Origin of the sequence: Amycolatopsis sp. NPDC051903, assembly GCF_044452505.1 — a bacterium.
In the GTDB taxonomy this organism is placed as follows: Bacteria; Actinomycetota; Actinomycetes; order Mycobacteriales; family Pseudonocardiaceae; genus Amycolatopsis.
The window spans coordinates 508,894-566,564 of sequence record NZ_JBITBT010000002.1 but is presented as its reverse complement, the minus strand read 5'-3'; the positions used below and the strand labels follow the sequence as shown (position 1 = coordinate 566,564).

Annotated in this window: 49 protein-coding genes and 1 pseudogene; 32 read left to right on the top strand and 18 right to left on the bottom strand. The window is 70.7% G+C overall.

Going from position 1 to position 57,671, the window contains the following annotated elements:
* Positions 1-81: 81 nt before the first annotated feature.
* From ACIA77_RS06830 to ACIA77_RS06805, 6 genes are read left to right on the top strand one after another with little or no spacing between them, the layout of a single operon-like run.
* Positions 82-1,281 carry an NAD(P)/FAD-dependent oxidoreductase gene (locus tag ACIA77_RS06830; RefSeq protein ID WP_395884820.1) on the top strand — a complete coding sequence of 400 codons (1,200 nt, stop codon included), beginning with the start codon at positions 82-84 and terminating at the stop codon, positions 1,279-1,281.
* A 15-nt stretch (positions 1,282-1,296) separates the two neighbouring features.
* Positions 1,297-1,956, top strand: coding sequence for a GDSL-type esterase/lipase family protein (locus tag ACIA77_RS06825; protein WP_395884819.1), 660 nt, complete (start codon positions 1,297-1,299; stop codon positions 1,954-1,956).
* A 30-nt stretch (positions 1,957-1,986) separates the two neighbouring features.
* Positions 1,987-8,511: a beta-ketoacyl synthase N-terminal-like domain-containing protein gene (locus ACIA77_RS06820; protein WP_395884818.1), complete on the top strand. Its 6,525-nt coding sequence runs from the start codon at positions 1,987-1,989 to the stop codon at positions 8,509-8,511.
* Between the two features lie 37 nt (positions 8,512-8,548).
* A complete protein-coding gene (locus tag ACIA77_RS06815) occupies positions 8,549-10,738 on the top strand; it encodes a beta-ketoacyl synthase (protein WP_395884817.1) in 2,190 nt (729 codons plus the stop codon).
* Positions 10,739-10,753: 15 nt separating this feature from the next.
* Positions 10,754-11,941 carry a cytochrome P450 gene (locus tag ACIA77_RS06810; RefSeq protein WP_395884816.1) on the top strand — a complete coding sequence of 396 codons (1,188 nt, stop codon included), beginning with the start codon at positions 10,754-10,756 and terminating at the stop codon, positions 11,939-11,941.
* A gap of 22 nt (positions 11,942-11,963) precedes the next feature.
* Positions 11,964-13,139, top strand: coding sequence for an MFS transporter (locus tag ACIA77_RS06805; protein WP_395884815.1), 1,176 nt, complete (start codon positions 11,964-11,966; stop codon positions 13,137-13,139).
* Between the two features lie 77 nt (positions 13,140-13,216).
* On the opposite strand, the gene ACIA77_RS06800 is transcribed toward ACIA77_RS06805, so the two are convergent.
* From ACIA77_RS06800 to ACIA77_RS06780, 5 genes are read right to left on the bottom strand one after another with little or no spacing between them, the layout of a single operon-like run.
* Entirely contained in the window at positions 13,217-14,059 is an 843-nt protein-coding gene (locus ACIA77_RS06800; RefSeq protein WP_395884814.1) for a carbohydrate ABC transporter permease, read from the bottom strand.
* 13 nt (positions 14,060-14,072) lie between these two features.
* Positions 14,073-15,011 (bottom strand): carbohydrate ABC transporter permease, encoded by a 939-nt coding sequence (locus ACIA77_RS06795; RefSeq protein WP_395884813.1) that lies wholly within the window; start codon positions 15,009-15,011, stop codon positions 14,073-14,075.
* 3 nt (positions 15,012-15,014) lie between these two features.
* Positions 15,015-15,869: a metallophosphoesterase gene (locus ACIA77_RS06790; protein WP_395884812.1), complete on the bottom strand. Its 855-nt coding sequence runs from the start codon at positions 15,867-15,869 to the stop codon at positions 15,015-15,017.
* A complete protein-coding gene (locus ACIA77_RS06785) occupies positions 15,866-17,248 on the bottom strand; it encodes an ABC transporter substrate-binding protein (RefSeq protein ID WP_395884811.1) in 1,383 nt (460 codons plus the stop codon). The genes ACIA77_RS06790 and ACIA77_RS06785 overlap by 4 nt, the downstream gene beginning before the upstream one ends.
* Positions 17,245-18,381, bottom strand: a complete 1,137-nt coding sequence (locus ACIA77_RS06780; RefSeq protein ID WP_395884810.1) for an ABC transporter ATP-binding protein — start codon at positions 18,379-18,381, stop codon at positions 17,245-17,247. The genes ACIA77_RS06785 and ACIA77_RS06780 overlap by 4 nt, the downstream gene beginning before the upstream one ends.
* Positions 18,382-18,528: 147 nt before the next feature.
* On the opposite strand from ACIA77_RS06780, the gene ACIA77_RS06775 reads away from it, so the two are divergent.
* The 3 genes from ACIA77_RS06775 to ACIA77_RS06765 all read left to right on the top strand — a co-directional run bounded on the left by ACIA77_RS06775 (position 18,529) and on the right by ACIA77_RS06765 (position 20,563).
* Positions 18,529-18,729, top strand: a complete 201-nt coding sequence (locus ACIA77_RS06775; protein WP_395884809.1) for a hypothetical protein — start codon at positions 18,529-18,531, stop codon at positions 18,727-18,729.
* The gene (locus tag ACIA77_RS06770; protein ID WP_395884808.1) at positions 18,711-19,616 is read left to right on the top strand and encodes a PDR/VanB family oxidoreductase; all 906 of its coding nucleotides are present in this window, start codon (positions 18,711-18,713) and stop codon (positions 19,614-19,616) included. Before ACIA77_RS06775 ends, ACIA77_RS06770 begins: the two co-directional genes overlap by 19 nt.
* 113 nt (positions 19,617-19,729) lie before the next feature.
* Positions 19,730-20,563: an MBL fold metallo-hydrolase gene (locus tag ACIA77_RS06765; protein WP_395884807.1), complete on the top strand. Its 834-nt coding sequence runs from the start codon at positions 19,730-19,732 to the stop codon at positions 20,561-20,563.
* Here ACIA77_RS06765 and ACIA77_RS06760 read toward each other — a convergent pair.
* Together ACIA77_RS06760 and ACIA77_RS06755 are read right to left on the bottom strand one after the other, a co-directional pair.
* Positions 20,539-20,880 (bottom strand): DUF190 domain-containing protein, encoded by a 342-nt coding sequence (locus ACIA77_RS06760; RefSeq protein ID WP_395884806.1) that lies wholly within the window; start codon positions 20,878-20,880, stop codon positions 20,539-20,541. The two genes, ACIA77_RS06765 and ACIA77_RS06760, sit on opposite strands and share 25 nt — an antisense overlap.
* Positions 20,881-20,919: 39 nt before the next feature.
* A complete protein-coding gene (locus ACIA77_RS06755) occupies positions 20,920-21,294 on the bottom strand; it encodes a DUF190 domain-containing protein (protein WP_395884805.1) in 375 nt (124 codons plus the stop codon).
* Between the two features lie 336 nt (positions 21,295-21,630).
* Between ACIA77_RS06755 and ACIA77_RS06750 the strand changes: the two genes are divergently transcribed.
* On the top strand, positions 21,631-22,050 hold the full coding sequence (locus ACIA77_RS06750) for an SMI1/KNR4 family protein (protein ID WP_395884804.1): 420 nt from the start codon (positions 21,631-21,633) through the stop codon (positions 22,048-22,050).
* 104 nt (positions 22,051-22,154) lie between these two features.
* On the opposite strand, the gene ACIA77_RS06745 is transcribed toward ACIA77_RS06750, so the two are convergent.
* Complete coding sequence (locus ACIA77_RS06745; RefSeq protein WP_395884803.1) at positions 22,155-27,095, bottom strand: AAA family ATPase; 4,941 nt, start codon at positions 27,093-27,095, stop codon at positions 22,155-22,157.
* A gap of 437 nt (positions 27,096-27,532) precedes the next feature.
* Between ACIA77_RS06745 and ACIA77_RS06740 the strand changes: the two genes are divergently transcribed.
* The 4 genes from ACIA77_RS06740 to cutA all read left to right on the top strand — a co-directional run bounded on the left by ACIA77_RS06740 (position 27,533) and on the right by cutA (position 29,535).
* Positions 27,533-27,883 carry a hypothetical protein gene (locus ACIA77_RS06740; RefSeq protein WP_395884802.1) on the top strand — a complete coding sequence of 117 codons (351 nt, stop codon included), beginning with the start codon at positions 27,533-27,535 and terminating at the stop codon, positions 27,881-27,883.
* Positions 27,880-28,095 carry a hypothetical protein gene (locus tag ACIA77_RS06735; RefSeq protein WP_395884801.1) on the top strand — a complete coding sequence of 72 codons (216 nt, stop codon included), beginning with the start codon at positions 27,880-27,882 and terminating at the stop codon, positions 28,093-28,095. Before ACIA77_RS06740 ends, ACIA77_RS06735 begins: the two co-directional genes overlap by 4 nt.
* A gap of 707 nt (positions 28,096-28,802) precedes the next feature.
* Entirely contained in the window at positions 28,803-29,108 is a 306-nt protein-coding gene (locus tag ACIA77_RS06730) for a hypothetical protein (RefSeq protein WP_395884800.1), read from the top strand.
* A gap of 106 nt (positions 29,109-29,214) precedes the next feature.
* Positions 29,215-29,535 (top strand): divalent-cation tolerance protein CutA, encoded by a 321-nt coding sequence (gene cutA, locus ACIA77_RS06725; RefSeq protein WP_395884799.1) that lies wholly within the window; start codon positions 29,215-29,217, stop codon positions 29,533-29,535.
* Here the strand turns inward: cutA and ACIA77_RS06720 are convergent.
* Together ACIA77_RS06720 and ACIA77_RS06715 are read right to left on the bottom strand one after the other, a co-directional pair.
* Positions 29,503-30,498 (bottom strand): hypothetical protein, encoded by a 996-nt coding sequence (locus ACIA77_RS06720; protein ID WP_395884798.1) that lies wholly within the window; start codon positions 30,496-30,498, stop codon positions 29,503-29,505. The two genes, cutA and ACIA77_RS06720, sit on opposite strands and share 33 nt — an antisense overlap.
* A 559-nt stretch (positions 30,499-31,057) precedes the next feature.
* A complete protein-coding gene (locus tag ACIA77_RS06715; protein ID WP_395884797.1) occupies positions 31,058-31,423 on the bottom strand; it encodes a GntR family transcriptional regulator in 366 nt (121 codons plus the stop codon).
* A 45-nt stretch (positions 31,424-31,468) separates the two neighbouring features.
* On the opposite strand from ACIA77_RS06715, the gene ACIA77_RS06710 reads away from it, so the two are divergent.
* The 12 genes from ACIA77_RS06710 to mobF all read left to right on the top strand — a co-directional run bounded on the left by ACIA77_RS06710 (position 31,469) and on the right by mobF (position 45,445).
* Positions 31,469-31,876, top strand: coding sequence for a helix-turn-helix domain-containing protein (locus ACIA77_RS06710; protein ID WP_395884796.1), 408 nt, complete (start codon positions 31,469-31,471; stop codon positions 31,874-31,876).
* Complete coding sequence (locus ACIA77_RS06705; RefSeq protein ID WP_395884795.1) at positions 31,876-33,939, top strand: type IV secretory system conjugative DNA transfer family protein; 2,064 nt, start codon at positions 31,876-31,878, stop codon at positions 33,937-33,939. Before ACIA77_RS06710 ends, ACIA77_RS06705 begins: the two co-directional genes overlap by 1 nt.
* On the top strand, positions 33,936-34,319 hold the full coding sequence (locus ACIA77_RS06700) for an SsgA family sporulation/cell division regulator (protein WP_395884794.1): 384 nt from the start codon (positions 33,936-33,938) through the stop codon (positions 34,317-34,319). The genes ACIA77_RS06705 and ACIA77_RS06700 overlap by 4 nt, the downstream gene beginning before the upstream one ends.
* Entirely contained in the window at positions 34,316-34,474 is a 159-nt protein-coding gene (locus tag ACIA77_RS06695) for a hypothetical protein (RefSeq protein ID WP_395884793.1), read from the top strand. Before ACIA77_RS06700 ends, ACIA77_RS06695 begins: the two co-directional genes overlap by 4 nt.
* Positions 34,471-34,881 (top strand): hypothetical protein, encoded by a 411-nt coding sequence (locus ACIA77_RS06690; RefSeq protein ID WP_395884792.1) that lies wholly within the window; start codon positions 34,471-34,473, stop codon positions 34,879-34,881. Before ACIA77_RS06695 ends, ACIA77_RS06690 begins: the two co-directional genes overlap by 4 nt.
* Positions 34,878-35,087 (top strand): hypothetical protein, encoded by a 210-nt coding sequence (locus ACIA77_RS06685; protein ID WP_395884791.1) that lies wholly within the window; start codon positions 34,878-34,880, stop codon positions 35,085-35,087. The genes ACIA77_RS06690 and ACIA77_RS06685 overlap by 4 nt, the downstream gene beginning before the upstream one ends.
* Positions 35,084-35,359, top strand: coding sequence for a hypothetical protein (locus ACIA77_RS06680; protein ID WP_395884790.1), 276 nt, complete (start codon positions 35,084-35,086; stop codon positions 35,357-35,359). Before ACIA77_RS06685 ends, ACIA77_RS06680 begins: the two co-directional genes overlap by 4 nt.
* A complete protein-coding gene (locus ACIA77_RS06675; RefSeq protein WP_395884789.1) occupies positions 35,356-36,084 on the top strand; it encodes a hypothetical protein in 729 nt (242 codons plus the stop codon). The genes ACIA77_RS06680 and ACIA77_RS06675 overlap by 4 nt, the downstream gene beginning before the upstream one ends.
* Positions 36,081-38,306 carry a hypothetical protein gene (locus ACIA77_RS06670; RefSeq protein ID WP_395884788.1) on the top strand — a complete coding sequence of 742 codons (2,226 nt, stop codon included), beginning with the start codon at positions 36,081-36,083 and terminating at the stop codon, positions 38,304-38,306. Before ACIA77_RS06675 ends, ACIA77_RS06670 begins: the two co-directional genes overlap by 4 nt.
* Positions 38,303-39,784, top strand: coding sequence for a hypothetical protein (locus ACIA77_RS06665; protein ID WP_395884787.1), 1,482 nt, complete (start codon positions 38,303-38,305; stop codon positions 39,782-39,784). The genes ACIA77_RS06670 and ACIA77_RS06665 overlap by 4 nt, the downstream gene beginning before the upstream one ends.
* Positions 39,781-40,752, top strand: a complete 972-nt coding sequence (locus ACIA77_RS06660; protein WP_395884786.1) for a hypothetical protein — start codon at positions 39,781-39,783, stop codon at positions 40,750-40,752. The genes ACIA77_RS06665 and ACIA77_RS06660 overlap by 4 nt, the downstream gene beginning before the upstream one ends.
* 220 nt (positions 40,753-40,972) lie before the next feature.
* Positions 40,973-45,445 (top strand): MobF family relaxase, encoded by a 4,473-nt coding sequence (gene mobF / locus ACIA77_RS06655; RefSeq protein WP_395884785.1) that lies wholly within the window; start codon positions 40,973-40,975, stop codon positions 45,443-45,445.
* A gap of 4 nt (positions 45,446-45,449) precedes the next feature.
* Here mobF and ACIA77_RS06650 read toward each other — a convergent pair whose 3' ends face one another.
* Positions 45,450-45,863 carry a hypothetical protein gene (locus tag ACIA77_RS06650; RefSeq protein ID WP_395884784.1) on the bottom strand — a complete coding sequence of 138 codons (414 nt, stop codon included), beginning with the start codon at positions 45,861-45,863 and terminating at the stop codon, positions 45,450-45,452.
* Between the two features lie 405 nt (positions 45,864-46,268).
* On the opposite strand from ACIA77_RS06650, the gene ACIA77_RS06645 reads away from it, so the two are divergent.
* From ACIA77_RS06645 to ACIA77_RS06630, 4 genes are all read left to right on the top strand, one after another.
* Complete coding sequence (locus tag ACIA77_RS06645; RefSeq protein WP_395884783.1) at positions 46,269-46,835, top strand: hypothetical protein; 567 nt, start codon at positions 46,269-46,271, stop codon at positions 46,833-46,835.
* A gap of 30 nt (positions 46,836-46,865) precedes the next feature.
* Complete coding sequence (locus tag ACIA77_RS06640; RefSeq protein WP_395884782.1) at positions 46,866-47,132, top strand: hypothetical protein; 267 nt, start codon at positions 46,866-46,868, stop codon at positions 47,130-47,132.
* A gap of 169 nt (positions 47,133-47,301) precedes the next feature.
* Positions 47,302-47,493 carry a hypothetical protein gene (locus ACIA77_RS06635; protein WP_395884781.1) on the top strand — a complete coding sequence of 64 codons (192 nt, stop codon included), beginning with the start codon at positions 47,302-47,304 and terminating at the stop codon, positions 47,491-47,493.
* A 694-nt stretch (positions 47,494-48,187) separates the two neighbouring features.
* Positions 48,188-49,366 carry an HNH endonuclease gene (locus tag ACIA77_RS06630; RefSeq protein WP_395884780.1) on the top strand — a complete coding sequence of 393 codons (1,179 nt, stop codon included), beginning with the start codon at positions 48,188-48,190 and terminating at the stop codon, positions 49,364-49,366.
* Between the two features lie 32 nt (positions 49,367-49,398).
* Here the strand turns inward: ACIA77_RS06630 and ACIA77_RS06625 are convergent, their stop codons facing one another.
* The 6 genes from ACIA77_RS06625 to ACIA77_RS06600 form a co-directional block, all read right to left on the bottom strand.
* The gene (locus ACIA77_RS06625; RefSeq protein WP_395884779.1) at positions 49,399-50,850 is read right to left on the bottom strand and encodes an EAL domain-containing protein; all 1,452 of its coding nucleotides are present in this window, start codon (positions 50,848-50,850) and stop codon (positions 49,399-49,401) included.
* Between the two features lie 82 nt (positions 50,851-50,932).
* Positions 50,933-51,487 (bottom strand): RNA polymerase sigma factor, encoded by a 555-nt coding sequence (locus ACIA77_RS06620; RefSeq protein WP_395884778.1) that lies wholly within the window; start codon positions 51,485-51,487, stop codon positions 50,933-50,935.
* Positions 51,484-51,723 (bottom strand): hypothetical protein, encoded by a 240-nt coding sequence (locus ACIA77_RS06615; RefSeq protein ID WP_395884777.1) that lies wholly within the window; start codon positions 51,721-51,723, stop codon positions 51,484-51,486. Before ACIA77_RS06615 ends, ACIA77_RS06620 begins: the two co-directional genes overlap by 4 nt.
* 243 nt (positions 51,724-51,966) lie before the next feature.
* Entirely contained in the window at positions 51,967-52,860 is an 894-nt protein-coding gene (locus ACIA77_RS06610; RefSeq protein WP_395884776.1) for a hypothetical protein, read from the bottom strand.
* A gap of 87 nt (positions 52,861-52,947) precedes the next feature.
* On the bottom strand, positions 52,948-53,154 hold the full coding sequence (locus ACIA77_RS06605) for a hypothetical protein (protein WP_395884775.1): 207 nt from the start codon (positions 53,152-53,154) through the stop codon (positions 52,948-52,950).
* A 107-nt stretch (positions 53,155-53,261) separates the two neighbouring features.
* Positions 53,262-53,954: a GNAT family N-acetyltransferase gene (locus tag ACIA77_RS06600; RefSeq protein ID WP_395884774.1), complete on the bottom strand. Its 693-nt coding sequence runs from the start codon at positions 53,952-53,954 to the stop codon at positions 53,262-53,264.
* Positions 53,955-54,446: 492 nt separating this feature from the next.
* On the opposite strand from ACIA77_RS06600, the gene ACIA77_RS06595 reads away from it, so the two are divergent.
* Positions 54,447-54,989 carry a hypothetical protein gene (locus ACIA77_RS06595; protein ID WP_395884773.1) on the top strand — a complete coding sequence of 181 codons (543 nt, stop codon included), beginning with the start codon at positions 54,447-54,449 and terminating at the stop codon, positions 54,987-54,989.
* 19 nt (positions 54,990-55,008) lie between these two features.
* Positions 55,009-56,127, top strand: a complete 1,119-nt coding sequence (locus ACIA77_RS06590; protein ID WP_395884772.1) for a YaaC family protein — start codon at positions 55,009-55,011, stop codon at positions 56,125-56,127.
* Between the two features lie 363 nt (positions 56,128-56,490).
* On the opposite strand, the pseudogene ACIA77_RS06585 reads toward ACIA77_RS06590, so the two are convergent.
* Positions 56,491-57,671: pseudogene (locus ACIA77_RS06585) on the bottom strand (hypothetical protein); the annotation flags it as partial.

Below are 57,671 nucleotides of genomic sequence, written 5' to 3'. Positions count from 1 at the left end.
CGGGGTTGACTGGGGCCCGTGGTCGCCGGTGACCGCGCCCTTCGAACCGAATGCCGAGCGATTCTCCTGGGAGGCGCCCTCATGTATGACGCGATCGTGGTAGGCGCGCGCTGCGCCGGTTCACCGGTCGGGATGCTGCTCGCGAAACGGGGTCACCGCGTGCTCGTCGTCGACCGGGCGACGTTCCCCAGCGACACCGTCTCCACGCACTACCTCCAGCAGCGGGGCCTCGCGCGCCTGGCCGAATGGGGCCTGCTCGACGAACTCGTGGCGACGAACGTCCCCGCGATCAAGCACATGACCGTGTCCTACCGGGACATCGTGATCGCCGGCTTCGCCGATTCCATCGGCGGCATCGACGCCACCTACGCGCCCCGGCGCACCGTGCTCGACACGATCCTCGTCGGCGGCGCGCGGGCCGCGGGCGCCGAGGTGCGCGAGGGCTTCACGGTGCGCGAGCTGATCTTCGAGGACGGCCGGGTCGCCGGCATCCGCGGCGCGACGGCCGGCGGCGAAGTCCGCGAGGAGCGCGCGCCGATCGTGATCGGGGCCGATGGCCGCACCTCGTTCGTCGCCGAGGCGGTGGGCGCGCAGCGCTACCGCGAGGTGCCGGCCGAGTGTTTCGTCTACTACAGCTACTTCAGCGGCCTGCGCACCGATTTCCACAGCCGGATCGGTGAGCGCGAGCAGATCGGCATCTGGCCGACCCACGACGACCGGACGCTCGTGGCCGTGATGCGCAAGGCCGAGGCGCTGCCCGAGTTCCGCGCCGACGTGGAGCGCAACTTCCACGCCATCGCCCGCGCCATCGTGCCGGAGTTCGCCGAAGACCTCGCCACGCACGGCAAGCGCGAGGACCGCTTCCACCCGATGCGCTACCCGGACAACTACTACCGCCAGTCCCACGGCCCGGGCTGGGCGCTGGTCGGCGACGCCGGTTATCACAAGGACCCGCTCACGGGCCTGGGGATCTCCGACGCGTTCGACTACGCGCAGCTGCTCGCCGACCGCGTGCACGACGGCCTGACCGGCGCGCTGCCGATGGCCGAAGCCCTCGCGCAGTACCAGCGCGAGCGTGACGCGAAATCGCACTCGAGCTTCGAGTTCACGTGCTCGATCTCCACTTTGGAGCTCACCCCGCAGCTGCTCGCGGTGTTCCGCGCGCTGGGCGGGAACGCCGAGTACGCCAGGGACTTCTTCGCCATGATCGGCGGCGGGATGACCGGCGAGGAGTTCTTCGCCCCCGAGCGCATGGCCAAGCTCCTCGGCGCCTCGGCCTGACGGGAGGGACCGGCGTTGTCGGAGTTCGAACTGGCGGTGATCGGCGACAGCTTCGCCGAAGGCCGCGGCGGCACCGTGCGGCCCGACGGCTCGTTCGCCGGGTTCACCATCCACTTGGCACAGTCGCTCGGCCTGTCCGGGCCGGTGCTGAACCTCGGCTCGTACGGAGCGACCACCCAGGACGTCGTCGACCGGCAGCTCGCGGTCGCGCTGGCGAAGCCGGCGCCGCTGACGGGCGTGATCGTCGGCGGCAACGACCTCGTCACCGACTACGACCGCGAACGCTTCCGCCGCAACCTGCACCACATCTTCTCGAGTCTCGTGGCGCCGGGCCGGCTCGTGTTCACGACGAACTGGCCGCGCATCCCCGACCGGCTGCCGGGCCTGCCCGACGCCGCCCGGTCGGTGCTGCGCGCGCGGTTCGCCGAGGCCAACGACTACCTCGACGGGCTCGTGACCGAGCTCGGCTTCGTGTGCCTCGACCTGGCGAACGCGCCGGTCACCGCGGACCCGGTGATGTGGTGCCCGGACGGCATGCACCCGAGCGCCGCGGGCCACGAGCTCATCGGCACCGCGCTGGCGGACCTCGTCGACGAGGCTCGCGGCGCCCTGATCCGACCGCCCGGCGCCGCCGGGCCCCACTTTGATCAACGGCGATCACCCCAGCTGCCTTGACCGATCACCACCTGAGACAGGGGTAGGTACGTGAACGACCACCAGCGGCTCGTCGCGCGACGGCTCGCGGACAACCCGATCGCCATCGTCGGTCTCTCCGGGTTGTTCCCGATGGCCCGGAACTTCCGCGACTTCTGGCAGAACGTCGTCGACGCGGCCGACTGCACCTCCGAGGTGCCGTCTTCGCGGTGGAACCTCGACGACTACTACGACCCGGACCCGGCGGCGCCGGACAAGACCTACTGCCGCCGCGGCGGGTTCGTGCCCGAGGTGCCCTTCAGCGCCACCGAGTTCGGGTTGCCGCCCAACCAGCTCGAGGTCACCACGGTCGTGCAGCTGCTGAGCCTGCTCGTGGCGCGCGACGTGCTCGCCGACGCCGGCGCGCCCGGATCGGAGTGGTACCGGCCGGAGCGCACCGGGGTGGTGCTGGGCGTGGCCGGGCCGACGACGCTGTCGCACCCGCTCGCGGCGCGCCTGTCGACCCCCGTGCTCAAGGAGGTCGTGCGCAGCTGCGAGCTGACCCCGGCCGACGCCGAGCAGATCGCCGAGAAGTACGCCGCGGCCTTCGCACCGTGGGAGGAGAACTCGTTCCCGGGGTTGCTGGGCAACGTGATCGCCGGGCGCATCGCCAACCGGCTCGACCTCGGCGGGATGAACTGCACGGTCGACGCCGCCTGCGCGAGCTCGCTCTCGGCCGTGCACATGGCGATCAGCGAGCTCGTGTCCGGCCGCTCGGACCTGATGATCACCGGCGGGTGCGACACGGAGAACTCGGTCTTCGGCTACCTGTGCTTCAGCAAGGTCGGCGCGCTGTCCCAGTCCGGGCAGATCAAGCCGCTCGACGACACGGCCGACGGCACGCTCGTCGGTGAGGGCATCGGCATGCTGGCGCTCAAGCGCCTCGCCGACGCCGAGCGCGACGGCGACCGCGTGTACGCGGTGATCCGCGGGATCGGGTCGTCCAGCGACGGCCGGTTCAAGAGCATCTACGCCCCGCGCGCCGAAGGCCAGGAGGCCGCGCTGCGCCGCGCGTACGAGGACGCGGACTGCTCACCCGCGTCGATCGGGCTGTTCGAAGCGCACGCCACGGGCACGCGCGTCGGCGACCAGACGGAGCTCACGGCGTTGCGCGCGGTGCTGAGCGCGGAGACCGACGAGGCCGGCTTCGCCGCCATCGGGAGCGTGAAGTCGCAGATCGGGCACACGAAGGGCGCCGCCGGGGCCGCGAGCCTGATGAAGCTCGCGCTGTCGCTGCACCACAAGGTGCTGCCCCCGACGATCAACGTCACCAAGCCCAACCGCGCGCTCGACGAGACCGCGCCGTTCTACGTCAACACCAAGACCCGCCCGTGGATCCGCGACCCGCGGCGCCCGAAGCGCCGCGCGGCCGCGTCGGCGATGGGCTTCGGCGGCACGAACTTCCACGCCGTGCTGGAGGAGACCTCCGCCGACCGCGCGGAACTGCGGACCTTGCACCGCACGGCACGGGTGCACCTGTGGCACGCCGCGGACCCGGAGGCGCTGACCGCGTTGCTGCGGTCGGGTGCTGCCCCGAACGGCGACGCCGGGGTGCCGGCCGCGCACGCGCGGGTCGGGTTCGTGTCGCGCGGCGACGAGGAAGCCGAGGCGCTGCGCGGGATCGCGCTGGAGGAGCTGGCCGGCGCGGGTGGGGAGTTCAGCCACCCCAAGGGCGTGTTCTTCCGCCGCGAGGCCCTGCCGGGCCTGAAGGTGGGCGCGCTGTTCGCCGGGCAGGGCAGCCAGTACGTGGACATGGGCTTGACCGCGGTGCTGAACAACCCGGTTGTCGCGACCGCCTTCGACGAGGCAAACGCGGTCTTCCCCGGGCTGGCGGGCGTCGTGTTCCCGCCGCCGGTGTTCGACCCGGAAACGCGCACCGGGCAGGAGGCGACGCTGCGGCGCACCGACCACGCCCAGCCCGCGATCGCCGCGCTGTCGGCGGGGCAGTACCGGTTCCTGACCGAGCGCGGACTCGAATGCGCCGGGGTCATGGGGCACAGCTTCGGTGAGCTGACGGCGCTGTGGGCCGCGGGTTCGCTCACGGACGAGGACTTCTTCCGGCTGGCCAAGTCGCGCGGCGACGCGATGGCGGGCGGCACCGGGGATCCCGACGCCGACCCCGGCACGATGGCCGCCGTCCAGGCGACGCGCGAGCGCGTGACACAGCTGCTCGCCGGGCACCCGGACGTGAGCGTCTGCAACCACAACGCGCCCGAGCAGGTCGTGGTGGGCGGCGGGACGACGGCGGTCGGCTCGTTCGTCGCGGCGTGCCGCGCGGAGGGGCTGACCGTGCGCGAGCTGCCGGTGGCGGGGGCGTTCCACACGCGGTACGTCGCGCACGCGGTCGAGCCGTTCCGCGAGGCGGTGGCGGACACCGTTGTCCGCGAACCGCGGCTGCCGGTGTACGCGAACTCCGCCGGCGGCTCCTACGGTCCGTCGGTCGACGCGAACCGCGAGGTGCTGACGGGCCAGCTGCTCGAAGCCGTCGAGTTCGTGCGCGGCCTGGAGGCCATGCGGGACGCCGGCTGCACCGTGTTCGTCGAGTTTGGCCCGAAGGGCGTGCTGACGCAGCTCGTCCAGCGCACCCTCGGCGACGCCGTCGCCGCCATCCCGACCGACGCCGGCCCCACCGGCGACAGCGACGCCGCACTGAAGAAGGCCGCGCTCCGCCTGGCCGTGCTCGGCGCCCCGATCCGCGACGTCCACCGCGCCGACGCCGCCCCGTTCGCCGCGGTGGAAGCCCAGGGCCTGGTCGTGCCGCTCACCGGCCGCGACTACGTGCCAGCCTCGCGCCGCGAGCTGTACGAGGGCCTGATCGGCGAGCCGACCATGCTGGAAGCCGTCGCGGAGGCTGCGGAAGCGGCGAAGCACGTGGCCGCCGCATCGGCGCCGGTGCCGGTGGCGGAACCCGCGTTGCCGGCGCCCACGGCTGCCGTTCCTGCTTCTGCTGCGCGTCCGGGGCTGGACGAGGTGGCGCACCAGCACCTGGCCCTGCACGAGCGCTACACCGAAACCCAGCTCGCCGTGACCGGTGACCTCGTTTCGGCGCTGCGCGAGGCGCAGCAGTCGGGCACGGTCTCCGACCAGCTCGTGGCCACCGTCGCGGCGATCAAGGACCAGAGCCTCGCGATCGGCCGTTCGCACACCCGCGTCAACGAAATCCTGGCCTCGCTGACGGACCTCGAACACGTCCCGGCCCCGGTGTCCACTCCGGACCCCGCCGCGGCCCCTCTGCCGGTGGCCATGCCGGAGCTGCCCGCCGCGCCGGCCATCACGACCAACGGCCACCACCCGGAACTCCCTGTCGCGCCCCGGCCTGAACTCCCCGCTCCGGCCGCCACCCCCGACGTGGCGTCGGTGCTCGTCGAGGTGGTCGCCGAGAAGACGGGTTATCCGGTGGAGATGCTGGATGTCTCGATGGACCTGGAAGCCGATCTCGGCGTGGATTCCATCAAGCGTGTCCAGATCCTCGGCGCCTTGGGCGAACGGGTCGACGGCCTCCCCGCGGTCGGCCCCGAGCAAGCCGCCGAACTCCGCACCCTGCGCGACATCGTCACCTTCCTCGCGCCCGACGCAGCCACCGCCCCCGCCGGCGCCGATGTGGAGTCGGTCCTCGTTGAGGTGGTGGCGGAGAAGACGGGTTATCCGGTGGAGATGCTGGATGTCTCGATGGATCTGGAAGCCGATCTCGGCGTGGATTCGATCAAGCGGGTGCAGATCCTGGGTGCTCTGGGTGAGCGGGTGGATGGTGTGCCCGCGGTCGGTCCGGAGCAGGTGGCGGAGTTGCGGACGTTGAAGGACATCATCAGCTTCCTCGGCGGGAGCGCGGCTCCCGGTGCGAACGCCGGCCTTGCTGTGTCCGATGTGGAGTCGGTCCTCGTTGAGGTGGTGGCGGAGAAGACGGGTTATCCGGTGGAGATGCTGGATGTCTCGATGGACCTGGAAGCCGATCTCGGGGTGGATTCCATCAAGCGCGTCCAGATCCTCGGCGCCCTGGGTGAGCGGGTGGACGGTGTACCCGCGGTCGGTCCCGAGCAGGTGGCCGAACTGCGGACGTTGAAGGACATCATCGGCTTCATCTCCGGAGGCGTCGCCACCGCCGAAACAGCGGCGCCGACCGCCGAGGTCGAGGCCGCGCCGGTGTTGCTGAGGATCGAGCAGGTGCGGCTGCCGGACGTCGACCGGCTGGCCGAGCCGTTCGCCGACGGCAGGACCGCACTCGTCGTCGAGCACGGCGACGCGGCGGCGGAGGTGCTGGCCGAGGGGCTGAAACTGCACGGCTGGACCGTCCACACCACGACGGTGCCCGCCGGGGACGGTGACGGACTGTCCACGTGGGACGGCGAATCGATCGAGCGCACCCTCACCTCTGCGCTCGAAGCGGTTTCAAGGCTCGACCTGTGCCTCACCGTGCTGCCCGCGGACGCGGAGCGGGGCGAGGGCGTGCGCCGGCTGGCGGACACCATCCTCACAGCCAAGCTGGTGCGCGAGCGCCTCGAGCAGACGGCCGCGCAGGGGACCCGCGCGGCGTTCGTCACGGTCACCCGCCTCGACGGGGCGCTCGGCCACCGCGGTGACCACCCCGCCGAGGCGGCGCTCGTCGGCGGCGTCGGCGGGCTCGTGAAGACGCTGGCCCTCGAAGCGCCGGCCCTGTTCTGCCGCGCGCTCGACCTCGCTCCGGACCTGGGTGACGACGTGCTCGCCGAAACGCTCGTGGCCGAACTCGCCGATGCCGCCCTCGACACCCGCGAGGTCGCCGTCGACGCGGACCGCAGCCGGTGGACGGTGCGGCCGCGGCCGGTCGAGGCCACCGCCGGCGAAACCACCACGGTCACCGCCGACGACGTCTTCGTGGTCACCGGCGGCGCCCGCGGCGTGACCGCGCACTGCGTCCGCGAACTCGCCGCCCGCCACCCCGCCGAGTTCGTCCTCCTCGGCCGCACGGAGCTGACCGACGAGCCCGCCTGGGCCCGCGGCGTGCCCGGCGAAGGCCTGAAGCCGGCCGCGATCGAAGGCCTGCGCGGCGCCGGCGAGAAGCCGACCCCGCAGCAGGTCGACCGCCTCGTCCGCGACCTGACGGCGCAGCGGGAAATCCGCGGCACCCTCGACGCGCTGGGCGAGCGCGGGCACTACGTCGCCGTCGACATCACCGACGCCGAAGCCACGCGGGCGGCCCTCGCGCCGTTCCGCGACCGCGTCACCGGCCTCGTCCACGGCGCGGGCGCCCTCGCCGACGGACTGCTCCAGACCAAGACCGCGGCCGACATCCGCACCGTCCTCGCGACCAAAGTGGACGGTCTGCGCACCGTCGTCGACGCCCTCGGTGACGCCCCGCTGGAGCACGTCCTCCTCTTCGGCTCGATCGCCGGGGTGCTGGGCAACCCGGGCCAGGCCGACTACGCGACGGCCAACGAAGCGCTCAACCGCGCCGCCGTCAGCTGGAAGCGCGAGTGGCCCGCCCGCCACGTCACCGCCCTCAACTGGGGCGCGTGGGACGGCGGCATGGTCACGCCCGAGCTGCGCGAGGTGTTCCGCTCGCGGGGCGTGCCGCTGCTCGCGACCGACGCCGGCGCGCGGATGTTCGCCGGGCAGTTCGCCCCGGAACGCGCCGACGACGTCTCGATGCTGATCGGTCCGCCGGTCCCGCTTGCCCTGCCGGCGCGCCCCGCCGCCACCCGCGCGTTCACCGCGCACCGCGACCTCGCCGCGCTCGCCTCGGATGCGGTGCTGCGTGACCACCAGGTCGGCGAGCACCCGGTGTTCCCGGCCGCCGCCGGGCTCGGCTGGGCGATCAACGCGCTCGAACGCGCCAACCCGGGCCTGCGGGTCGTCGAGTGCGCCGGGTTCGAGGTCCTCAAGGGCATCGTCTACGACGGCAGCCACGAACGCGACCACCGGATCGACGTCGCGGCGGGGGAGTGGGCCGGCGACCGGCTGACGGTCAAGGCCTGGCTCCGCAGTACCGAACCCGGCAAGGCCGTGCCGCCGGCGCACTTCTCCGGCACGTTCACGCTCGCGGCCGACGTCCCGCCCGGGCCCGTCGCCGCGGCGTTCCCAGTGGGCCAGGGCCCGGAGGACGGGCTCGAGGTCTACCGCGCGGCGCACCTGTTCCACGGCCCGCTCCTGCAAGGCGTGCGCCGCATTCTCGACCGCGGACAGCGACGGCTCGTGGTCGAATGCCGGCTGCCCGACACCCCGCTGGGCCGGGGCAACTACGCGGGCGCGCTGCACAGCCCGGTCCTCGCCGACGTCGTGCTCCAAGCCGGCTCGCTGCTGGGCGTGTGGTTCCTCGACTCCGGCTGCCTGCCCCTGGCGATCGGCCGCATCGAGTACTTCGCGCCGCTGCCGGGCGACGCCCCCTTCGTGGTCGTCGTCGACGACCTGCGCAGCACCGGCGCGCAGGTCACTGTCACGGCCACCGCCTGCACCCCGGACGGGCGCGTCTGCCAGCGCTACACGGACCTCTCGGTGATCGCGACCCCGGAGATGACCGCCAAGTTCGCCCAGGCCGTCCGCCTGCGCACCGAGACCCGCTGACCCGATGACCGCCGCCGACACCCGGAACGGAGCCCCGATGACGGCGCAGCTCGACACCCTCGCCTTCGACGGCGAACCCTTCGACGCCCTCCTCTGGCCCGATCCCACCGCGAAACCCGCCCACCAGGACACCACCGAGGTCCCGGCGGCCCGCGCAGTTCCGGCCGTCCGCTCGACCGTGGCCGTCGCCCCCGCGACCCGTCCACTGTCCGCCGATGTCACGCCCGGGCCCGCCGCACCCCCGGCCGCTCCGGAAACCGGTGACCAGGTCGCCGGCCTCGTCCGTGACGTCCGCGCGGAACTCATCGCGGCGCACGTGTCCGCCATGACCGTCCAGGCGGCCCTCCAGCGCCGGGCACTCGCGGCTCTCGGACACCCGGCCCCGGCCGCCCGCGCCGCGACGCACCACGTCACCGTCGCGTACACCCCCGAAGCCGGCCTGACGACCCACCCCGCCCACCCCGCGAAAGCGCCGGAACTCCCGGCGCCCGCCACCACGATGAGCGCCTTCAAGGCCCTCGCCCACACCCGCGTCACCACGCTCGGCGAACCCGCCCTGGCCGACCTGACCCGCGGCGCCATCGCCGCCGTCTTCGGCCCCGCCTACGACCAGCGCGGCGACAACCCCGGGATCCACCTCACCCCGGGCGCCCACGCGAACCTCACCCGCGTGGTCGAGCTGACCCGCCACGGCGGCCCGTGGCGCCGCGGTCACCTGCGCGGCGAATACCGCGCGGCCGGCGAGGGCGTCACCGCGGCCGTCGAGCTGGCCTGGCAGGCGGCACAGGTTTTCGCGCTGCAGAACGGGCTGCACCTGTGCCTGGCGGGTGCCCGGTTCCACGCCGGACCCGGATCGTCCGAAGTGGACCTGGAAGCCCCGCTCGCGGGAACCGGCGAGATCACCCTCGACGTCGTGGAGATCGACCTCCTCCCACGGCCCCGGCTGCGCGTCACCGCCGAACTCCGCACCGCCGGCCGCGTGGTCGCGCGGGTGCGCGATCTCGTCCTGCACGTCCGCGAAGCCCCCGGCACGCCGGTCGCGCCCGAACTCGGCGGCGTGATCCGCGCGTCCTTCGGCCGCTACAACGCCGACGGCGAACGCGCGCTGCTCGGCGAATTCCACCTGACCCACAGCGCCCGGGGCGATCTCGGCATCGCCCTCGGCCCCGAGTTCACCGCCTACGCCGGCCGCCGCGCGACCCGCATGCCCAACCACGGGCTGCAGCTGTGCGACCGGGTGATGGCGGTCGAGGGCCGCCGCGGCGACCTGACCGGCGCGACCGCGCGCACCGAGTACGACTCGCCCGCCGACTCCTGGTACTACGCCGAAACCGGCAACGCCGCGATGCCCAACGTCGTGTACATGGAGACGTCGCTGCAGTCCGCGCTGCTGCTCGGCTACTTCCTCGGCGCCACGCTGACCGCGCCCGAAGAGGACTACAGCCTGCGCAACCTCGACGGCACCGCGACCGTGCTGCGCGAGGTGGACCTGCGGAACAAGATGATCCGGCAGACCACGCGCCTGCTCACCACCACCGTCCTCGTCGGCGCGGTGCTGCAGTCGTTCTCCTACGAGCTGTCGGTCGACGGCGTTCCCTTCTACACCGGCGAATCCCTGTTCGGGTTCTTCAACGAGACCGCGCTGGCCAACCAGAACGGCCTCGACAACGGCGCGTGCGTCCCGACCTGGTTCGACGCGCACGACACGCCACCGGTCACCCGAACCATCGACGTCGCCGCCCGGCGGGCGCGCGAGACCGGCGTCCGGGCCGCGCGGGGCCACCTCGCGCTGCTGGACACCGTCGAGGTCGTCGACGGCGGCGGCAAACACGGCCGCGGCTACCTGCGGGCCGTGCGCCCGGTCGCCGCGGACGACTGGTTCTTCGCCTACCACTTCCACCTCGACCCGGTGATGCCCGGCTCGCTCGGCGTCGAGGCGGTGCTGCAGGCGCTGCAGGAGTGGGCGCTCGACGCCGGCTTGGCCGACGGGCTCACCGACCCCGAATTCGTCGTGCCCGCCGGGCCGCCGCTGTCGTGGCGCTACCGCGGGCAGATCCTCGCCGAGGACCGCGAGATGACGCTCGAGGTGCACGTCGAGGACGTCCAGCACCGGCCCGGCCGGGTCCGCGTGGTCGGCGAAGCGAGCGTCTGGAAGCCCGGGCTGCGGATCTACGAACTGAGCGGTGTCGCCGTCGAACTGCGCGGCGCCGGCGCCGAACCCTGGTGACGGAGAGGTTCCGAGATGACTGACGTGGAGACACCCCTGCCCCCGGTTTTCGCCCGGCGGAACGGCTTCGACCCCCTGCCGGAGCTCGAGCGCCTGCGCGCCGAACGGCCCGTGACCAAAGTGGACCACCACTGGGGCGTGCAGACCTGGCTCGTCACGCGCTACGACGACGTCCGGATGATCCTCGGTGACCACAAGCGGTTCACGAGCGCGCCGCCGCCCTACTTCGCCACCGAAGGCGAAGACGGCGTCGAGGGCACCGGCTGGTTCATCGTCTACAACCCGCCCGCGCACACGCGGTTGCGGCGCATGCTCGCCGCCGAGTTCACGAAACGCCGCCTCGCCCGGCTCGAACCGCGCATCGAGGCGACGGTGACCGAGCACCTCGACGAGATCGAGAAGGCGGGCCCGGACGCCGAACTGGTCGGCCAGTTCGCGCTGCGCCTGCCGATGCTCGTGATCTGCGAGCTGTTCGGCGTGTCCGTCGAGAGCCGTACGGAGCTGCTGCCGCTCAGCTCGAAGTTCACGGACTTCTCGCTGCCGGTCGAGCAGCGGCGGGAAGCGTCCGAACGCGCGGGCGCCATCATGGTCGAGTTCGTGCGCGAGCAGCGGGCGAACCCCGGCGAGGGCATGCTCGGCATGCTGATCCGCGAGCACGGCGACGACCTGACCGACCGTGAGCTCGCCGGCGTCGCCGACCTGATGGTGCAGGCGGGGTACGAGACCACGATGTCGATGCTCTCGCTCGGCACGCTCGTGCTGCTGCGCCACCCCGAGCACATCCCGCTGCTGTTCGCGGGTGAGCAGGAGCTCGAACAGGTCGTGGAGGAGCTGCTGCGCTACCTGTCGATCACGCACAACCTGTTCCCGCGCGTCGCGCAGGAGGACGTCACGATCTCCGGCCAGCCCGTGCGCGCGGGTGAGCTGCTGATGTGCTCGCCGCCGATCGCCAACCGCGACGAGAAGCTCGGCGAGGGCATGGACCGCTTCGACCCGGCCCGCAAGCAGGGCGGCCACCTCGCGTTCGGCCACGGCATCCACCACTGCATCGGCGCGCCGCTCGCGCGGCTGGAGCTGCGGATGGCGTTGCCCGCGCTGTTCCGCCGCTTCCCGGGCCTGCGCCTGGCTGTGCCGTTCGAGGACGTCGCGTGGCGGCCCAACACCAACTTCTACGGCCTGGACTCACTTCCGGTCACCTGGTGACCACCCGAGAGAGGGGAGCTCGATGACCTCCGCAGTCGCGGCCACGCGGACCACCACCCGGTGGCTGCCCGTCGTGATGCTCGCGCTCGGCGCGTTCTGCGCCGGGACCGACAACTACCTCATCGCCGGCATCCTGTCGGACATGGCGGGCGAACTGCACATGTCCGTCGCGGGTGCCGGCCTGTTCGTCACGGCCTACTCGCTGGCCTACGCCCTCGGCTCGCCCGTCGTGATGACGGTGGCCCGCGTCCGCTCGCCGCGGCGCGTGCTGCTCGTCGCGATCGCCGCGTTCGTGCTGGTCAACCTGCTTGCGGCGATAGCGTGGGCGCCGTGGGTGATGACGGTCGCGCGCATCGTCGCGGGCTGCCTCGCCGGCCTGTACAGCCCGCTCGCGGCGGCGGCCGCGGCCGGGATGGTGCCACCCGAGCGGCGCGGGCGCGCACTCGCCATCGTGATGGGCGGCATCTCCGTCGCCACGCTCGCCGGCGTGCCGATCGGCGTGTGGCTCTCGCACCTGTGGGGCTGGCGCTCGGCGTTCGTGTTCGTCGCCGCGCTCGCGGTGCTCGCCACGGCGGGGATCGCGCTCAGCGTTTCGGCGGGCAGTTCGCTGCCGGTCGTCCCGTTGCGGCAGCGGCTGGCGCCACTGCGCCGGCCGGCGGTGCTGCTCGCGCTCGTCGTCACGGTCGCCGGCATGTGCGCGGGGCTGATGGTCTACACGTACGTCGAGCCGATCTTCGCCGCGGCCCCCGCGGTGGGCGCCGGGGTGGTGGGCACGCTGATCATGGCGCACGGTCTCGGCGCGCTCGTGGGCCTCGGCTTCGGCAGTTCGCTCGTCGACCGCTTCGGCTCGCGTCCCGTGCTGCTGGGCACCCTGACCGTGTTCACCGTGGACATGGCGCTGCAGCCGATCGCGTCGCAGTCGCTGGTGGCGACCTACGCGTTCGTGTTCGTGTGGGGCATCGTCGGCTGGGCCTTCCTGCCCGCGCAGCAGCACAGCATGATCGCCGACGCGCCGCCGGAGCTCTCGCCGATGCTGCTGTCGCTCAACGGATCGGCGATGTACCTCGGCATCGCGCTCGGCTCCGCGATCGGCGGCGCCGTCATCGCGGGCCTGGGCGCAGGGCGGATCTGGGTGTTCGCCACCGCGTTCGCCGCGCTGAGCCTGGTGCTGTCGTTCGTGCGCCACACCCGTCGCTGAGCCCGCCTGCCACCGTGCCCCGCCGTCGGCGTCGACGGCGGGGCACGGTCCTGTTCGGACCGGGTTCAAGGCCGGTGCTACTTCAGGCCGGAGCGGACGAACGCGTTGACGATGTGGCGCCGCAGCACCAGGTACAGCGCGAAGATCGGCAGGCACGCCATTCCGGCGACGGCCATCAGCGGTCCCCAGTACGTGCCCTGGCCACCCTCGCTGATCATGAAGCTGCGCAGGCCCAGCTGCAGCACGTCGTTGCTGCGCTGCAGCACCATCGCGGGCCAGAAGTACTCGTTCCAGGCCGTGACGAACAGCAGGATCGCCAGCGCGGCCAGCGGGGCGCGCAGGTTCGGCACCACGACCGTCCACAACGTGCGCCACGACGAACGGCCGTCCATCCTGGCCGCCTCGAGCAGTTCCTTGGGGAAGCCGTCGAGGTGCTGGCGCAGCAGGATCACGCCCAGGGCCGAGCACAGGTTGGGCACGACGACCCCGCCGAGGGTGTTGAGCAGGCCCAGCTGCAGGAGCAGGACGTAGTTCGGCAGCATCGTCACCTGGAACGGCACGAGCCAGGTGCCCACGAACAGCAGGTAGCACAGTCGTTTGAGCGGGAACGACCAGCCGGCGAACGCGTACGCCGCCAGCAGGCCGGTGAGCAGCTGCCCGAGTGCCGTCAGCAGCGCCACCAGCGTGGTGTTGAGCAGCAGCTGGGGCACGTCGACCAGCTGGATCGCGTCGGCGTAGTTGCCGAGCGAGAGCGGCCACGGGATCGGCGACAGCGACAGCACCTGGTCCGGGCGGCGCAGCGACGTCGCGTAGAGCCAGTAGATCGGGAACACGCACAGCACGCCCAGTGCCCCGAGCACGAGGTGGCCGGGCAGCGCGCGCCACCGCCCGCCCGCGCGGCCGGTCACAACCGAGTCCACTGTGGACACCTCCTCAGTCGTCGTGGACGGTCAGTTTTTCGCTGAGCAGCACCAGACCGGCGGCGAGCACGCCGAACGCCACGAACAGCAGCATCCCGGCGGCCGTGCCGAGCCCGGCGTCGAAGCTGTGGAAGCTGTAGTCCCACAGCAGGTAGTAGACGTTCGTGGTCGCACCGGACGGGCCGCCCTGCGTGATCGTGTCGATCAGCGGGAAGGTCCACTGCGCCGACAGCAGCACCGTCATCAGCGCCAGGAACACCAGCGTCGGCGACAGCAGCGGCAGCGTGATCCAGCGGGTGATCTGACCCCGGGAAGCTCCGTCGATCATCGCCGCGTCCGTGTAGTCGCGGTTGATGTTCGACAGCCCCGCCGACACCACGAGCACGGCGAAGCCGATCAGGTGCCAGCCGGTGATCACGATGATCGCCGGCTGCGCCCACGTGGTGTCGTGCAGCCAGTTCACGTGGGTGCCGAGCACCCGGTTGACCGCGCCGTCACCCGGTTCGAGCAGCCACTCCCACACCGTCGCGCTCGCCACCGGGGCGACGAGCAGCGGCGCGAACACCAGCGCCTGGTAGAGGGCCTTCGCCCGGCCGCGGATGCGCTGGCTGAGCAGCCCGACGAGCACCGGGACCAGGATCGTGAACGGCACCAGGCCGCCGATGACCTCGAGCGTGCGCAGCACGGACTGGCCGACGGCGGGCAGCTGGAACAGCCGCGCGTAGTTGTCCAGCCCCACGGGCGTCGCCGGCTGCGTCGGCAGGAGGTTCCACGAGAAGAACGACAGCTGTGCGGTCTGCACGAGCGGCCGGTACGTCCAGATCACCAGCAGCGCGAGCGCCGGCAGCAGGTACAGGTAGGGCGGGAAAGCGCGCAGGACGCGCCGGACGAGCGCGGGCCGGGCGACCCGCGGCGCCGCGACCACCGCGGGCGCCGGAACTTCGACGAACACCGCTCACCCGTTCCGGAAGAACTTCTCGAACGCGTACCGCACGCGTTCCTCCTTGTCCTCGTCGTAGACCGGCGGCGCGTCGCCGAGGTCGACGGCGGTGGCGACGAACTGGCCGTCGACCAGATCGATCCGGCTGATCCCCGCGCCGGCGCGACCGCGCATCCGGCCCGCGGGCGGGAGCGGGTCGGACCGGTAGGCGAGTGCCGGCCCGATCCACACGGGGATGCCGGCCAGCGACCCGCAGCCGGTGAAGTGGGCGTGGCCGGTGATGATCAGCCGCACGTCCGTGCCGGTGAGCACCGTCGCGAGTTCGTCCGCGTTGTGCAGCCGCAGCAGGTGCGCCGACGGCACGGGCGAGGGGAGCGGCGGGTGGTGCACGACCAGCAGCGTGCCGCGGGCCGCCGGGGTGGCCAGCTCTTCGCGCAGCCACTCCAGCTGCGCGGGTTCGAGCCGCCCGTCCGGCCGGCCCGGGGTGCTGCTGTCGAGCACGACGATCCGGACACCCGCGATCCAGTGCACGTCGTCCACGGGTGCGTCGCCGGGGGAGTCGAGCAGCTCCCGGCGGAACGCGGCGCGTTCGTCGTGGTTGCCCATCGCGTAGACGACCTGCGCGCCGAGCTCGGCGGCCGCCGGGACCACCGCGGCGGCGAGCCGGCGGTAGGCCTCCGGTTTGCCCTCGTTGGCCAGGTCGCCGGTGAGCAGCAGGCCGTGGACCCGCGACCGGGACGCGCGCAGCGTCCCGATCGCGGTCCCGAGCGTGGCGGCGGTGTCCACGACCCCGTGCACGAGCTCACCCTCGGCGCAGAGGTGGGTGTCGCTCAGCTGGATCAGGGTCAGCTCGGGTTCGGGCAGTCTCACTTGCCGCCGCCGGACAGCAGCGGGGCCGTCTGCTTCTGCGCCGCCGCGAGCGAAGCCTGCGGGTCGGCGCCCTGGAACACGGACTTCTCCACCGCGTCCATCATCGTGTCGCGGATCTGCTGGAAGTTGGTGCCGGGGAAGGCGACCCACGGCTCGATGCGCTGCAGCTGGGCCACGTTCGGCTTGATCATCGGGTTCTTCTCCGCCCACGCCTTGAGGTGCTTCGGGTCGTCCAGCAGGGCCAGCCGCAGCGGCAGGTAACCGATCTTGCTGGTGATCACGTCGTAGGCCTCGGGGCTGGTGAGGAACTTGATCAGGTCCCACGCGGCGCGCTGCTTGGCCGGATCCTTCGAGAAGACGTACAGCGCGGCACCGGAGTTGGTCGGCACGGTCGGCTTGTCCCCGAAGCTCGGCATCGGCGCGGCGCGCAGCTCCCAGCCGGCGCCCTTCGCGCCCTTGAGGTAACCGCCCTGCGCGGCACTGCTCTCCAGCATCATGCCGAGGTCACCGCGCGGGAACGCCGCCGTGGCCTGCACCTGGCTGAGCTTGGGCATCGCGCCCGCGGTGACCATGTCCTTCATCTGCTGCACGGCCTGCACCACCGGCGGCTGGTCGAACGTCAGCTGCTTGCGGTCCTGCGAAAGCACGCGCCCGCCGGCCGAGCGCACCAGGCTCTGGAAGCACCAGTCGCTCGCCGAGCGCACGAGGCAGTCGGCGTAGGCGCCGTCCTTGCCGGTGGCCTGCTTGATCTTCTCACCATCCTGCTGGACCTCGGCCCACGTCTTCGGCGGGGTGTCGGGGTTCAGGCCGGCCTGCTTGAACAGCGTCGCGTTGTAGTACAGGACCGGGGTCGACAGCACGAACGGCACGCCGTAGGTCTTGCCGTCGACGTTGCCGATGGTGCGGATCGACGGCGCGTAGGGGTACTGGCCGCCGAACTCGTCGTCGACCTCCTGCTTGCCGAACAGGTCGGTCAGCGGCTGGGCGCCGAGCTGGCCCGCGGCGAAGGCGAGGGTGTCGAACCCGAGCTGCGCCACGTCCGGCGGGTTGCCGGCCGCGATCTCCGTCTGCACGCTCGAGGTGGAGTTGTGCGCGGGGTTGGGGTCGCTGCCGTTGGGCTTCTGCGGCGTGACCTTGATGGTGGGGTACTTCTTCTCGAACCGGCCGATGAGCTCGTTGAACGTGTCGGTCCAGGTCCCGGCGAGGCCGAAGTTGTAGCTCTCGAACACGATCGAGACCTGCTGGCCGGGCGCGAGCTGCGGTGCCTGGGCCACAGTGGACGGTGCGGTGGCCGACGGGGTGCCGACCCCGCAGGCCGACACGCCCAGCAGCGTGGCGAGCGCGAGCGCGCAGCCGGCGCGGGAACGGGGGATGGTCATGCCGGTACTCCTTGGTGGGTTTCTTCAGCGGGGAGAGGCGGGAACGCGGGGGTGGCGCCGTCCTGCCAGCGCAGGCGGCGCCCGGTGGTGCGGTGGAACACGTGGACGTGACCCGGGTCGGCGGCCAGCCCGGCCTCGTCGCCCGGGGTCAGGCCCAGCGGGCGCGGGCCGCGCACGCACAGGCGCACGTCGCCGACCGTGCAGTGCGCGATCTCCTCGCCGCCGAGGTTCTCGAGCATCCGGACCGTGCCGGTCACGGCGGGGCGCGGGTCGTGCGGCCGCAGGTGCTCCGGGCGGATCCCGAGGACGACCTCCGTGTCGGGCAGCTCGCCCCGCCGGCCCAGTGGGACGTCGATCCCGGGGGCGAGCGCGACGAGCTCGCCACCACGGCTGACCACGGTGGCGGGGAACAGGTTCATGGGCGGTGAACCGAGGAAGCCGGCGACGAACTCCGAGGCGGGCTCGTCGTAGACCTCGGCGGGCGTGCCGACCTGTTCGAGGCGGCCCTGGTCGAGGATCGCGATCCGCGTGGCCATCGTCATCGCTTCCACCTGGTCGTGCGTGACGTAGACGAACGTGGTGCCCAGGCGGCGGTGCAGCTCCACGAGCTCGTACCGCGTGGACGCCCGCAGCTTCGCGTCCAGATTGGACAACGGTTCGTCGAGCAGGAACGCCCCGGGGTCGCGCACGAGCGCCCGGCCCAGCGCGACGCGCTGCCGCTGCCCGCCCGACAGTTCGCGCGGACGGCGCTGCAGCAGCTCGGACAGCTCCAGGGTGGCCGCGACTTCGCCGACCTTGCGCCGGATGTCCTCTCGGGACTGGTGCCGCGCGCGCAGCGGGAACCCGATGTTGCGCTCGACGGACAGGTGCGGGTAGAGCGCGTAGCTCTGGAACACCATCGCGAGGTCGCGCTCGCGCGGCGCGGTGTGGGTGATGTCGCGGCCGTCGAGTTCCAGCGCGCCTTCGTCGAGCGGCGTCAGGCCCGCCACCGCGCGCAGCAGCGTGGATTTGCCGCAGCCGCTCGGGCCGAGCAGCACGAGGAACTCGCCGCCGGCGATGTCGAGCGTCACGCCGTCGACGGCCGTCACGTCACCGAAACGCTTCGTCGCCCCGACGATCCGGATGTTGCCCACCGCATTTCCCTTCGCTGTCCACCCCGATGCCGGCGAATTCCAGCATGGCGGAATGTATAGGGGGTGAACGGTGGGCGAGGGAACGGTTCGAATGTTCTCGATGCCTCTGAAGTGCGAAAACGTGCTTATCAGAGGGTGTGAGAGGGCGTGGCCATCACGGATTCCAATCGGCTGATAGTCATCGGTGATGGTGGTTTCCGGGTGCCCGATCGGGAGTCTATTGAAATTTCGAATCAGGTGAATCGAAATCACCGGACCGGCCGCGATCTTCCGGCCGCGGTGGCCAGGCTGGAGGCATCCGACGAGCCATCGGACGACCAGGAGGACGCGTGCGGCGGGTACAGGTGACGGCGAAGACCAGGGAAGCCGAGGACGTGGTGTCGTTCGCGCTGAGCGGCGACGGCCTGCCGCCGTGGACGCCGGGTGCGCACGTCGACGTCGAGGTGCGGCCGGGTGTGAACCGGCAGTACTCGCTGTGCGGCGACCCGGCCGAGCGGGGCTGCTGGCGGATCGCGGTGCTGCGGGAGGACCCGAGCCGGGGTGGCTCGCGCTACCTGCACGAGGAGGTGCCGGCCGGGTCCTCGCTGCGGGTGGGCGAGCCCCGCAACAACTTCGCGCTCGAGCCGGCGCCGGCGTACGCGTTCGTCGCCGGGGGCATCGGCATCACGCCCCTGCTGCCGATGATCCGGGCGGTGGCCGCGTCCGGTGCCGAGTGGACACTCCACTACGGCGCCCGGACCCGCGCGCGGATGGCGTTCCTCGACGAGCTGGCCGCGTACGGCGACCGCGTGCGCGTGCTGCCCGAGGACGAGCACGGCCTGCTGCCGCTGGCGGACATCGTCGCGGGCGGCGGGCTCGTGTACTGCTGCGGGCCCGAACCCCTGCTCGCCGCGGCCGAACGGCTGTGCCCCGCGGACCGCCTGCGCCTCGAGCGTTTCCGCCCCAGGGAAGAGGAATTCGGGCCGGCCGGGGCGTTCGAGGTGTTCGCGTCGCTGTCGGGGCAGACGGTGGAGGTGGCGGCGACGGAGTCGGTCCTGGACGCGCTGGACCTCGCCGGCGTCGGCGTGCCGTCGTCGTGCCGCGAAGGCACGTGCGGCACGTGCGAGACGACCGTGCTCGACGGGGAGGTCGAGCACCGTGATTCCGTGCTGTCGGAGGAAGAACGCACTTCGGGCAAGACGATGATGATCTGCGTCTCGCGGGCGCGCTCGGCGCGGCTGGTGCTCGACGTGTGAGCGCGATAGGCAGCGCCAATCGATCAGTAGGTCTTTCCCCTTCGCGGCTGTGCGAGTGGTCTGCACCGGTCATGCTGCGCGGAAACCACAAGCCAGCAGATCGGAGTGCACCCATGCACCTCACCGTCCTCGGCTGCCGGTCCGGAATGCCGGCCGACGGTCAAGCCAGCTCGGGCTACCTCGTCGAGACCGCCTCGGCGCGCCTGCTCCTGGACTGCGGGCCCGGCGTCGCCACCGCCCTGTCCGCGGTGACCGAACCGACGGCTCTGGACGGCGTGGTGATCAGCCACCTGCACACCGACCACTGCTACGACTTGCTGCCCATCGGCAAGTCCCTGCTCTCGGCGACCCTCGAGTTCCCCGGCGGTCCCGCCGCCCGGTGCGCCGAGCTGCGCCGCGTACCGTTGTTCGTACCCGCAGGTGCTCGCGCGCTGTTCAAGCGCTGGGCCTCGCTGTTCCCCGTCGTCACGATGCCCCTGCTCGACGAGGCCTTCGAACGCGCCTTCGACGTCCGCGAATACGAACCGGGCGACCGCTTCGACCTCGGGGACGCCACGATCGGCCTCCACGAACTGCGCCACGTCCTGCCCAACTGCGGCATCCGCGTCGAAACCCCCACCGCGACGCTGGCCTACACCGGCGACACCGGCATGACCGACGCGGCGGTGAAGCTCGCCGCCGACGCGGATCTGCTGCTCGCGGAAGCCACGTTGAGCGCCCCCGACCGCACCGCCCACGGCCACCTGAGCGGCGGCGACGCCGGCCGCATCGCTTCTCGCGCCGGCGCCCGGGCGCTGGCGTTGACCCACTTCGCGTGCATCGACGCGCCGTGGCTGGCCCACCTCCGCTCGGACGCGGCGTCCGCGTACGACGGCCCGATCCGCTTGGTGGCGGCGGGGGAGCGCTTCGCCGTCGGCGACCCTCAGACCCGGTGCGACGGTTCGTAGCGGATGACCTCGACCTCGTCGAGGAGCACCGTGCCGTCGGCGATGAGCCCCTCGAGCTGAGGCAGGAACGCCCGGACCTTTTCTTCGGTGTCGACGATGATCACGAGGATGGGGAGGTCCTCGGCCAGGCTCAGGATCTCCTCGGTGTGGATCAGCGCCGTCGTGCCGAAGCCCTCACACCCGTGCAGCACCGTCGCACCGGCCAGCCCGGCTTCGTGGGCGCGTTTCACGATCTCGCGGTACAGCGGCTGGTGGTGCCAAGTGTCGTCCTCGCCCAGGAAGATCAAGGTGCGCAACGCCTTGCCACTCAGGTGCACGGGTCGCACCTCCTCGGTCCGGTCCGGTGGTGCCGCCGGTCATTGGGCGTGCTGCCACCAATGGGTGTGCGGGCGTTCCGGCACCGTGTAACGGATGCCCTCGACCTCGTCGAGGGTCACCAGCCCGCTCATCTCGAGGTCGTCCAGCTGCGGAAGGAAACCCCGGATCCGCTCCTCGGTGTCGGCGATCGTGATGAGCAACGGGAGGTCGTCACTGAGCCGGAACACGTGCGCGGTGTGGATCCGCGAGGTGGCGCCGTACCCTTCGATGCCGCGGATCACCGTCGCACCGGCCAGCCCCGCATCGTGGGCCCGCTGCACGATCTCCCCGGCCAACGGCTTGTGGTGCCACACATCACCGTCACCCACGAAAATCGACAGCCGCACGATCCGCTCGGAACTCTTCATGGTCATCCGCCACCTCCTGGCACGAGTGGTCACCACGCGTCTGCACCAGGAAGCCATCAGCCCCCGAGGGGGCGGTTCGGCCCGAAGACCAGGCGGGATCCATCGCCAGGTCAAGTACATCCCCGCGAGACCGCCGCGTCAAGCGTTCGCGTGCTGCTGGTGCACGTCTTGCGTGGTTGGGGTTGCGGAACCGGTGCCGCCGCCTGGGTCCGGCCGGACTTGTGTCGGCGAAGACATCGTCTTCTTCGTGTGCCGGCCCAAGTGCAGCGGCTGGTCCCGTGGCGCCGGAGGGCCCCCTGAACGGAAAGCAGCAGAGAGTTGCAGGCATGGCACCATCGCCTGGTGATCGACTGGACAAGGGTGCTCAATCCGGAAAGGCTCGGCCTGAACCTCAGGTCTGGCGCATCCGATTACGAGCTTGCGGCCCTCGAGCTGGCACTAGGAACCCCGGTGCCACCCCAACTGCGTGATCTGCTGGCGTTCAGCGATGGCTTCGAAGACCTCGCTGGGCTGTGGGAGTGCGCCTGGTCGTGTGAGCGGGTGGCCTCCGAAAACACCCAAGCCTGGCAATCGTCCAGGCTGCCCCGTACCCTGCTCGCGTTCGGTGACGACGGCGCCGGAACGTGCTTCTGCGTTCATACCCAACCCGTCGACGACCGGGTCATCCGCTGGTCCTGGATAGGACAGGACAGCGAGGCCACCTACGTCGACCTGCCCACCTTCTCGCAGACCTGGCTACTGAGCGGCGCGGAACCCAGTTAGCGTTCAAACGGCTGTGTCAGCCGAGGAAGTGTCACCCGTCATCCGGCGACGGTCCGGCACCCGTGTCTGACTCGCGACAGGTCTCCGGCTCCACTCGCGACAGCTCAACCTGGAGTGCCGGGATCAGCGGTCGCGGGTCCGGCCGCCGGTCCCGCGAGGGGAAGGTTCACGTGCAGAGTGGTGCCCGCGCCGGGAGGGCTGTGGAAGTGCAGGCGGCCGCCGATGGCTTCGGCGCGGTCTTTGAGGCCGAGCATTCCGGTGCCCTGGGTGAGGTCGGCGCCGCCGACGCCGTCGTCGCGGACCGTGAGGCGCAGGACGCCGGCGGGGGGATCGGGATCGATGGTGACGGTGACCGAGGACGCGCGCGCGTGTTTGGCCGCGTTGGTCAGGGCTTCGGCGATGATGAAGTAGGCGCTGACTTCGATGGGTTCTGGCAGGGGCGGCAACGGGTGCAGGTCGAGCTCGACCGGGATCGGTGAGCGGCGGGCGAGAGCGCGGACGGCCGGTGTGAGTCCGCCGGTGGCCCGGACGCCGGGGTGGAGGCCGTGGGCGATTTCGCGCAGCTCGTCCAGCACGCCGGTGGTTTCGGCGGCGAGGTTGTCGAGTTCGGTGGTGAGGTGGCCGGTGCCCGGGGGCATTTCGGCTTCGAGCGCGCGCAGGCGCAGGGTGATGGTGACCAGGCGTTGCTGGGCGCCGTCGTGCAGGTCGCGTTCGATGCGCTGGCGTGCTTGGTCGGCGGCGGTGACGATGCGGGCCCGGGACGCGGTGAGCTGGGTGTAGAGCTGGGCGTTGTCGAGCGAGACGGCGAGCTGGCCGGCGATGAGTTCGACGGCGTCGAGCCGGTCGGCGGTGAAGGCGCCGCGGATCAGGCGGTTTTCCAGCAGCAGTGCGGCTCGCAGGGTTCCGCGGCTGAGGATGGGGACGGCGAGCAGCGAGCAGCCGGGGAGGTCGGTGAAGCACGGGTCGTGGGCGAAGCGTTCATCCTGGGTGACGTCGTCGACCACCAGTGGCGTCTCGGTGCGGCGGAGGTAGCGCAGCACCGACATCGGCACCGCGCAGTCGTGACCGGGGGTGCCGGTGGGTTCGGGCAGCAGCCAGTCCTGCTGGTCGTCGCTCCAGAGCAGCAGGCGGACGCCGGTGGCCCCGGTCATCGCGCTGAGCACCTCGGCGACGCGCGTGTGCAGCCGCTCGACGCTGGTTTCGGAACTCAGTGCCTGGGACGCGGAGAGAATGCCGAGCAGGTCGAGGGTGCCCGTGGTGACCGCGCCGGGTTGGTTCAGCGACTCGCCGGGCTGGTTCCCGGCCGGCCTGAGGCTCGCCTCGAAATGCCGCCGCAGGGTGGGGTAGGCCCAGTCGAGCTGGGTGACCTTGGCGCTCGCACCCCACGCGGCGTAGTGCCGGCGGGCCTCGGCGAGCAGTTCGCGACCGGCGTGCTCCAGGCCGCGGGCCAGGTGGAAGCGCGCAGCGCGCTCGGTGATCAACGCACGGTGCCAGGGCCGGGGGCGCCGGGAGACCTCGCGGCGGGCCGCGTCGAACGCCAGCTCGGCGGCCCGCACGTCATCCGCCGCCCAGGCGCGCTCGGCCTCCACCCACCGCCGCAGGTGCAGGAAGTTGTCCGGGGCGTCCGCGGCCCGGGCGGCCAGCCAGCCCGTCACGTCGTCCACTTCGGACAGCAGCGCGGCGCGTTCGTCGTCGTCGGCCGCGCGGGCTTGCTCGGCGAGGGCGAGCCCGTGCAGCGAGCGGATGACGGCGGTGGGGTAGAAGCCGGCGGCGACCGGGAGCAGCCGCATCGCCGCCGCGCTCTCCCGGACCAGAACGGACAGATCCTCGGCGACGGCGGCAGCGATCGCGCGGGCGAGGTGCGCGTGGAGGAGCGCGAGCGGGTTGTCGGTGAACCGGTCGAGGGTGATCGGGTCGGCAGGGCTGCCGCCGCGGAGCACGTCGGCGAGCCACCGGTAGGTCTCGAGCACCTGTCCGGTCTGCTCGTTGCCGGTCTGGTGCACGAAGTTCAGTCCACTGTCGACTTCGGTGAGGAGGCTTTCCAGCGAGGGGGCGTAGTCCGCCAGGGACCGCACGGTCAACAGGTAGGTGTAGCCGGCGTTCGTCAGGTCGCCCCCGGCGATCAGCCCCTCCCGGGCCCGCTGGGCTTCGTGGACTCCGTTCTCGATCGGCTCCAGCCAGCAGCTGAAGAGGGCGGACCGGTGGCGCGCCCGCGACACGCCGGGCTCGGCGCCGCGGGCCTCGGCCCACGCCAGGAGCCGCCGGGCCGCGCGGTATCCGCCGACGTGGTCGCCGCGCTGCGCCACGGTGCAGTAGGCGGCGGCGCCGGCGGGCCCGAGCAAGGTGGGACCGGGGCCGTGCTCGATCCAGATCCGCAAGCCTTCCAAGCCGATCCACGCGACCGTGGCGAAATCGGCGGCGAAGTAGGCCGCCAGGAACGCCGCGTCGAGCACGTGGGTCGCCGCCAGCAGCCGGGGGTCGGTGAGGTCCGGGCGGGCCAGATCGGCGGCGGTGTCGCTGTGCTGCAGCCAGTGGTGCAGGCGCGCGAACCCCCGGTCGATTTCGGCGGGCAGCCGCTCCGGCGACGGGACGTCGAGCCCGCACTCTCGCAGCGATCGCAGGCTCAGACTGATCGCGTCCTCGAACCGGCCCTGGTGGCTGAGACTGCGCACGTGAATCGCGGTCGCGTCCGCGCGGTCCGGTGCGCTCGGGCAGAGCCGCTCGATCTCCCGGTACTCCTCGTCCGCCTCCACCAGGCGGCCGAGGCTGAACAGCGCCGCCTGCCGGGCCGTGCGCAGCTCGAGAGCCACGGTGGTCGCCGCCGGGTCGACCACTCGCAACGCGGCCTCCAGGAGCGCGTTCACCTGCGTGTGATCGCCGATCAGCGCGGCCTGGCCGGCCGTGCGCCGCAGCAGCTCGGTCACCTCTTGCCGCTCCGCGAGGTCGTCGACCGCGTCGAGCACCGGCAGGTACTGCTCGGCGGCGACCGCGAACAAGCCGGGTGTTCGGGCCAGCCGTCGTGCCATGGCCAGTTGCAACGCGCTTCGCCGCGGGGGACTGAGCCCGCGCAGGATGGCCTCGCGGATGCGGTCGTGGCGGAACCGCACGGCGCCGCGCTCCAGCACGAGCAGGCCCTCGTCGATGGGCGGGGTCAGGCGCTGCGCCACCACGTCCGACGCTTCGCCGGTGGCGGTCTGCAGCACGTCCGTCTCGACCCGCCCGCCCACGCAGGCGATCGCCTCCACCAGCTGCCGCGACGGCGGCGGCAGGGCCCGGATCCGCGACGTCAGCAGGTCGCCGCTCTCCGCCGGGCCCAGGTGGGCGCGTACCGCTGCGGGGTCCCACTGCCAGCCCGCGGAGGTCGCGGTGAGGACGCCGTGGTGAGCCAGTGCGGTGAGCAGCTGAACGGTTTCGTAGGGGTTGCCGCGGGTGCGGGGTGCGATCACCTCGGCCAGGCCCGCCGCCGCGGCCGCGTCGGCGGGCAGCATGTCGGCGACCAGGGCGGCCAGGTTGGGCGTGGACAGGTTCTCCAGCTGCAGGTACCGCACGCCGGCCCGGTCGCGTGACCGCGAGAGCGTCGGTGGCGGTGCCGTTTCCCCGTCGTTGTCCCGGTGCACGCCCACCAGCAGCAGGCCGGGGGTCGGGTCGTTGTCGAGCAAGAGGTCGACGAAGCCGAGTGGGCCGGGCCCGGCCCATTGCAGGTCGTCGAGGAACAGCACCACCGGCCGGTCCGGGGAGGCGACCGCGCGCATGATCCGAGCAGCGTTGTGTTGCGCGCGCGCTTGCGCGGTGAGGAGATCGCCGGGATCGGGCGGCACGTCCAGCAGGGCCGCGAACTCCGGCACCACGGCGGTGAGCAGGCCCGCGTTCGGGCCGACGGCGTCGATGATCCGCCGCCGGAGCTGGGACAGTTCGCTCTCCGGCTGGGCCAGCAGCAGCCGCCCCAGCGAGCGGAACGCCTGGAACACCCCGTCGAACTCCAGGTCGCGCCGGTACTGGTCGAACTTGCCGGCCAGGAACCAGCCGCCCCGGCGGGTGACCGCCGGGCGTAGTTCGTGGACCAGCGCCGTTTTGCCGACGCCGGCCACGCCGCCGATCAGCACTCCCCGGCACCGGCCCGCCGTCGCGTCCTCGAACGCCGCCCGCAACGCGGCCACCTCGGTGTCGCGCCCCACCAGCCGGGCCGGGGCGACGGGCCGGCGCGGGAAGTCGTGGTGCCCGATCCGGATCGGTTCCGTGGAGCGCCCGGCCCGGGCGTCGCGCACCCGTGCCAGGTCGTGGGCCACCCCCTCCGCGGTCTGGTAGCGGTGGTCGGGTTCCTTTTCCAGCAGGTGCAGGATGATCTCGGACAGCGGGGCCGGCAGGGCCGGGTTGACCTCGACCGGGGGCGCCGGCACCCGGGCCAGGTGGTCGTGGACCAGGCGCAGCGGGTCGCCCGCGCCGAACGGCGGCGCGCCCGTCGCCAGTTCGTAGAGCGTGGCACCCACGGCGTAGAGGTCACTGCGTTGATCCACCGGACGGCCGGTCCGCCCGGTTTGCTCGGGCGCGAGGTAGGCCAGCGTGCCGGCGATGTCGCTGCCGCCGGGGGCGGGGTCGGTGACGCAGGTGGCCAGCGCGAAGTCGAGCAGGCACGGGGTGCCGTCGGGGGAGAGCACGATGTTCGCGGGAGTGATGTCGCGGTGCAACACCCCGCGCCGGTGCACCGCCGCCACGGCTCGGGCCACCCCGAGCCCGACCTCGAGCAGGACGTCGACGGGCAGCGGCTCCGCCCGTCCGGCGAGGCTTCGGCCGCCGGCGTCCGCCAGCACGATCGACCCGGTATAGCGTGGCGCGTCCAGCAGCTGCGCGACGTTCGGAACCCCGCGAAGCCGTTCCAGCATCTCGCGCTCGTGCCGCAGCCGCTTGGGTGCGTCCGGGCCCAGCGGCTGCTTGCTCACGACGGTCCGCTCCCCGAGGGACACCCGGCAGACGCGCGTGCGCCCACTCTCGCTCAGCACGGCTACCAGCGCGGACGAACCCCGCCCCGGCAGCCCACCAGTGTCCATCCGACACCTCCACGACCCACCGCGCCTCCTGCCTACACCTGTTCCGGCCCGATTTCGACCCCTGGGCTGAACGTGAATCGAGCTCTCGTTCGTCGCTCTTCCGGAGTTCACCGATTCCGCCGAATCGCGGATACCGGAGGCTGCTCCGTAGCCACGACGAGGACGCGCGCTGGTCTATACCACTATCGCGGAGGGGCGCACGGCGGCGCACGAGTCCAGGGTCTTCGAGGTCTTGATCCAGAACGAAGCCCTGGACTTGTCCCCCCATCGCGGACTTCCCGGGGGTGGCGCTGTGAACCCCACCCCGACCTGGGCCGGTCGGATCCGGTTCCGCGCCGGCGCCGCACGCCGAGGTCACCGGCTCCGCCGCGGAGGCCCACCACACCGTTCGCGTCGCAGCTCCGAAGACCTCTGAGACCTCCCGAAAGGAACAAGCGATGACTTATCTCGACCTCGTGTCCTCTCCTCTCTCTGGCCAGGGTGTTTCCGTGGTGATGGGCGGCGTGACCGTGGCCATGCCCCGGCCGCACCTGCCGATCGGCGGCGGCCTGGGCATGGCGCCGGCGCTCGAACCCACCGCGAACGGGGTCCTCGTCGGGATTGGCACGTGCGTACTGCCCGAGCGGGGCCGAGCCCTGCCTCTGCCGATCCGGCGCCGGGATCAGGCCGTGCAGGCGGCGCCCGCATTCGACCGCGACCTGGGCGTCGCCGCGACCTCGCCCGCAGCCGAAGCCGGGCCGTGGCGCGTGCGCTGGGGCGAGCAGCAGCGGACAGGCGGTCGGACGTGACCACCACCGAGACCCCCCGGCGGGCGCGGGTGTGGCTGGCGGCCGGGCTCGGTGCGCGGCCGGCGCCGATCGACCGGCCCACCGTCCGCGACCACCTGATGCGCCACTGGCGCCCCGGCCCGGACGGCCGCTGGCACACCCCGGACGGCCGGCACCACGCCGACTGGACCGAGCTGCACACCCGATACGACCTGGTGGAGGTGACCCGCTGAGCACCAGCAAGACCCGCGACGGCAGCCCTCCACGACACAACTTCGCGCGACGACGTGGCCTCGAAGCTCGTCTACCTCCACCTCGGACACCCAGAAAGGGTCAGGCCTGCATCGAAGTCGACCCGACGAAGCACAAAAGTCGGTAGTGGTGCTGCGGGTCCTGGGCGAGCAACCGCCTCGCACCCCACGGTCCTATCTGGACCTGTGGGTGCCGCCCGCGGGTCGTGATCCGAGCTCTGGTCCCCAAGTGTGCAGTGAGCTGATCAAGGCGAGCCCTTGGCCTCACATACAAAGAAGCCGCTAGACCTGGGATTTTCCCACATCTAGCGGCGTTCTCGTCCGGTCGGGCTGACAGGATTTGAACCTGCGACCCCTTGACCCCCAGGACTCAGACACCGCTCTGACCTGCGAAAACAGCGAAATCTGATAACTCTCTCATCTCTCGTACACTGCGATTTTCCTGGTGTTGCATGCTTGGCTGTCCCCAAGCTGTCCCCACGTTTGCCCTGCGGCCCGACGCCTTTGCAGGATGTCACCTTGCGCAATCGCGGCAGGCGGTGTTCGAGTCTCGGCTGACTAAACGCCGAGCGCACGACCGTAGGTCACCGTAACGTTCGCTCGCTGCGCAACGACAGCCTGCTAGCCCGGAAGATCACCGCGAGATCGTGGCCTCGGCTCAGAGCTCGCGGGTGCTGAGGAGGTTGCTGGTGGCCGCCGACCTGGAAACGTTGGTAGCGCAGGTGTGGAGCCCCGAAGTGCGCCCCTTGGCCGAGGAAGCTTGGCGTTGCTACAACGCCGGCGCCATCCGGTCGAGCATCGTCGCGACCTGGGCCGCGGTGAGCATGGACATCATCGTGAAGCTGATCCGGCTGGCTGACGAGGGCGATAAGGCGGCCGTCCAGTTTCGTGAAGAAGTGCCTCCGTTGAAAAAACGAGGCGTTGCGCCCACCGGCCCTCCAGTGCTCGCGCGAACAGTCCTGACCGAATGGGCCCGCTTGCACGCTCGCCTCTGACTGCCGGCACAAGAGGCTGGCGATCTATTCGTATGCGCTGGTGATCTGGCATCACGTTGTCCACGTGTTGACGTTCTGCCACCACGTGGCCGAGTAGTCTGGCGTCATGAGTGACGTCTGGCAGATCCAGGTCGCGGCGCCGACGGAAGCCGTCGCGTTGAAGCTGGCCCAGGGAGCCGTTGAGGCACGGTTGGCCGCAGGTGGGCAAGTGGTCGGCCCCGTGACGAGCGTGTTCTGGCACGAGGGTGAGTTCGGTACCGGTGAGGAGTGGCAGACGATCCTCAAGACCACTGACGAGCGCTACCCGGACCTCGAGCGGTTCCTGGTCGAGAACCACGAGTGGACGAACCCGGAGATCACGGCACTTCCGCTAGTCGCCGGGTTCGCACCGTACCTAGCTTGGGTTCAGCGGACGACGAGCCAGTAGCGCACCAACGTCAGACTCGGCCTGGAACGCAGTCAGCCGGTCGAGCACATCGCTAAGCCGCTCAGCCGGACGCGGCGACGCGACGCCGGCTGACAAGTCGAGCGCGCGCCCCGTCGTTGCGGCTGCCTGTTCAACCTCGCCCGCGTCGATGTATGCCTCGCTAAGCCACGACAGGTAGAGAGCCTTGTCGCGTGCGTGGCTATCGGCGTACGCAGCCATGGCGCTTTCCATCACCGGGACGGCACGCAGTGGCTTGTGCAACTCGGTCCAACACCTACCCGCCATGATCTGCAGTTCTACGGGGTTGTGTGCCCATGCTGCCCAGCCTGGGCTGTCGTCAGTTGCAGGCGCGAGCGCAAGCGCGTTCTCCGCACGGCCGAGAACCTCATCGGTTCGACGAACGTCACCGGCGAGTGCGTAAGTCCATGCGGCGCGCTGGTACAACAAGGACTTCACGGTCGGCTCGACCGTCGCATCTGCGACAGCCACTGAGCCGTTAGTGACTTCGATGCCGCGTTGGCCGCTCGACACGAGTTGGTAGGCCTTGTGTGCCAAGGCATTGGCGCCAAGGTCGGCATTTCCGGCTTCCATCGCGGCCTTATAGCTCATGTCGTACAAGCGGGTCGCTTTGTCTTGCCAGCCTGCGTCAAACGCGGCCCAGCCTGCTTGCTGTGCTTGCTCGGCGAAGAGGTTCAGTAGCTCTCGGCGGACTGCGCCCGAGAAGCTGTTTGACTTGAGGATCTTGCCCGTCCGCTCTACCTCTGCGAGATAGAAGCGGTACGTCTCCGCGCCGCCAAGGTGGTCGTCGAGGTTGCGCAAACGGACCGCGTTGGCCCTGAGTTCAGCGAGCGTACTCGCGCCGATTCGGGGTCCGCTGGTGGCAGACGGAAGACCGGTCGTTCCGCCGGCGAGCGCCGTGGCTGCGAGGCCAGCCCCTAGTTTGACGAAGTCGCGTCGCAGCACGGAAGTATCCCCGTTCTCTGGAGGGCTGGGTGATGTCGAGGCCGGTCGCGCCGTGCTCGTTGATTCCGTCGCGTCTTCCCACGGCCTCGGCGCGAGGTTGAACATCGTTCCGGGGATACGCAACCCATCGGCGACCCGCTCAAAGAGCTCAACCCGTTGGGCTTGTACTCGGCCCGCGATGTAGTCCTGGACGCGCGACACTGTCATCTCGCACCGTCGAGCTAGGTGTGACGAAGAGAAGCCGACACCGCCCCATTGCTTGGCGAGTCTCAGGACCTCGCCGAGTTCGCGTGCGGCGCATGCCCGCGCGAACTCGGGTCGAGTCAGAACCTGGGTGCTGAGGTGCTCTGCTGGCCGCTCCCGTACCACGTGTCAATCCTCCCCCGGCCAGCCCTGGAAGTCTGCTGGTTACTGATCAGTTTACCCAGGTTGGGTACTCAAAGCGGCCTTATCCCGGGGGTGCGATTCCCGGTTTTCTTGCGTCATGAGCAAGACCAACCACCCCCGTGACCAGCGTGAACATTGCGACCGAAGGAAAGAACGTTATAGCGAGTGCTCCTTATTCCGACTCGCCTCCGCGACTCTCCAGGTCAGTGAGTCGACGCTTCACTGCCTCCAGCTCGCTGGTCAGCTCGTCCAGTCTCGCGGACAAGTGGGCCGCGTCCGCCGTGCTGCCAACCTCGTCGTGCTTGTCGAGTCGGACGAACGACCCCTTGCCTTGCCGAGAAACGACCAAGCCCTCTGTGCGGAGGACGCCCAAAGCACGCTTTGCTGTCTCGATGGCGATGCCGTGCTCGGTTGCGATCGCCGAATACGTCGGCAGCTGGTCGCCGGGCACCAGGTCGCCGCGACGAATTGCTGTTCGCAGCTTGTCCGCGACCTGCATGTAGGCCGGCCGAGAGTCGTCAGGGTCGAGCGAATTCATGCTCCACATCTTACGAGCTTCGCTAGCGAAGACGGCTCTGCTGGCATGGCGCTCTTGTCGAAACTAGCTAAGACGTCTAAGCTAGCTATGTGCGCAGTTGTTGCAGGCGTCGCCGCGACGCCTGGTGAAACGCAGGAAGCCCCGGCCAGTGCTGCAACACCAGCCGGGGCGCACATCGAAACCCTTGGAGAAACGATGCAGGTTGAGCGTACCCGGCTGTACCGCGTTCGAGCGGTCGCGGACGAACTCGATGTCTCGGTGGCGACGATCTACAGGGCGGTGGAGTCCGGAGCGCTGCGCGCGATCCGGCTGGGCACCGGCAAAGGCGCCGTTCGGATCTGGGGCCACGCAATCGAGGACTACCTGGCGGCGTGCGAGTCGGCGGCCGTGACGCGTGCGGACCACGCCCAGGAGGACCAGCCCGAGGCTGTCGCTGCTGGGGGTGCGGCCTGATGCGGACGTTCAAGGCGTTTCTGATTTCGGCGGTGCTGGTCGGTGCGGGTGTGTTGGCGAGTGGCTGGCACGTGAAGGTGGCGGCGGTGTGGCCGTGGCTGGTGACAGCTGGTGTGGCCGCGGCGGTGCTGGGTCTGGCGGAGCTGATGAAGGGCAACGCGGCCCGGACGGTGACGGTGGCGGCCGGGCTGGTGGGGCTGTCGCTGTGGTTCCTCGGTTGGGTGCCGGCGGAGACGCCGGGCTACGGCGTGTGGCCGTGGGGCCTGATCCTCGGCGCCCCGGTGCTGCTGGTGGCCGCGGTCCTGGGCCTGCGGGGCCGGGGTGGTTCGCGCGGGCTGATCGGCCGCTGGTCGCGGCGGTCGCGCCGCAACGGCGGGGTGGCGTCGCGCTGGCAGATCTGGCGGGTCGCCTCGAAGCGGGCGATGCGGCGGAAGGCGAAGGTGTTGAAGCCGTCGCTGCGTAAGGAGATGTGGTGGACGCGCCGGCAGGTGCCGGTGACGGAGTACGCGACGGCGATCGCGCGGGTGGGCCGGCAGTGGGTCTGGTCGCCGGTGGAGGACGTGACGCTGCGCTTCGGTGGCCCGCGCTCGGGTAAGACGGGGGAGCTGGCGTGCCGGATCCTGGACGCGCCGGGCGCGGTGATCGCGACCTCGACTCGCACGGACCTGATCGACCTCACGTCCAAGCTGCGTGCGCGTCGCGGTCCGACGTACGTGTTCAACCCGAGTGGGCTGGGCCGGTTGGCCTCGACGATCACGTTCGACCCGCTGACCGGGTGCGAGAACCCGGTGACCGCCACCCACCGCGCCAGTGACCTGCTGCCGGGCGACGGCGGTAGCGAGGAGCGGGAGCACTGGGTGTCGCAGGCCCGCCGCGCGTTGGCGGCGTTGATGCACGCCGCGGCGCTGGGGGAGCTGTCGATGCGGGACGTGCAGGGCTGGGTCGCCGACCCGGAAGAGGCCACCGACGAGGTGCTGCGGCTGCTGCGCCGCTCGCCGGAGCCGGCGTTCGAGACGGCCGCGCAGCAGTTCCTGACCACGAACGAGCGCACCCGTTCCTCGATCACCACGACCGTCATGCCGGCGTTGGCGTGGCTGACCGACCCGACCGCGACAGCGGCCGCGACCGGTGGCGGCTTCGACGTGGAGCAGCTGCTGGCCGAGCACGGCACCGTCTACATGCTCGGCGCCGAGGAGGGGCACACGGCGCCGCTGGTGGCGGCGTTGACCGCGCACATCGCGCGGGAGTCCCGGCGGATCGCGTCGGAGTCGCTGGGTGGCCGGTTGGACCCGGCGTTGACGCTGGTTCTTGATGAGGCAGCGCTGGTGTCTCCGGTGCCGTTGGACAAGTGGACCGCGGACATGGGTGGGCGCAACATCACCATCCACATCGGAGCGCAGTCGCGGGCGCAGCTGCGGGAGCGGTGGGGCGACACCGGGTGCGCGGCGATCATGACGAACTCGGCGACGGTGCTGATCCTGGCCGGTGCGCGTGACGACAACGACCTGCAGGCCTATTCGACGTTGACGGCCGACCGGCACGAGATGGTCGAGACCGAAGATGCCGAGGGCAACGTCACCGGGCGGACCCCGCAGCGGGTGCCGGTGCTGACGCCGGGGGAGATCTCGCAGCTGCCGGAGCTGCACGCGGTGGTTGTGCGCCGGGGGATGCCGGCGGCGATCGGGAAGCTGCAGATGGCGTGGAAGCGCGGCGACGTGAAGGGCGCGGAGCGGCAGGAGCGGTGGGAGGCGTTCGCCGACCGCTGGTTCGAGCGCCGCGAGGTGTGGGTGATCCGGTTCGCCGCGTTCGTCGACGCGCTGGCCGACAAGGTCGAGCCCTGGGTGTCGCGGATGCTCGACCGCGCCACCGCGGGCGGTTCGGAGACCGGCGGCGAGGACGCCGCGGCGACGGGCGGGATGCGCCCGGTGCTGGCGACGGCGACCCGGCTGGATGACGAGGAATCGTTGGCGCGGCTGGATGCCGAGCTGGACGCCGAGTTCTCCACCACCCCCGGCAGCGAGCACCCCGTCGGCGAGGACGAGGTCGAGGGGGAGGGGCGATGAGCGCGTTCACGATGCCGCTGCCCGCGCTGCTTCACACCGGGCACGCCACGATCTCGGCCAGCTACGACTCGAGCGAGCCGTATGCGGTCACGTTCGGGTTCGACGTCGTGCAGCCCGGCCTGGAGTGGGCGGTCAGCCGCGAACTGTTGGCCGACGCTCTGATCTACGGCACCGCCGGCCAGGGCGACCTCAAGGTCACCGTCCGCGGCGACCTGGTCGTGCTCGGCCTGTCCAACCCGAACGGCACCGGAACGGTGGTGCTGCGCCGCGACGACATCGACACCCTCGTGGCCCACGCGCACCGCATCGTGGCGCCCGGCTGCGAGTCGCAGTTCCTCGACTGGTCGGACACGACCGAGTTCCCGGGGGTGGCGCTGTGAACCCCGCCCCGGCCGGCGGCCGGGCCGACCCGGCCCCGCGCGAACCGGCGTGGGCGCTGCACGAGGCGCTCACCAGCCCCGCCGCCCAAGACCAGCACCGGGCCCGCCTCGCCGCGGCCCGTACCGAGAACTCCCGAAAGCAGGCCACCCGATGATGCTCGCGACGATCAACAACAAGTTCGACGACCTCGACGAGTTCACCACCTTCCGCGTCGGGCTGGATGCCTACCTCAACGCGGTGAGCACCGTGCTCGGCCAGGCCCCGACGATCAAGAGCGGGCTGATCGAGCTGCACGCCTCGATCCTGCGCCACGCGTGCAATGGGCTCGCGCCGAAGGAGCACCTGGCCGCGGCGGCTGTCCTGTTCGGGCTGACCCAGGCGGTGCGGCAGGGCCGACACGACGTTCCCAGCTACGCCGTGCGCAACACGGTCGCCTACCTCGTGCAGGCCACCCGTAGCCCCGTCTACGAGACCAACAGCAGCCAGTACCTCGAACTGGCTCGCTCGTGGATGGCGCACGCCTACCTCGCCGCTGGCGTCGAGGGCGGTGACCCCCGATGACGACCGCCGCCCAGCGGGCGCGGGTGTGGCTGGCGGCCGGGCTCGGTGCGAGCCCGGCGCCGGCCGACCGGCCGACCGTGCGCGATGACCTGATGCGCCAGTGGTGTCCCGGTTCGGACGGGCGCTGGCACACCCCCGATGGCCGGCACCACGCCAACTGGACCGAGCTGCACACCCGCTTCGACCTCGTGGAGGTGGCTCCATGAGCCGCGACCGAACCACAAGCGAGCGGATCACGTTGACGCGCAGCGCGGTGCTGGAGCTGTGCCGGGAAGCCCGCGCTCACGGCTACGCCTGGGGCCGCAGTGACGAGCACCGGGCGCAGTGGGAGGCCCGACTCACCGGCACCGCTGTCGCCGCGCCGGTGGACCAGTTCGCGTTCGTCGCGAAGGTCATGGCCGCCCGGGAGGACGTCTTGCCCGCGCTGTGGCGCGACATGCAGGCCGCCCGAGACGAGAAAGGAGACGAAACCCGATGAGCACCGACAACACGACCCCTAACAGCGGCGCGAACGCGAACGGCAGCTCGGACAACACGGTGCGGGCGGTGTGGGGCCTCGCGAAGGAGGTCGAAGGCCTGCGCACGCAGTTCGAAACCCAGGTGGGGGAGTTGCGGGCGACGGTGGTGCCGTTGACGGCGATGCCGGAGAAGGTCTCGACGCTGGCCCGCACCGTCCGGGGGATCGCCGAGCAGCTCGCCGCCGGCGGCGAGTCGGAGGTGCCGTCGTGGTCGTGGCTGGATCTGCCGGCCGACCTCGACCGCTCCCAGGCCATGCTCACGGAGCTGACGGTGTGGATGCGTCGGATCTTCCTGCGTTACCCCGACGCGGTCGGGGCGTTGCCGGAGTGCTGGATGTGGCATCCCGACATCGTCGAGGAACTCCTCTGGCTGGCCGCTGCGTGGCACTCTGCCTACCGCGACGAGGACGCCACCGTCGCGCGTGCCGCGGACTGGCACGACCGCTACCGGCCGGGTGTGGTGCGCCGGATCAAGGGCAGCGCGGGCGGGTGCTCGCTGGAAAACCACGAGGACGGCGGCCCGTTGCACCGGCCGGCGCCGGGCGTGCCGATGGGCGAAGGCCTCGCCCCGATCGCGCTGTGGTGGGCCGAGCAGCGCGATACCCCCGCGCCGGTGCCGACCGCCGAGCAGCTGGCCGCCGCGCAGACCGCGGCCCGCCAGCGCCGAGGGGGTGCCCGGCGATGAGCAGCAGGCCGTATCAGCCCGGGGAACTCGACGCGCGGCGTCGGGCCGCCGGGCAGGGGATCGACCGGTACCGCGCGCTGCGCGCCGGAGGGCTTGACGAGGCGTCGGCGCTGGCGCAGGTCGGGCCGGAGCGGTCGTTGGCCGGGCAGGCCGCGATCGGGTTCGCGTTCATGACCGGCAGCGGCGTGAGCGAGGACGAGGCCCGGGTTCAGGCCGTGCACGACGCGGTGGTGGCCGAGGCCGTCGAGCAGGGCTACGAGATCTGGCGGGAGGGCGCCGCCCCGGTGCCGGGGCTGCGTCCGGAGTGGATGGACGAGCTGGAACAGGCCGCGACCCGCGCGGTGGCCGAGCGCCACCATGACCGGGCGTTCCTGCGCAGCCTCGACGCGGCAGGCGAGGCCGACCCGGCCCGCCGCGCCGGGCTGGAGGCCGAAGCCCGGGCGCTGTCGGAGCGAGCGGAGGCGTTCACGGCCCGGGCCGCTGAATTGGGCCGGGACAACGATCCGGTGCGGGAGCTGGAGATCCAGCACACCGTGGACGGCATCCGCGAACGCGGCCTCAACGCCACGTTCGATGCTGTCTCCGACCAGGACGCCGACTGGCAGCAGACCCAGCCGTACCCCACGCCGCTGGGTGACGGGCAGCGGATGTGGCTGCAAGCCCTGATGCGTCAGGGCATGTCGATGACCAGCGCCGAGCGGTTCGTACGCACGCACGACCGCGCCGATGCCGGGATCACTCGGTACCGGCAGGGATTGGAAGCAGGGCTGTCGGATGAGGCCGCTGCGGCCCGGGCAGCGAGCGGGGACGAGGTCGCCGACGCCGCGATCATGCGGTTTCGGGACCAGGTAGCCCAGGGACGGGACGCGAGCGCGGCCCACTTCGCCGCCCAGGCAGCGGCGGTCGACGCCGCCCTGGGTAGCGGCGACAACCAGGAATCGCTGTTCAGCGGCGACGCTCTCCGCGCGCCGGACCAGACGGAAAGCAGCAGCGGCGCGACGTCCGCGCCGACGATGCGGCTGCCCGACGACGACGTTGAGGTGATCGTCATCGATCCGGCCGAGCTGATGCCGGCCGATGTGGCGCTGCGCAACTACTTCACGGCGGAGTCCGCGGTCGAGCAGTTCGAGCGGGTGCTGGCCGAAACCGGTGATGCCGACCGGGCGCGGGCCGAGGTCGACAGCGCGTTCCCGGAGGAGTCGGCGGTGGCGAATGCGGCGGTCGAGCGGTACGAGCAGCTGCGGATCGCCGGGCGGGGCGAGGAGGAAGCCCGCAGCCAAGTCGCCCGTGATGTTGCCGACCGGATGACGCCGGGACTCTCGGCCGAGGAGGCCGCGCGGGTGGCGGCCGCGTTCGCCGAACCCGCGGTCGGGGAAGGCGACGTCAACGACGCGGACTGGCGGTGGAACCCGCCGGCGTCCTCGCTCGTGCCCGAGCGCGAACCGGAAGCGGGCAGCTGGATCGCCCGCAACCTCCCGGCGACGCCGGACCTGGTCGTGCCCGACGAGTACGAGCCCGACTACCTCACCCCCGAGGAGGACGAGCTCGAGCAGCTCGCCTTCGACAACGGCGAGGAAGGCGTGAGCCCCTACCTCGGGATGGCCGCACCGATGGTCGTCAACCAGTCCGGCGTGCTGCGCAGCTGGGGCCCGGCCCCCGACGCGACCCACGCTCACTTTGTCGACGACGGGGACGACGACGTCAGCTGGCCGATGCTTCGCAGCACCGATCCGACGGTTGCCGAGTTCTGGGCGGCGGTGCACGCGGAACTCGACCGGATCGCCCCGCCCGGCACGCCGGAGCGGGCACAGGCGGTGCTGGCTGAGGCCGCCGAGATACGCGAACACATCAACGGCTGCACCCGCGAGACCGCGCAGTGCGAGACGTGCCACGCCCAATGGCCGGGCGACGGCCGGTTCTGGGAGACCGACGTGCCTGCCGCGCAACTCCTGCTTGACGCCGACACGACGGCCGTCGAGTCGGGCATCGCCAGCCGCGACACCGCTGAGGTGCTGGACCGGATTGACGGCGTGCTCGCCGAGCCGGAGCCGTCGCCGCTGGCTGAGGTGGTCGAGCAGTGCGGGCGCGCGGTCGACGAGGCGAGCGACGCGACGCATCGCATCGCGGTCATCGGCGCGGACACCGAGCGGGCCCAGCGACTGGCCCGTTGGAACGCCGACGACCAGACGCACGAGAACACCGAAGGGTGGGAACGGGCATGAGCATCTTCGACCGCATCGCTCGGTTCGGCAAGAACTCGCGGAATGCCGCGTCGGTCGCGGCGCAGGCGGCGCAAATGGAGGCCATCAACGCGTCCTCGGCCGATTTCGCCGCCTCCGTGTTGGGGACTGTTGACCCGCAGGACATTCGGGCGCGACGGGAGGCGCAGCGAACGATCATGGACCCGGACGTCGCAGACCGCATTCTGGACACTGCCGCGAGGGCGCCCTGGCGCCAGGCCGGGACGTCGGAAGACCCTCACGCGCGTGAGAGCAACTCCGAGATGTTCCGCCGCACCGTCTCCAGCGAGTGCACTCGGCTGGGTGTTGATGAACGCGACTTCTATCGCGTACATCCCGCGCTTTTCTCCAGGTACTGGCCGACGACCGTAGCGGAGCGCGGGCCGGACCCGGATGTGCTTGATCACGCGCAGGAGGCGGCAGCCGAGCGTGCGCGGGCGGCCGAGCGTCTGCAGGCCGAACGCAAGGCTGCCGCGCGGGCTCAGGAGGGGCCGCAGCCTTTCAGCCTTGACCCGGCTGTGGCCGACATCGAACTGGCTCACATCCTCGCGCAGATGGACGCGTTGGACGACGACGAGCCCTACGTGACCGACCGCGCACCGGAGCCAGGCAGCTGGATCGCCCGCAACCTGCCTGCTCGGCCCGAGCACGAGCTGGTCGACGGCGCCGAGCAGGAGGGACTCGCCGCGGGTAGTGCCGCCGCCGCGGCGGAGATGTCAGCCGACGGTTCCACGGCGGAGAGCATCCGCGCCCGGCTGGCGAACCTGCCGGCCGGACCGGTGACCGAGGCGGACCTCGACCGGATCGGCGTCACATTCGACCAGGTGGACCGGCTGCCACAGGAGCAGCTGCCCGCATCGGTGCGCGAGTTCGTGGCCGCCGAAAACGCCCGCGCCGACGAGGAATACACCCGCGCGTACTACGCAGAGCAGCGCGCCGCAGCCGACGCGCTGAGTCTCGGACAGGCCCGGGCAATCGTTGCCCGTGCCGCCGAGCTGCGCGACCACATGAACGACTGCAACCGCCCGGTCGAGCACTGCGACACCTGCAGCGACCAGGAACGCGACGACGCCGCCTACTTTTGGGACGACGTCACCGCTGCCCGCACGCGCCTGTCTGGCCTTTCCGACGAGCAGATCGCCGCCCTCGAAGCCGACGAGTCCGCCGACGGAGACACGATCGGCGGCACCGAGGTGCCGCGCGCGCAGCTCGCACCGATCGAGAACGACTCCGAAGCCGTCGATGCGTTGCTGGGCCGAATCGACGACGTGCTCGCCGAGCCGGAGCCGACGCCATTGGCCGAGGCGGTCGAGGAGTGCGGGCAGGCGGTTGACGAGGCCGCCGACGCGTCGCACCGCATCGAGGTTGCCGGTGAGGACGCCGAGCGCGCGCGGCGGCTGGCCCGCTGGAGCGCCGAGGACGAGACCCACGAGAGCACCGAAGGGTGGGAGCGGGCATGAGCACGCACAGCACGAGCGGGAAGACGACGTCGCGGTGGGCGACGCTGGCGGTGTTCGTGCCCGGGTTGTTGGTGGCGTTGGGCGCGGCGGCCGCGACGGCGCACGGCCTGTTCGAGGTCGCCGTGGCGTCGGGCGTGCCGGGCGGGATCGCCTGGATTTACCCGTTGATCACTGACGGCCTGGCGATCGTCGCCTACGCGGCGACCTCGCGTCTGGTGGATCACGGGCGCGGCTACGCGTGGGCGGTGGTGATCCTCGCGGCGGGGCTGTCGGGTCTGGCGCAGGCGAGCTATCTCGCCGGCGGTGTCGGTGCCCCGGTCGACCCGCCCGCCGTCGCCGCTGCCGCGGCGGCCGGAGTGGAGGCGATGCCGCCGACCTCGGGCCTGCTGCGGTTCGGCGTGGGGGCGTGGCCGGCGTTGGCGGCGGCGATCGTGGCCCACCTGTTGTTCATGCTCGCAACGGAACGCCGTACGGACAGCGACGCGGCGGGAGTGGATGCGGGTGCCGGTGCGGCGCCGGGCGCCGCTGTCGCGGTCGCTGATCCGGTCGCGCCGTCGGCTCCGCTCGTTCAGCCGGACCACGTTCAGCGCCCCGCCGTTCAGTCCCCGTCCGTCCACTCGGGCCCCGTACAGCCGGAGGCGTTGAACGTGTCCGCGTCGCCGGTCCCGGGTGGACGTACAGCCGAGCAGGCCCCAGGCGTCCAGTCGCCGGGCGAGCGCGAGGCCCTCGATACGCCACCGCGGCCGGAGCGTCCGGCCGCGGTGGCGTCCTCGCCGAAGAAGGACCGGGCGCGCGCGGAGGCGCGCAAGCACCAGGCCCGCACCGGCAGCCTCCCGACAGTCGACGAACTGATGGAACTCGCCGAGGTCTCACGAGGAACCGCCGGAACCGCCCTGCAGGAACTCCGGCAACAGCCCGCACCCCTGCACGTGATCACCGAACTCAACACCCACCAGGCCAACTCATGAGCCCAGCAACCCACATCACCAAGTCAGTCACCAGGAAGCCACTCAGGAACACCAAGACTCAGCCACTCACCACGATTCCCAGCTCAAGGACAAAGCCAAAGAACGATGCACACCTATGCATCACGATCTGTCGGGCCGGTGCGCCCTGGCGGGCGCCCGGGAACGCGACCCGCGTTGGTGATCTTGAAATCCGCGAGTTGATCTTGTTTGGGGGTGCGGAATGCTGACGGTGTCGAACGGTTACTCGGTCAAGTACCTCACCGACGAGGTCGCGAAGGGCCGCGAGAACTACTACACCGACGCCGTGGCGGCGGGGGAGCCGCCGGGGCGCTGGTACGGCGCCGGCGCGGAGAAACTGGGCCTGACGGGGTTGGTTGACGAGCAGGACATGCGCGCGGTCTACGAACAGTTCGTCGACCCCCGGGATGAGGCGTTCAAGGATCCGGCCCGCTGGGGGGAGGCGTCCACTCTCGGGCACACGGGCCGGAAGTATCCGACGGAGGACGAGTTGTACGCCGCCGCGTTGGACGCCGAGCCGAACGCGACGGCTGAACGCCGGACTGAACTTCGGCTGGAGGCGGGGAAGGCGGCGCGGAAGAACGTGGCCTTTTTGGACGCCACGTTCAGCGTCCAGAAGTCGGTGACGGTCCTGCACACCGCGTTCGAAGCGCAGCAGGTCGCGGCTGAACGGACGGCTGAACGACTCTCGGACGCACTGGCCGCGACGGCCGGGTCGTCGGCCGCGGACCCGGCTGAGTTGGCGGAGCTGGCGCGTCAGCGCGATGACGCGCGGGCGGTCGCGGCGTCGTGGCGGGCGCACCGCGACGCAGTGGAGGACGCGATCTGGGCGGGTAACCGGGCGTCGCTGGACTACCTGTCCGAGCACGCCGGCTACTCGCGGGTCGGGCACCACGGCGGCGCCGCGGGCCGGTTCATCGACGCCCACGACGTCGTCGTGGCGTCGTTCTTTCAGCACGACTCGCGCAACCACGACCCGCAGCTGCACATCCACAACGCGATCCTCAACCGCGTGCAGGGCAGCGATGGGCAGTGGCGCACCCTCGACGGTCGCGCCCTCTACGCCCACCGGGGCGCGGCCGCGGCGGTGGGGGAGCGCACCACTGAGGAACACCTCGCGAAGGCTCTCGGCGTGCGGTTCGCGGCCCGCCCGGATGGCAAGGCCCGCGAGGTGGTCGGGATCGATCAGCGGGTGATGGACCTGTTCGCCTCGCGCCGCCGGGCGATCACGAAGAAGACCGCCGCCCTCGTCGAGCAGTTCGAAGCGAAGTTCGAGCGGGAGCCGAACTCGCTCGAGCTGGACCGGCTGCAGCGCCAGGCCACCTTCGCCACCCGCAAGGCCAAGTCCCACAACGGCGAGACCACCGAGGAACGCCTGGGGCGGTGGGACCGCGAGCTGCGGGCCGAAGTCGCCGACGGCCTGGATGGCGTCGCCCGCGACGTGCTGACCCTGACCCACGAACCCCGCGACGCGGTGTCGTGGTCGCCGGAGGCGGTGCTCAAGACCGCGCTCGCCGACGTCCAGTCGACCAAAGCCGGCTGGACCGCCCCGGACCTCACGCGCGCGATCAGCGACGCGCTGCCGGACCAGCTCGGCGACCTCGACGGCGCCGAGGTGACCCGCCTGCTGGACACCCTCACCGCCGAAGGGTTGAAGCTGGCGACCCCGCTGGCCACCGACCGCCCCGGTGTCGCGGTGCTGCCCGACGAGTTGAAGCTGGCCAACGGCCAGTCGGCCTATGAGGCCCCTGGCCGCAAGCTCTACGCCACCCCCGAGCACATCCACACCGAACGCGCCCTCGCGGCGGCGACCGCCCGCGGCGGCGCCCCGGCGCTGGACGTGTCCGCCGTCGACGGCTTCGTGGCCGCCCTGGCCGACACCGGCATGGTCCTCGGCGCCGACCAGGCCGCCGCGGTGCGCGGCGTGCTCGCCTCCGGTGCGGCCGTGGAGTCCCTGGTTGGCCCGGCCGGCACCGGGAAGTCCTTTGTGGTCGGCGCCCTGGCGAAAGCCTGGCAGGACCCGGCTTTGTGGGAGGGCGCGCAGCGGCGCGTCGTCGGGCTGGCGTCAAGCCAGGTCGCCACCGACGTGCTCGCCGGGGAAGGCCTGACCGCCCGCAACATCGCCCGCTGGCTGGGCGCGCAGACCAAGCTCGCTGAGGGCTCCACCCACCCCGAGCACCTGGAGTGGCAGCTCAACCCGGGTGACCTGGTCGTGGTCGACGAGTCGGCGATGGCCAACACCGCCGACCTGGCCCGCATCCACCAGCACGTCGCCCAGGCCGGGGCGAAGCTGCTGCTCACAGGCGATCACCGCCAGCTCGCCGCCGTCGGCGCGGGCGGCGGGATGCAGCTGATGGCCGACGCCGGGGCGGCCTACGAGCTGACCGAGGTCCGCCGGTTCGCCGCCGAGTGGGAACGCGCCGCGTCGCTGCGGCTGCGCGACGGCGACGAGACCGTGCTGGGCGACTACCACAAGCACGGCCGGATCCTCGACGGCGGAACCCGCGAGCAGGCCGAAGCCGCCGCCGCAAAGGCCTGGCTCGGGGACACCCTCGCGGGGAAGCACTCGATCCTGATCGTGGACACCAACGAGCAGGCCGCGCACCTGTGCGCCGAGCTGCGCCGCGAACTCGTGCGACTGGGCAAGGTTGCCGAAACCGGGGTGCCGCTGGACAAGCAGGGCACCTACGCCGGCGTCGGCGATCTGGTGCAGGCCCGGTACAACGGCTGGAACCTCGCCGGGGTGGAGGGCAACCGGGAGGTGCCGATCAACCGCAAGCAGTACCGCGTGCTCGACACCCGCGAGGACGGCAGCCTCATCGTCGCCCACGTGCTCGGCCGCGAAGACGGCGTCGGCGAGGTGCTGGGGGAGCGGATCACCCTGCCCGCCGCCTACGTCGAGGCGCACATGAGCCTCGGCTACGCCTCCACCGTCCACAGTGCACAAGGCCTGACCGTGGACACCGCGCACTCGGTGGTCACCGAGTCGACCGGGCAGGAAGCCCTCTACGTCGGGCTCACCCGCGGACGCCACGGCAACACCGCCCACGTCACCACCACCGCCGTACCGGCCGACGCCCCGGACGGCGCGGCGCTGGAAGCCGTGCACCGTAACCCGTCCGCGGTGCTCGCCGGCGCGTTCACCGGGGGCGGGCCACAGCGCTCGGCACTGGCCGAGGCCACCGAATCCGCCGCCGAGGCCGAGGCGATCCGCACCCCGGCCGAACTGCTGGCCGACGCGACCGAGCTCGCGACCGCCGGACGGACGGCGCGGTGGCTGGACGCGCTGGTCGACGAGGGCTTGCTGACGGAGAACCAGCGCGCCCGTATCGCCGCCGAGGACGGCGGCCCGACCCTGGCCCGGCTGCTGCGCCGCGCCGAGCTGGCCGGGCACGACCCGCGCCAGGTCCTGACCGACGCGGTCACCGCGCGGCCGCTGTCGGGGGCGCGGCAGCTGACGAACGTGCTGCACCACCGGATCGTCGAGGACGTGTCCCTGGACCCGGCTGGAGACGCCTATGCCGATCGGATTCCGCAGGTTGAGGACCCGCAGTGGGCCGCCTACCTGCGCAGCCTTGCCGACGCTGCGGATGCTCGCCAGGACGAGCTCGGCCGCGCTCTGGCCGAGGAACCGCAGCAGTGGGTGCTGGAGGTGTTCGGTTCGGCACCGGACGAGCCGAGTCTGCGCAAGGAATGGATCAAGCAGGCGGGTGCGGTCGCCGCGCACCGGGAGCTGACCGGGCACGACGACCCGGAGGCCGCGCTGGGGGCGGCGCCGAAGGCCGGGCAGGTCGAGGCCTACGCGTCGTGGCGCTCTGCGTGGCGGGCGTTGGGCCGCCCGGAGTCGGGGCGTGACGAGCTGGAGATGTCCGACGGGCAGCTGCTGGTGCGGATGCGGGCGTGGGAGCGGGAAAAGGTGTGGGGCCCGGAGTTCGTCGCCAACGAACTCGCCGGTGTCCACCAGGGCGTCGACACCCGCCGCCGCGAGGCCGCGCTGCGCCGCGCCGAAGCCGACGCGGTCGACACCGACGAGGAGCGGGAGCGGCTGCTGCAGGAAGCCAGCGAGGCCGACGCGCTCGCCGACGTGCTCGCCGGCCGCGCGGCCGAGCTGGCGGCCGCCGACGACGCGCGGGCGGCGTGGTACGCCCACACCGCCGAAACCCGCGCTGCCGCCGAGCGAGCGGGGATTGAGCTGTCGGGCCGCAACGTCGACACCGACCCGGTCGAGGAGGTCACGGCGGCGGATTGGCTCGACGCGCACCGCGAGCACATGGCCGTCGAGGACGTCCACCGCGACGTCACCGACGAGCACGACCTCACCGACGTCGTCGAGCAGCGCACCACCGACCTGGACACCGTCAACGAGGACGACACGGGCGACGTCACCGAAACGCCAGTGGTCGAGACCGGAGTCGACGACGTGCGCGACGTTGCCGCGCACGAGGAGCCGCTGGTCGACTCGGACGAGGTGCGGATCCCGTCCGCCGAGGAAACCGCCGACGCGGTCGACCAGGCGCAGCGCGCGCTGCGGGAGATCGAAGCCCGCCAGACGGTCGACACCCGCCACGCCGACGAGGAAGCGCAATCGGCGGAGATGTACCGGCGCCATCACGACGACGCCGCCGTCACGGCCGCCGAGGCGGGCGTGGACGACGGCGAGGTCTACACGCGATGAACGGTCAGCCTGGGATGTGGGTGGGGATGTCGATCGGCGGTTTCCCGCTGCGCTGCCAAGCCCACCCCAGGGTGACCACGATCGACTCCAGCCAGCCCGGGCGCTCGGCCAGCCACGCCGGCACTGGTCGGCGGAACAACAGCACCTCCGCCGCCAGGCATTCAGCCTGGATCGTCTCCTCATGCGCGAGCCCGGTCCTGTGGGTCACGGGCGCGTACGCGAGGAAGGTGCGGCCGGTTTCCAGCCGCACGGTGGCGCAGGCCAGCCACCGGCAGGCGTCGACGACGCCGAGCGCGGCCCAGCTGCGTTCGCGGTCGTAGCGCTGCTCGGCCGCGAGCCACAGGCGCGCGAAGTCGACCACCGGCACGTGCAGGTTGCGCGGCGGGATCTTGTCGAAATCACGTCCGGTCAGCTCCATACCCCCAGCGTGACACGCGGGTCTGACAAAAACACCAGCCCGAACGGGGCCGGCACACCGACGTTCGGTCGCCTCCACTGAGACCGCCCTCTGCGGGCGGAACAACGTGCCGCGCAAGCGCGGCCTGTGTCTTTGAGCTTCGCAGCCCGGCTTAGCACGGCCCCCACTCACGATCAAGGGGCCCGAAAACTTTTGAACCCACAAAAAGCGCGTGGCTTCAAAACTTTTCGGCCTGATCCCTTGATCGCGAGCCTCTGGGGCCGCGCCGGGCGCCGATAAGGGCGACGGCCACAGCCGACGCCCCAGCCCTACGGGCCGCGAAGAAAACCAGGCAGCCCCCAGCCCCACCACTTCCCGAGCCCAGCCGCCAGCCACCAGCTCCACCAAGAGAAACGGACCACACGAATGGACCTCGCCACCGCTATCACGCAGGCCACCGACTGGTACCGCGACGAATACGCCAACCCGCACTTCAGCTACGCCGAAACCGTCCTGGAAACCCGCGAACAGCTTCACGACGAACTCCAGCACGAAGAGCCCAACCTCGGCGACGACGAAGCGAACGCCGCGTTCCTGGCGATCCTGCACGCCGACCGGGCCGAGCTAGCCGCCGCCCTCACAACCCTGATCAGCCAGCCGGCCGCCGAGTCGCCGGAGTGGCCGGCCGTCGAGAACGATGACGTTCCGGTGTCCAAGCCGATCCCCGCACTGGCACAGCCGCCGGCGCAGGACACGCCCCGGACGGTGGCGCAGGAGTTCCTCGCCGCACTCGGCGAGATGTTCCCCCACGACGTGCACGCGATCGCGGGCTCCGGCGCGTTCGGCGCCCTCGAATACAAGGTGCTCGAACGCTGCCACGAGACCGGCGAAACCCCGACCCAGGTCCTCGCCAGCGTCAGCAGCCGCGACCGCGCCTTCGTCCGGCGAGCGAACGACCCCGCCGCGTTCCTCGCAAGCCGTATCTACGCGTGACTGCCGGACCACAAGCACAAGGAGAACACCATGACCACCAACGATCCCCGCGAGTTGATCAGCCAGCTCCGCTGCATCGAGTCGGCGCTGAGCGCCGGCGTCGGGATCCGACTCGGTCAGTGGGCCGGCCTCGGCGACTGGCAGGCGCTGTCCGCTGACGGCCGTGCGCACGCCGGGGTCCGCGCACTCGCCGAGCTCGACAGCGCAATCCAGCACCTCGCGGCACTGCGCGGCGGCCTGGCCAGGCAGCTCGGTGCGACGACCTCTCCGAACGGCGACCAGCGCGAGGGGAGGTGACGACCGTGCACTGCGACCCCGCCAACGGCGACGGCCACTACTTCGTGAAGTCCAACGTGGACCCGACCGTCTGGGTGTGCTGCAAGTCCGGATGCGGCGCCACCGAAAGCCGCTGACCACGGGCAGCGGTCAGCCGACACCAGGAACCAACCATCGACGGAGGTACGACATGGAGCTCGTGGTGATCGACATTCAATGCCACGACGAGGACGAGCTCAACGCGGTGAAGGAGCTCGTCGAACGCCGGCTCGACGTCAGCGTCGCGAGCCGGTACTACCCGGTGGCCGGCAGCCCCGAGCCCCATCACGTGCGGCTGGCCGGCTGGCGCAAGCCGCCCACCAAGAAGAGCCGAGGTGCGTGATGGGAGGAAAGAAGGGACCTACACAAGACCAGCGTGACCGAGCAGCGGCGCGGGCGTGCGGGATGACCACTACCGAGTGGAGCGAGGCCCGAGATCGGGCGTCAGCGGCACGGACCCGGGACCGGCGGACCCCAGAGGAGAACGCCGCCGCCCTGAAGTCGTGGGGTCACTGCGAGGGACAGACCGACCTCTTCGAGCAGAGTGGAGACCGAGCGTGAAACGCGGACAGCCGACGAACAAGACCCAACACCGCGGGCTGGACCAGACGGTGCACAGCCACTGGGAGAAGGAGACGTGGGGAGAGGCTTCCGGGCCCACCAGGGAGCGGCCGGCAGGACGTCAGGGCCTGGCACGACCGATCCGGCAGAACCACACCGACGAATGGTGAGACCAGTTCCCAGAACCGCCGACCCTGAATGAGCACGGTGCTCCCCGATGTGCCCCGGCCGTCTCCGGCCGGGGCACATCCGTGTCAAGATCACCCGCTGGCGTCATGTGCAATCTCGCACCGCATTCGTTCCCACCGCAATGTCCCATCGCCGAGCGCTGGTCGGTCTGGCCGTGATCACGTGATCGTACGAGCGAGGGAGGTTCTCAACGTAGCGGGTGTGGTGGGCCATACTTTGCGGTCTTGACTCGCCGGGCCCCATCGATGAGGCCGACCGTGGATGGCGGGTCGTTTGAGGGGAGCGCCGTGCCGATCAGCGAGTTGACCGATGCGGGGGCCGTCCGCATGGCGATGCAGGAGTGTGATGAAGCCGGTCAGACTGCCTTCCTGAGCCAGCACCACTTCGGCGACCCAGATCAGTACTACGTGCGAGCTGGAGTTCGGCTCTACCCGGCCAAAGCGATTGCCGGTGTCGCCTACGGCTACCAGTTCCGCGACCGCGGCATCCTGCCCCATGGCGGCTTCAGCGGCGGACAGGCTGGCGCGAACCGTGTACTGCGGCAGCTCGGGTTCGACATCATCGACACTCGGCCGGACACGATCGCGGGCGAACGTGTGTGGCGTGAGGCGGTGTATGCGCACCTGCGGGACCTCGACCCTGATGGTCGTGGGATCGAACCGGGCGCGATCCGTAGCTTCGGCGCCTACGGCGGTGGCCAGGGCGTATGGGTGGATTCCGCCCGCACTCGCGACCTCGACAGCCGTGGCGTTACTGTCGCCGTCCTCAACACGGGCCGTCACTACGCCGACGTGCTGACCGACGACGACGCGCTCTACCACTACCCGAACACCAATCGTCCGTCCGGTCGAGACCACGCTGAGGTCGAGGCCACCAAAGCGGCAGGCGAACACACGATCCCTGTGTTCGTGATCAGCCCAGCCCCGACCAGCGGTGCCCGGCGCACGGTGCGACTCGGGTGGGTCGGCGGCTGGGATGACAACAGCGAACTGTTCCTCATCACCTTCGCCCCCGAGGCGCCCGCTCAGCTGCTCGACGCCGACTCCTCCGACGAGGAGGAATTCCAGCTCCGCGGCAACAACCGCCGTCGACGGACCCGCGAAGTCGTCGAACGGCCCGGCCAGAACACGTTTAAGCTGCGCGTGTTCCAGCGGTACGGCGCTCGCTGTCCGCTCTCGGGGGTGGCCGTGCCCGAGATGCTCGAGGCCGCACACCTCGTCCCATACGCCGCTGATGGGAGCGACGACCCGCGCAACGGGCTACCGCTCAACGCGGCACTCCATCGCGCATTCGACGCTCACCTGTTCGCTATCGACCCCGACACCCACGACGTCGTCACCAAACCCGGTGGCCCGGGTCTCACAGACCTCGGCATCACCACCCCGACCATCCGCGGCCTAGTCAAATTGCCTCACCGAGAGGCTCTTGCGGCACGCTACGAGAACTGGCGCAGCAAGCAGCCGTAGGGCCTCACGGCGCACACGGCTGCCTACTGGGGCTAGCTACGTGGGATGGGAACAGCCGCCGCGTCGACGGAACTGGCGGGCTCGTCAAACGTGCTCCTTCGGCTCGGAGGGTGAGGCGGGGGACTGGGCCGGAAGAGCTCGCCGGCAATGTCGTCCCGTGTCGCATTGCAGTAGTGCGTGGGTACGTACAAGCCGTCGGGCAACAGGCGCCGGACGCGCGCGAGATCGATGTCTTCGGCGAGTATCTGGGCGCCGAAGCGCTCGGCTGACTTGACTAGCCAGGCGAAGGTGCTGCGGTCGCGGTCATCGTCGAGTGCCCTGTCCATGACCGCTCGCGGGATGACCGCGAGCGTCCACGGGTGCCGGGTCAGCATGTTGAACGGGCTGGTCTGTGCGCCGTAGCCAGTGAGGGCGAGGTTGATTCCTGTGTCGGCAAGTTCGTACAGGTGGTCGTCGACACCGGGAAGCGAGAGCGCATCGGCCCGAACGCCCAGGTACAGCATGTGAGCCGGCACTCGAACGGCGTGCAGGTGACCGGCCAGCGCGTCGGCGAGGTACCGATCGGTGAGAACCGCGGTCGGCAGCTCAAGTAGCACGAATGGGTCATGCGGGAGTCGCTGATCACGCCAGACCCGTAGATCGCGGCAGATCTCGGGCAGCACGCGGTCGAACACCAGGTGCGTGAGGCGACTGGCGTCGGCCAGGCTGCCCAGTTCGCTGAGCGGATGCAGGGTTCCGGCGGGGGTGCTCCAGCACGGGACCGCATGGACGCCGGCGATACCGACCGCGTCGGTGTGTTCGATGCGGCGGTAACGCACCGTGCAGCGGCCGGCCGCAACGGCAGCGTGAGCCTGCTCAAGCCGCACCACCGGTCGAAGCGCAACTGTGCCGGTACCGGAGCCGGGCCGGGCCGTCCAGCTGATTGGAACATGGTCGGGAAGTCCGACCCGCGCTGCGACGGCACGTTCGGCGAGATCGGCGCTAGGGCGCGCGATCGTCACGCCGAAGTGCGGTTGAACGCGTGCTCGACGGCCGTCGAGCACGTACGGTTCGCCGAGTGACGAGGCCAGTTTGGTGGCGGTTTCGGAGAGGTCAAGGTCGGCCCCGGGCACGGTTGAACCGGGAATGTTCACCAGGAGATCGGCTCCGTCGGACAGAATTGTCAGGCGTTGGTGCCCGCCGAGTACCCCTTCGGCCCGGCGGGCGACAGCGGTGTGCAGCTGTCGCGTGGTCTCGACGGTCAGGTCGGTATCCGGTTGGGAATGGTGGGGTAGCCGGATCGCGAGGACGAGTGACCACCTCGACTGGTCGGACACCGGCGGCCACTGGCTGGTGGGCTCGCCCGGGAGTGGACGGGCGTCGGCGGCGATGTCGGGTTGCCGCTGGTCGTCTTCGCGCCGTGCGGTGGCGGCCAATTCTTCGTCGACCGCCTGTACAAGAGCGAGTTCAGCCGGTGACGTGGGTGCGGTGAGGACGCTCGCCAAGGCGGCAAGGCCAGGTGGTGGCGCTGCTTCGTCGGAGCGTGCGCGGCGAAATGGCAGAGAAGCTAAGGAACGGCGGGACACGTTAGGCCTCTTCTCCAGCGTCGGTGCGGTGTGGTCGCGTCGGGGGGTGGTGGTTGAGCCAGTGCCGCATACGCCGGTGTGCCTGCGAGCGATACGACCGCACGGAGGCTTGAGTAACCCCAATGCGGGCAGCGATTTCTGCTGTCGAGTGGCCGGACAGAGTGAGAAGCAGCGCGACCTGTTCCTGTCGCGTCAGGCTTGGTAGCCGTGCGAGGGCCGCACGCAGCTCGAGCCGCTGCTCGGCCGAGGTCTGCGCGCTCCACAGCGGGACGTCATGCTCCGTCAGCTCGTCGGCCTGCTCACGGCAGCGTCGGCGAAGATCGATAGCGCGATGCTTTACGACGACGGTCACCCACGCGACCCGGTCACCGTTGATAGATCGCCAGTGCCGAAAGAGCGCCAGCAGCGCTTCATCGACGGCGAGTTCGTAATCCTGGTTCGGGCAGATCTGCCGAGCTAGGTGCACCAGAACTGCGCGATGTCCACGTACCACGTCGCTGAACGCGGCGACGTCGCTGGGGTCCTGGGCGGCACTGGGTGGGGCATGATCGGTCACTCCCGCCCAACCCCGCGCCGGTGGTACCGCTTGATCAACACGTCCAGTCCGCCGGCGCGGACCATCCACTCACCTTCACCGCGTTCGCTCTCCAACACAGCCTTCGCCAACCGCACCGCCTGTTGCTGTTCGACAAGTCGAACAACCGCGGCAGCGATCAACCTGAGCAGACACCACAGCCGGCGCGCAGACAGCGTCGTCGCGCCAGCAGCAACCGCGGCCACCAGGTACAACACCGGGTGACTCCTTCCGAAAAGGGACCGGGGCCGGACCGGAGTGGCCAAGCCTTCAGTCTCATCACGCCAAACCTCGGCAGAACGCGGGGTACATTCACCCAGACGTGTACCTTTGCTGTCGTTCAGGCCCCGGTCGAACTAAAGATCAGGCCCGTCCACGTGGAGGAGCTGCGGTGCAAGCGCACCCCACGGTCACCTATCGCCGAGTCCGGCAGCGGTGTGCACTCTCGTATTGCCGCTCCGTCAGTTCTCCGCCCGCAGCCGGTACACCCTGGGCCGAAGCCGGTTGGTGAAGGTCTCGATCGAGGCCTCCGCCTCGACCTCGACGACCAGCTCGGGGACAGTCGGCAGGTACTCGGTTTGCCCGCGGCCGAACCCCCCTGTGGGCACCCGCACCGCGGGTTCACCGGTGACCCTGACATGTGCGCCGACCTGGTCTCGTAACGCCGAGGTCAACGGCATCGACAGCCCGATTCGGTGCAGCTCACCGGCGGGGTCGCGACGACCGAGGACCACTTCGAGGGGGTGCGCCGGGTCACCGGTCACACCCACTACTACGGCGTCGACGATGGCCATCTGGCGGATCTTCACCCAGCCCCCGGTCCGGCCTGCCCGGTAAGGACCGTCCACTGGCTTCGCGACCACACCCTCGATCCCGACAGCGCTGACGTCGGGACGCATCCAGCCGAGCGCGGTCTCCCGGTTGATGGTGCTGGGGGCGAGCTGCAGCGGCGGGTCGACGTCGGCGAGCAGATCCCCGAGCCGCTCGCGCCGCGCCCGGTAGGGCTGGCGCCGCCCGTCCGTCCGGTCGTCGGCGAGCAGGTCGAAGACGACGTAGTAGATGGTGACTCCGGCCGCAACCCGCGCTTGGGGGCGGGAGGCGAGCGCGGCGAAGTCCAATCGGCCGGCGCGAAGCGCCACCACCTCGCCGTCCACCACGACGTCCCCTAGCACCGGTCCGAGTTCCATGATCTCGGGGAACCGGTCGGCGAGGTTGTTCTCGCGACGGGACTGCAGCACGCCGTCGACGACGAAGAGCGCGGCACGCCAGCCGTCGAATTTCGGTTCGGGCGCCCACTGCCGTCGCGGTTGGGACAACGGCAGGTCCCGTGCCGCTTCGGCCAGCTGCAGCGACACCGGGGGCCGCACCGCCGCCACGGCTACCCAGCCGTCGTGCGCGGGGTCGGTGAGCCCGCCGTGCGCGGACGGGGTGCCGGCCCCTGGTCAGGCATCGCCGGCGTCGGGGAGGTGGGCCATTCTGCGGACGACCGTCTGCGCGCGCATCAAGTCCGCGGCGTCGTCGAGCCGGTGGGCTTCCACGGCGGTGTACTCAGCGAGCGCCAGGTCGAGCAGCAGCGCTCGTGGATCGGCGTACAGGCGCGCCGGCGGCTCGTAGTCCGGCAGCGGGCGCAGGGTGAAGGTCGGCTCCATGTCTTCGACGCTGACACACCAGCCGGCGCCGGACCAGGTCGTTCGGCGAACTGTGGATAACTCGATCGCCTGGACCACCGTCGCCGCGCACCGGTGTGCAGCCGATTCTAGAGTGCCGTGCCCGGGCGGGTGATCTTCGCGATGGGCAGGGCTTCCGCGAAGGCGTGTGCTTCTTTTGTGTCAGGGAGGGTTGCTGTGGTCCAGGTGTAGCCCTCGCCCCGCCGGGCTGCGGCGAGTGCCCGTCCCCGCCGGTCGCCGCGGACCCAGCGTGGCCCGTTGGTGGACCAGCCCTCGCGGCTCATGGCGGCGAGGGCCAGCACTCGGCCGTACCCCCGTCGGCGGTGAGCGGGCGCCACACGGACGAGCTCCAGCACGCCGGCGCGGTCGTCGGGGTGCAAGGTCAGGACGACGTCGCCGGCGGCCACGCCGTCCAGGTACAGCTTGATCGCCCCGGGCTCGCCCGGTTCGCCGGGCGGGGTGACGACCAGCTCGAGTCCCGCCGCGGTCGCGTCGTCGGGGTCGAGTTGTTCGTAGGCGGGGTCGAGCATGACCCACACGTGGTCGTCGTGGCCGGCGGTGCGGCAGGCCCGGCAGAACAGCTGGTGCTGGCGCAGTGCGGTGTTCCAACTGAACGTGCCGTCTTCGCAGACCCGGTGCCACCGCGGGCAGCTCGACGGCGGCGCGCACAGGAGGTTGCCCGCCGGCTGCAGCTGGTAGCGCAGCGCGGGCCGGACCGGGAGGTCTCGTTGGCCGAACTCGCTGCGGGCGCCCGAACGCATGGTGTCGCTCGTGTCGAACATAAGTTCGTATGGTGTATTCGACGTGGGGTGACCGCAACGTTCTCGCTGTCACATTGCTCTGAATGGGCGACAAGCCTGGTCGCGAAGGCGGCCCGCTCCTGTGCCGTGAACGCCACACCCGGGAAGGGCGCGTCGCGCAAGGTGGTGGCGACGAGCACAACCTACGGTCACCCCGAGGAGCACTGCGACAGACGTGCAGGGGTGCGGAATCGCCGAGGGTGACCAGCCGCAGGAAAGTGCTTCCGGTGTGGGAAGGCGGAGACCGGTCGCGGCGGCGTGTTGTGTCCGGGGCTGCAAAGCGGAGGTCTCCACCTTCGAGGTCCCGTGGGACGTGATCTTGCCCAGGGCAAAGCAGGTGTCGAGGTAGGCTCGCTGAGCTTGCCTCAGCTGCCGCGGCAGGCCTCATGGACGCGGATCGCGGTGCTACATCACCTACGGGTGTAACGGCTTTCGTCTTCCAGGAGATGTTGAAGCATTGGAACGATCGAGAAGATGGGCAGTGCAATGGAATTGGGGCCGCTGGTCAGCTGGATTGCCGTGGTACCTAGCGCTGTCAGCGCAGGCGTGGCGATTATGAATGCTCGAAGGTCCAACAGTGCGGCGCGAGATGCTGAAGAAGCTCTAGCCGCTACGCTACGACCCGAGTTGAGTCCAGTCTTGGATGGAAGCGTACACGACGAAGTCAACCTTTTTTTCAGCAATGTGGCGCGGCATGATGCGTTGGACGTGCGAGCCGAAGTCCACCTGAGCGACGGGCGCAAAGTCGGCGAGGGGGAACACCCTCGGTTGCCTGGCCAGGTGCCCAACACGTGGGCTCCGGAACCCGAGTTCAAGGTGACATTGCGAGGCCTACCTTCCGTAGATCAAGTAGATCATGGTTATGATTTGGTTGCGGTCTTGCATTTCTTCGACGAACGCCGAATGCGGAGCTATCGGCAGGAAATTGGAATAAGTCGAGCCCTATTCGGGGAACCGGGAAATATGTACATGAAAAATCGTTTTGAAACATCGTTGCCGACGACGATGCGATCATGAATGATTACTAGAATCTAGAATGGTGCGGGTAGATGCCGTTGGGGGTCGACCGGCCACTATGCAGAGGGGCGTTGTGTACGGACAAACCTACCTCGACCTAAACACGACTCCTCCGCCGATCGCGTGGCAGATGCTTCGTATGCTGCGGGCGGACCCTCCCGGACGCGCGGGCGGAGGTGATCGCAAGAAGACGTTCAACATGGCCCTCGAACAGGCGGAGCAGCTGCTGGGTGCGGCGCTCACCGTTGGTCCTGCGGCCCGGCCGCTGCTCGCCTTCTACGGTCTGTCGCAGGCCGGGCGGGCCGTCGCAGCAGCGGCACAGACAGTGAGCAACAACGAGTACCGGCTCGAAGGTCACGGTATTCGAACCGGCGAGATGCAGGGGGTGATGAACACAGGGCTGGCGGCGCTCACGGTCACAGACCAAGGCAAAGGCTCGTTCACCAAGCTGGCGAACTTTCTCGGTGCCGCCTCACTGCCGGAGGCGACGCCAATCGGCGAGCTGTGGGGACTGCTGCCCGACCTGAGCCGGTTCCCATTGCCCGGCATGGGCACGATGCGTCCGGTCTCAATCGAGACCAGCCCCACTACCGTTAGGGCGCACGACGTTCCGGTGTCGATTCGCGGGATTCCGCAGGACTTGGCCTACACGGCTCCCGGGTCCGGCGGCGACCCGGATGTAGACGCCTCCGGTTACGCCGAAGAGCGACAACGCGTAATCGCGTTCCTCGACCGGTATCCGAGCCTCACCGGCTGGGAATTCCGGGCGCCGGACGGCAACCCAATCGGTTTGCACCTTGTCGGTAACGCGGCGGAGGTGCCGGTCGCATGGCCCAACGCGGGCTATGGTGAGGCGGAAGACGAAGTGCTCGATCGCCACACGATCGAGTACCGGGGGTATCAGCGCCTGGCGTTTCCGGTGGTCGGCGGCGCCAGTGAGCCCGCTCATCCTTTTCTGCTGTGGTGGGCGATCCTGTATGCGCTGTCGATGTTGGCCCGGTACGAGCCTAAGGTCTGGGGCAGCCTCATCAACATCAACGAGAGCCCGGACGCCGCCGCGATCGAGCACTGCCTCGAGCAAGCGTTGCACTTGTTGCCGGAGCTCATCCACCGGACCATCGCCGCCGTCGCCGGCTGACGCGCGGTCTGGGTTCACTGAGCCTCGGATCGCTGCGACGAGCACTTTCTGGACCGGTGCGCGCGTCTGAGAAGTTGATCAATGACGGTCATGATGACTGCGAAACGGCGTCTGCTCGATCCATGCGAGCCAGCAGAGGCAACAGGAAGGTCTGCTCAAACAGCATCGGACGCGGGAGATGGTGTTGACCAGCGCTTTTGCAAGGCAGGGGTCGCCGGTTACGTTGGTTCGCTCTGCTCGACAGACTGATACTGGTTCGTGTCACTGGAGGATGCATGTACGGCGTGTGATGCCAACGGCGTCGGGACGCTAGCTCGAAGCCATCCGTGCCGCGTCGGAAGCGCCGCGCGCCAGGGCGTGGGGCTAGGTCTTGCGGACTGCGCCGGTGAATCCGGCGATGAAGAGGGTGGCGAAGCCCCACGCGAGCAGTCGGAGGCCCCAGCCGAGCACGGTGAGCGTCTGGCCGGTGGTGGTGTTGGTGGTGTCGCAGTGTGCGCGAGCTCCGGTTGAGATCAGTGGCGTGCCGAGGTCGAGTCCAACTCCGACGCGTTCGACTAGCGTGCACGCAGCCGGCGTCGCGCTCGGGGGCGTTTGGATCTGCGCTAGCCCGCCGTGGGCTCCCAGCCACGCGGTGATCAGGCCGGCGAGGGTGAGTGTGGCGAGCAGGCCCCAGAGTGCTCGCCAGGGTTGGTAGCCGTAGCCGAGGAGGAGTCCGGTGAGACGGGCCCAGCTGCGTTCGCCTCTTCCGGTGAGCGCGCCTCGCCGAATTTGGTCGCGTCGTTGCTGGATCAACACTCGCCGCGCTTCTCGGTCATGCCCTGCCGCCCGATGCGCGGCAGCCAACTGTTGATAGGGCTGGGCAGAGTACGCGGGGGTGGCCTCGCCGAGCAGACTTAGCCAGTCGGTCGAGTTGGTTCGCGGCAACCCCGAGTACACTAGGCCGTCAACACCCAGACGAGCCCCTGCCCCACGTTTGTGCTCGAGTGCCGTCGGATCAAAGAATAGCGCGCCGCCGACTCGAAGATCGGTCAGATCCAACACCACCCCCTCGCCATCACCAGTCGCGGAAAGACCCTGGACTAGGAACACGGCACCACTGGTCTGGACCCTGGTGGCGTCCAGGGCGGGCCCTGAGTCGTTGTGCAGCGTCGCTCCATTGCACACCAGTTGGCTGCCGATGTGGCCGGTGCGGAGGATTACTGCGCCGCGGTCGCCGGTGCCGGTCGCGGAGAAACCGTCGCTAAGGAACACTGCACCACCGGTCTGGACCGCGTTGGCGTCCAGAGCGGGGCCCGAGTCGTTGTGCAGCGTCGCCCCGTGGCACGACAGGTGGCCGCCGATGTGGGCGCCGGGGAGGCGTACCGCCCCGAGTTCTCCGGCGCCAACCGCAGAGAATCCGTCGCCAAGGTACACGTCGCCGCCTACCCGGAGCCCGGCGGCGTTCAGTGCAGGGCCTGAGTCGTTACACAGCGTCGCTTGACTGCAGGACAGCTCGCCGCCGATGCGGGCGCCGAGGAGGCTTACTGTCCCGCGGTCGCCGGTGC

What these genes read in the sequence shown, in the direction of transcription:
- ACIA77_RS06590 (WP_395884772.1), top strand. Translation starts at nt 55,009, where the DNA reads ATGGTGCGGGTAGATGCCGTTGGGGGTCGACCGGCCACTATGCAGAGG.
- ACIA77_RS06755 (WP_395884805.1), bottom strand. Translation starts at nt 21,294, where the DNA reads ATGACCATGAAGAGTTCCGAGCGGATCGTGCGGCTGTCGATTTTCGTG.
- ACIA77_RS06705 (WP_395884795.1), top strand. Translation starts at nt 31,876, where the DNA reads ATGCGGACGTTCAAGGCGTTTCTGATTTCGGCGGTGCTGGTCGGTGCG.
- ACIA77_RS06830 (WP_395884820.1), top strand. Translation starts at nt 82, where the DNA reads ATGTATGACGCGATCGTGGTAGGCGCGCGCTGCGCCGGTTCACCGGTC.
- ACIA77_RS06665 (WP_395884787.1), top strand. Translation starts at nt 38,303, where the DNA reads ATGAGCATCTTCGACCGCATCGCTCGGTTCGGCAAGAACTCGCGGAAT.
- ACIA77_RS06670 (WP_395884788.1), top strand. Translation starts at nt 36,081, where the DNA reads ATGAGCAGCAGGCCGTATCAGCCCGGGGAACTCGACGCGCGGCGTCGG.
- cutA (WP_395884799.1), top strand. Translation starts at nt 29,215, where the DNA reads ATGAGTGACGTCTGGCAGATCCAGGTCGCGGCGCCGACGGAAGCCGTC.
- ACIA77_RS06645 (WP_395884783.1), top strand. Translation starts at nt 46,269, where the DNA reads ATGGACCTCGCCACCGCTATCACGCAGGCCACCGACTGGTACCGCGAC.
- ACIA77_RS06600 (WP_395884774.1), bottom strand. Translation starts at nt 53,954, where the DNA reads ATGTTCGACACGAGCGACACCATGCGTTCGGGCGCCCGCAGCGAGTTC.
- ACIA77_RS06785 (WP_395884811.1), bottom strand. Translation starts at nt 17,248, where the DNA reads ATGACCATCCCCCGTTCCCGCGCCGGCTGCGCGCTCGCGCTCGCCACG.
- ACIA77_RS06650 (WP_395884784.1), bottom strand. Translation starts at nt 45,863, where the DNA reads ATGGAGCTGACCGGACGTGATTTCGACAAGATCCCGCCGCGCAACCTG.
- mobF (WP_395884785.1), top strand. Translation starts at nt 40,973, where the DNA reads ATGCTGACGGTGTCGAACGGTTACTCGGTCAAGTACCTCACCGACGAG.
- ACIA77_RS06690 (WP_395884792.1), top strand. Translation starts at nt 34,471, where the DNA reads ATGATGCTCGCGACGATCAACAACAAGTTCGACGACCTCGACGAGTTC.
- ACIA77_RS06815 (WP_395884817.1), top strand. Translation starts at nt 8,549, where the DNA reads ATGACGGCGCAGCTCGACACCCTCGCCTTCGACGGCGAACCCTTCGAC.
- ACIA77_RS06640 (WP_395884782.1), top strand. Translation starts at nt 46,866, where the DNA reads ATGACCACCAACGATCCCCGCGAGTTGATCAGCCAGCTCCGCTGCATC.
- ACIA77_RS06660 (WP_395884786.1), top strand. Translation starts at nt 39,781, where the DNA reads ATGAGCACGCACAGCACGAGCGGGAAGACGACGTCGCGGTGGGCGACG.
- ACIA77_RS06740 (WP_395884802.1), top strand. Translation starts at nt 27,533, where the DNA reads ATGACTTATCTCGACCTCGTGTCCTCTCCTCTCTCTGGCCAGGGTGTT.
- ACIA77_RS06745 (WP_395884803.1), bottom strand. Translation starts at nt 27,095, where the DNA reads ATGGACACTGGTGGGCTGCCGGGGCGGGGTTCGTCCGCGCTGGTAGCC.
- ACIA77_RS06635 (WP_395884781.1), top strand. Translation starts at nt 47,302, where the DNA reads ATGGAGCTCGTGGTGATCGACATTCAATGCCACGACGAGGACGAGCTC.
- ACIA77_RS06700 (WP_395884794.1), top strand. Translation starts at nt 33,936, where the DNA reads ATGAGCGCGTTCACGATGCCGCTGCCCGCGCTGCTTCACACCGGGCAC.
- ACIA77_RS06810 (WP_395884816.1), top strand. Translation starts at nt 10,754, where the DNA reads ATGACTGACGTGGAGACACCCCTGCCCCCGGTTTTCGCCCGGCGGAAC.
- ACIA77_RS06765 (WP_395884807.1), top strand. Translation starts at nt 19,730, where the DNA reads ATGCACCTCACCGTCCTCGGCTGCCGGTCCGGAATGCCGGCCGACGGT.
- ACIA77_RS06710 (WP_395884796.1), top strand. Translation starts at nt 31,469, where the DNA reads ATGGCGCTCTTGTCGAAACTAGCTAAGACGTCTAAGCTAGCTATGTGC.
- ACIA77_RS06805 (WP_395884815.1), top strand. Translation starts at nt 11,964, where the DNA reads ATGACCTCCGCAGTCGCGGCCACGCGGACCACCACCCGGTGGCTGCCC.
- ACIA77_RS06685 (WP_395884791.1), top strand. Translation starts at nt 34,878, where the DNA reads ATGACGACCGCCGCCCAGCGGGCGCGGGTGTGGCTGGCGGCCGGGCTC.
- ACIA77_RS06595 (WP_395884773.1), top strand. Translation starts at nt 54,447, where the DNA reads ATGGGCAGTGCAATGGAATTGGGGCCGCTGGTCAGCTGGATTGCCGTG.
- ACIA77_RS06605 (WP_395884775.1), bottom strand. Translation starts at nt 53,154, where the DNA reads ATGGAGCCGACCTTCACCCTGCGCCCGCTGCCGGACTACGAGCCGCCG.
- ACIA77_RS06675 (WP_395884789.1), top strand. Translation starts at nt 35,356, where the DNA reads ATGAGCACCGACAACACGACCCCTAACAGCGGCGCGAACGCGAACGGC.
- ACIA77_RS06715 (WP_395884797.1), bottom strand. Translation starts at nt 31,423, where the DNA reads ATGAATTCGCTCGACCCTGACGACTCTCGGCCGGCCTACATGCAGGTC.
- ACIA77_RS06680 (WP_395884790.1), top strand. Translation starts at nt 35,084, where the DNA reads ATGAGCCGCGACCGAACCACAAGCGAGCGGATCACGTTGACGCGCAGC.